Raw genomic sequence first — 57,671 nt, 5'->3', positions numbered from 1 at the left:
TCAGCAGGTGTGCGATGCCCTGCAAAAGGTTATTGGTGTGTAGGTTCCAAGGCGAGGAGTAACGAGGAGGAGTAGCTGATGAGAATATTACCGGCACAGGAATTTGATCTGCGGCGTGAGGTAGAGTACGGTTCACCTGAGCAGAACGAAGCCGTGAAGCAAATTGTATCTGATATCAAAAAAGAGGGCGATACCGCGCTGCTGCGTTACACCGAGCGTTTTGACGGCATGAAGCTTAAGGCTGCGGAACTTAGAGTTACGCAGGAAGAACTGAAGGCCGCTTACGAGAAGGTGGAGCCTTCCTTCGTTGAGGCTATAGCCGCTGCAGCGGCGAACATTCGCGCGTTCCATCAGAAGGAGAAGCGGAACTCCTGGATGGATCTGCAGCCGGATGGCAGCATCCTGGGTCAAATTATCCGCCCGCTGAAGCGTGTGGGTGTGTATGTCCCTGGCGGTAAGGCAGCTTACCCTTCCTCGGTACTCATGAATGTCATCCCTGCCCAGGTTGCTGGCGTGCCGGAGATCGTGATGGTTACGCCGCCGGCTACCGGCGGTAAAGCAGGCATTGACCCGTATATTCTCGTCGCCGCTGCGGAAGCCGGCGTAAGCGAGATCTACCGGGTCGGCGGAGCCCAGGCGATCGCAGCCTTGGCGTACGGCACCGATACGATCGAGCCGGTAGACAAGATCTGCGGCCCAGGCAACATCTTCGTCGCGCTGGCGAAGCGCGAGGTGTACGGCGCTGTCGATATCGACAGCATCGCCGGACCGAGCGAGATCGCCGTGCTGGCCGATGACAGCGCGAACGCGGCCTATGTGGCCGCCGACCTGCTGTCCCAAGCCGAGCATGACGAGATGGCCTCGGCCATTCTCGTGACGACTTCGGCGGACTTTGCGAAGGCGTGCGCAGCTGAAGTGCAGCGCCAGCTGGCGGAGCTGCCGCGGCGGGAGATTGCCGCGGCTTCCATTGACAGCTATGGCGTGATCTTGGTGGTGGATTCCATTCAAGAAGGAATCCAGGTGATTAACCGACTCGCTCCAGAGCATTTGGAGCTGATGATCGAGGAGCCGATGGCTTACCTCGGCTTGGTGGAGAATGCTGGGGCCATCTTCCTCGGCCCGTACAGCTCGGAGCCGGTAGGGGATTATTTTGCAGGACCAAATCATATTATCCCGACCAACGGCACAGCGAGATTCTCCTCGCCGGTGGATGTGGATGACTTCATTAAGAAATCCAGCATGATTTACTATAGCAAGCAGGCACTCCTAGAGAACGGTGAGACCATTATGGAGCTTGCAAGACGGGAAGGGCTCGAAGGCCATGCCCGGGCAATTGAAATTCGGCTTCAGCAGGAAGCCAAGGCAGATAGAAAGGCAGGCGAATAGACGATGACAACAGCTAACGGGGCTAATGGTGCACGCCAGGCGAGCATTAGCCGGAAGACGAATGAGACTGATATTAAACTTAATTTTAATGTGGATGGAACCGGGGATTCACGCCTAGAGACGGATGTGCCGTTCCTGAACCACATGCTGGATCTATTCACGAAGCACGGACAATTCGATCTCGTGGTCGATGCAAAGGGCGATATCGAGATTGACGATCACCATACGGTGGAAGACATCGGGATCTGTCTGGGTCATACGATTCGTGAAGCCTTGGGCGACAAGAAAGGCATCAAGCGTTATGCCAGCGTGTTCGTTCCGATGGACGAAGCACTAGCACAAGTTATTATAGATATCAGCAACCGTCCGCATTTCGAATACCGTGCGCAGTATCCTTCGGCACAGGTAGGCAGCTTCAGCGTGGAACTGGTGCAGGAGTTCCTGTGGAAGCTGGCACTGGAGGCCCGGATTACGCTGCATGTGATTGTCCACTACGGACAGAACACGCACCATATGATTGAAGCGGTGTTCAAGGCGCTCGGGCGTGCGCTGGACGAAGCGACCAGTCTGGACCCACGTGTGACGGGCGTACCGTCAACGAAAGGGGTGCTGTAACCCGTGACCATCGCTATTGTCGATTATGGAATGGGCAATCTGCACAGTGTGAGCAAAGCCTGTGAACGCCTTGGTTTTGATGCGGTGGTTACCGGGGACCCTTCGGTCATCCTGAACGCCAGCGGCGTGCTGCTGCCGGGCGTAGGCGCCTTCGGCGATGCGATGGACCATCTTCACGAGAGCGGGCTGGATGTTGTGGTGCGCGAGGCCGCTGCCAGCGGTAAGCCGCTGCTCGGCATCTGCCTCGGTATGCAGCTCCTCTTCGACACGAGCGAGGAGCACGGCGATCACCAGGGCCTTGGCATTCTGCCGGGCCGGGTAGTCCGGTTCGAAGGCGGCAGTTATAAAGTGCCGCATATGGGCTGGAACAAGCTCGAGTATACGAATGCCTCGAGCCCGATTTTTGAGGGACTGGAAGAGGGGCACGTCTATTTCGTGCACTCTTATCATGTCCTCCCGGCACGCAAGGAGGATCTGCTTGCGGTGACGGACTATGGGCAGCCGGTGACTGCGATTGTGGGTCGCGGGAATGTATACGGCATGCAGTTCCACCCGGAGAAGAGCGGGGAGATGGGCATGTCGCTGCTCCGCAATTTCATGGAGCTGGCCGAGGGAGCAAAGCGAGCCTAAATCGTGCATGGAACTGTGTAGAGCAGCATGCAGGGCGGGGAGCTACAAGGAGCTACAAGGAGCAGCAGGGAGCAGCAGGGAGCAGCATAGTGCGGTATGAAGCGGCTTGGCCGCTGTAATCCTGACAGGAGCTACCGCTTAGGGGCTCCCGTGAATGGAAGTGAAGCAGCTCGGCCGCCTGCGAGCGGGCTTGCTGCTTAAGATCCAGGATTTACGGATTGTTTACGGATTGATAGGCTGTAATTCATTGGGGAGTACAGTCTTATAACTACTTGCAGTAGAGTCTGAGAATGAGCAGGAGCCAAATATGTTTTGTGCTTAAAGTGACTCAAAGGACTCTTTTTTAGTGCACCGCGAGGTGCTTTTCTTTTACTGAATTAAGGCCGATGGTTAACTATATAGAGCAGGGGGAGAATGGATGTCTTCTTTTATCATTTATCCGGCGATTGATATCCGGGATGGCAAGTGTGTACGTCTGGTGCAGGGGGATTATGCCCGCGAAACGATCTATAACGACAATCCGGTGGAGGTTGCCAAGTCTTGGGAGGCTCAAGGCGGCGAGTTCATCCATCTGGTGGACCTTGATGGGGCAAAGGCTGGACACCCGGTTAATGATGCGCTGATTGGCGAGATTGCGCGCAGTGTGCAGGTGCCCGTTCAGGTAGGCGGCGGTATTCGGACGGTCAGTGACGTGGAGCGTCTGCTTGGTCTTGGCGTCAGCCGTCTGATTATTGGAACTGCGGCGATTGAAGACCGTGAGTTCACAGAAAGCGTCCTCGGACAATATGGCGATAAGGTTGCCATCGGTATTGATGCGCGTAATGGCTTGGTCGCTACCCGCGGCTGGCTTGAGACCTCTGAGGTTCAGGCCGAGGTGCTCGCGAAGGAACTGGCTGCGAAGGGCGCGGAGACGTTCATTTTCACCGATATCTCGCGTGATGGCATGATGCAGGGGCCGAATGTTGAAGCGATTCGTGCGCTGGCTGAGGCATCCGGCAAGACGGTCATTGCATCGGGCGGAGTCACCGTTCAGGAAGACCTGATTAAGCTGGCTGCACATGCTGGCCAGGGCGTGGGCGGAGCGATTGTGGGCAAGGCCTTGTACACGGGCAGCGTGGATCTGGCTAAGGCCATTCAGGCACTGAAAGCTTAACTATATATATATGATGATACCTAAGGAGCCTGTCCTACGAGGCTTCAGAGGAAAGGAAGAGAAGTAATGCTTACAAAGCGGATTATTCCTTGTCTGGACGTGAAGGACGGGCGGGTAGTGAAGGGCGTTAATTTTGTAAATCTCCGCGATGCTGGAGATCCGGTAGAACTCGCGGCGCTATATGACCGTGAGGGAGCCGATGAGCTTGTGTTTCTGGACATTTCCGCTTCCAATGAAGGCCGTGCCACGATGATTGAGGTCGTCCGGCAGACCGCGGGTGAGATCTCGATTCCGTTCACGGTGGGCGGCGGTATCTCCCATGTGGATGACATGAAGCGTCTCCTGCGCGCAGGTGCGGACAAGATTGGCATTAATACGGCGGCGATTGTGAATCCTGAGCTTATCTCGGAGGGAGCGCGGCGCTTCGGTTCCCAGTGTATTGTTGTGGCAGTAGACGCCAAATACAACGAGGCTTGGGGAGAGTGGGAAGTATATACGCATGGCGGGCGCAAGCCGACCGGCATCCGGGCTCTTGCGTGGGTAAAGGAAGCCGAAACCCGCGGCGCAGGCGAGATTCTGCTGACCAGTATGGATGCGGATGGCACGAAGGATGGATTCGACCTTCCGCTCACCAAGGCGGTAAGCAGCTTGGTCGGAATTCCGGTGATCGCCTCGGGCGGAGCCGGGAACAAAGAGCATTTCTATGATGTTTTTACAGAGGGACAGGCGGATGCTGCGCTTGCGGCTACGATTTTTCACTATAAGGAAATTGCTGTGCCGGATTTGAAAAAGGATTTGAAAGCCAGAGGGGTGGAAATACGATGAGTCAATCTTTAGAGCAGCGGCTTCCTCTTGCGAAGCTGCAGGAAATTATTAAATGGGACGCCCATGGCCTCGTACCTGCTGTAGTACAGGATGCTGACAGCAAAGACGTGCTGATGGTTGCGTATATGAACAGCGAATCCTTGCAGAAGTCCATTGTCACCGGAGATACCTGGTTCTGGAGCCGCTCCCGCGAGGAACTGTGGCACAAAGGCGCAACGTCAGGCAATACCCAGCGTATTACAGACCTTCGCTATGATTGTGACGGAGACACGCTGTTGGTTCTAGTGAAGCGCAGCGGACCGGCTTGCCATACTGGCGAGGACAACTGCTTCTACCGTTCAGCGGCTGCTGTCCAAAGCGAGGGCGCTGTATCGGCAGCTGCTTCTTCCACCAGCCGGTTCGAAGTGCTTGGTGAATTGGAGCAGATTATCAAGGAACGTTATGAGGAGCGCCCGGAAGGCGCCTATACTACGTATTTGTTCGAGAAGGGCATCGACAAGATTCTGAAAAAAGTCGGCGAAGAGACCGCCGAAGCTATCATTGCCGCCAAGAACGGCGATAATGATGAGCTTCGTCTTGAAGTCAGCGATCTGATCTATCATCTGCTCGTGCTGCTGCGGGAGCGGAACCTTCCGCTGGACGATATCATGAGCGAGCTGGATCGCCGTCACGAGCGTCCACGCCGCGACTAGGGGCGGAGGGAACGCGCCATGCTGATCGATTACCATACCCACCATGTCCGCTGCGGACATGCCGTGGGCGAGCTTGAGGAGTACGTACAGCGGGGCATTGAGATTGGCTTGTCCCATATTGGGCTATCCGATCATATGCCGCTGCTTCATGTGAATCCTGCAGAATATTATCCTGAGATGGCCATGGCTATGGAGGAGCTTCCCCGTTATGTGGAGGAATGCTTCCTGCTTAAGGAGAAGTACCGTGGACAAATCGAGGTGCGTGTCGGCCTGGAAGGCGACTATATCGAGGGCTGGGAAACCGAGATTGAGCGGATTGTGCGTGCCTACCCGTGGGATTATGTGATCGGCTCGGTTCATTTTCTCGGGGAATGGGATATTTCGGACTTCCGTCAGACCCACAACTGGGAAGGCAAGGACATCCTGTCCGTATACAGACAGTACTATGATGCTGTTCAGAAAGCCGCACGAACTGGCTTCTACGACATTATGGGGCATCTGGATGTGATCAAGCGCTTCGACTATAAGCCGGCACCGGAGCTTGCGGGTGAGGTTATTCAGCTGGAAAATGCCGCGCTTGAGGCCGTTCGTGAATCCGGCGTGGCTATGGAGCTTAACGCATCCGGGCTGGCTAAAGCCTGCGCCGAGATGTTTCCCAGCCGCCGCATGCTGCAGCGCGCCTATGAGCTGGGTATTCCGCTGACCGTGGGCTCGGATGCCCATGATCCGAAGAAGCTGAGCGAGAATCTGGATCAGGCCCGCAGAACGCTGTATGAAGTTGGATTCCGTGAACTGGCGACCTTTGAGGGCCGCCGCAGAACGATGATTCCGCTGGAGTTAGAATAATCCAAGGTTAATGGTATGACGCCGCACTGGAGAAAAGGAGACACCTGGAACAGAACAGGGGGTTTCACGCCAGATGCGGCTTTTTTGCGATAGGAAGGAACGAATTCGGATGTTTACAAGGAAGGAATTGAGGTCTTGAGCCATGTCAGGAAGAACAATTAGGGAGATCAGGGTAGCCGATCGTCATGATATTTATGAGTTGAACCAAATCTTTAATCCCAATCTCGCTGCCTTTTCTGAAGAGAAAGTAAAAGAAAAGATTGAAAAAATTATAAAGAATACAAAAGATATCATCTTTGTATGTGAAGAGAAGAATGAAGTGATCGGGTATATTCATGGCAGCCCATATGAATTACTTTTTGCAGAACCCTTGGTGAACGTCCTGGGATTTGTGGTTAGAGAGAAGAATAGGAATCAAGGAATAGGCGGTATGCTGATGGAGCATCTGGAGCAGTGGGCTTGCCATAATCGATATTCTGGAATCAAGTTGTTATCCCATCCCAGCCGAATTCAGGCTCATAGGTTTTACGAACGCCGTGGCTTTATTTTCACTAAAGATCAGAAAAATTTCATCAAATATTTCGAGTAGGAGCGCTATACCGAAGTCCCCATCCACACAAGAACAGATACGATGGATAAGCCAATCCATCCGGGATGCTTCCCCTTTGTGCCGATCAAGACCAAAACCGCGCTTACGAGCATAGAGGCTGCAATGGTGTGTTCAAGAACGGTATATGTACCTCCTGCTTCAGATAAGGTCATCTTTGAAAGCCAGAATAGGATAAAAGCTATGGCCCATCCGAAAGCCGTCAGCGCATGCCAGCTGGCCCACAGGATGCGCACGTTAGATTCGCTTAACAGGCTCCCTCCGTTTGTCGGTATTAATCTACCCTGCCTTAGTTTGCGGAAAATTAGAACCTCACCTAATACCGTGTGAACGAGCCCAACGACAAAGGCTATAATTGAAGCACTAAGCAGATATCCGTTCATAAATGACCCCTCCTTAAGAAATTAACGCTATGCTGCTGTTGTTATTTTAATTCAAAATACACCATTTCGCTATTTCTGGATATAGGACTGGAACGTAACCCGGCAGCAAAGTCCTTCTTCCAATATCCACCTATAATCATGTAAAATAATCCCACAAGGGAGTGGATCCATAGTGAAGATCAAGGTGCTGATTGCGGATGATAATTCGTTTATCCGGGAGGGCATGCGGATTATTCTGACTACGTTCGGTGACTTTGAAGTTGTTGCCACCGTAGGAGATGGTCAGGAAGCCGTCGACTACTGCAAAGCTCATGAGGTTGATATTGCGCTGCTGGATGTCCGGATGCCGAATATGAATGGGGTCGAGGCTACACGCCTGCTGACTGAGGGGACAAAGACGCGTCCGCTGATCTTGACGACATTTGATGATGATGAATACATACTGGATGCCATTCGCTATGGTGCGAAAGGTTATTTGCTTAAGAATAATGATCCCGAACGGATTCGGGATGCGATCAAGAGCGTACACTGCGGCCATAATGTGCTGCAGGATGTAATCCTCGACAAGCTGAAGTCTTCAATGGAGCTGCTGCGGCCGGGAGCACAGGCCACGGGAGTTCCCCAGACGGGAGCGGGGACCACTGGGGTTCCCGAGACGGAGGCGCGGGCCGCTGAGGGCCCTCAGGCAGAAGCGGCTGCCGGGGTTATCCAGACGGGAGGGGCGCCCTTAAGCGGCAGGAGTTCCACGACGGCGGCACAAGCATCGCCATCTCGCGCGGCTGAAGCAGGTTCAGCTGCTCACGCAGGCGGCGGGCTGCCGTTCGACCGCAGTCCTTTTACGGATCGAGAGCTTGATGTGATGTCCAAGGTAGCCGAGGGACTGTCGAATAAGGAGATATCCAAAGAGCTGTTCATCTCCGAGGGGACAACGGCGAATTATATTACCTCGATTCTGAACAAAACCGGGCTTGAGCATCGAACCCAAATTGCAATCTATTACTTGACGGGCAGGGTCCGCTAGGCCGGGAAGGTTGTGATTCATGATGGAGCAATGGACCGTCGGCAACAAGACGATCGTCCTGTTCTTTGTTATCTACGTATCGTATTTCGGGGACCCGGCCCCTTCACTCTGGCTCATTCTCTATTTCCTGCTGTACCTGTCTATGAATCTGCTGCTGCATACGGTCAGGAACAGACGGTTTAAGCAGGGGATTATTCCGGTAATCCTTGCGGGTATAGTCTGGTGCTCGGTGCATGCGGATGTGCATTTTCTGCTGCTGCTTCCTTTTAGCGTATTTGAACTGGCTTCGTTCTATGTACGTCGGAATATCTTCGTGCTCCCTCTAGTCCTGATCCCGGCTATATTCTTGAGGGAATACGTCGTTATAGGGCTATATTTGTTCATAGCTGTGCTGGGCTGGTTTGGCTTTATACGCATCCGTTATTATATGAATCTGGTGAACCAGCTTGACGATCAGGCTGAGCTGCAGCGGACGGATCGGCAGCGCCTGGCCAGGATGCTTAGCGAGAATCAGGAATTCCTCCGTACCGCAGAGTATACGACCAAGCTGGAGGAGCGGAATCGGCTCTCGCAGACGATTCATGATGGGATTGGACATGCCATGACGGGGGCGCTAATTCAGATGGAAGCCGCCAAACGGCTGATCCGCAGCGATCCGGACAAGGCAGAGGAGCTGATTCAGAATGCGATTGGAATATCGTCGGAAGGGATTGAAGAGATCCGGCTTACCCTCAAAAACATAAAGCCGCCCACCGAGCAGCTGGGATTCAGCAGGCTTAAGACTGCGGTTGAGAGCTTTAGCAGCCGTTCGGACCTCCATATTACCTTGGTGCATGAGGGGAATATGGAAGTGATTACCCCGCTGCAATGGCGGATAATACAAGGCAACGTCACGGAGGCGCTTACCAATACAGCCAAATATGCTCAGGCCACGGCGATACATGTGGAGATCCGGGTCCTGAACCGGCTGATTAAGGTGGTAGTCTCGGACAATGGACGAGGCAACCTGAAGATTGTGAAAGGACTGGGGTTGATCGGGATGGAGGAGCGCACCGCCGCCGTTCAGGGAACGGTCATTGCCGATGGCACCAACGGCTTCAGTGTAACCACGCTGCTGCCTTTTGAACAGACAGGTCCTGCTTCATGAGATTTTAGGCACATGAGAATTCTCATGCCCAGGCTGGTCCAATCCAACTTCTATAAACATGAAATTTCTCATATCTAAAGGATGAACTTATGCACTGACATAGGGGCATCCTTTTTCTTTATGATAGAACCAGGAAGAACAAGAAGAGACACCTTCAAATGCTAAGGAGTGAACGGGAATGAACGTATTGGATATTCGTGGACTTACCAAGAAGTTTGGCAATTTCATCGCCGTGGATAATATCTCCCTGAGTATCAGGGAGGGAGAGATCTTTGGCTTTCTGGGTGCAAATGGAGCAGGTAAAAGCACAACAATTAATATGATTGCCTCGCTGCTGCGTCCCTCAAGCGGAGAGATCCTCATACTGGATCGGGACATTGCGAAGCAAAGCCGGTTTGCCAAGATGAATCTGGGGATGGTCCCGCAGGATCTGGCGATCTACGAGGATATGACCTCCTATGAGAATGTAAGCTTCTTTGCCGGGTTGTATGGACTTAGAGGGACAGAGCTAAAGGATAGGACGGAAGAAGCGCTGCAGTTCGTAGGCCTTGCCGATAAGGCCAAGAGCTACCCTAGGGATTTCTCGGGCGGTATGAAGCGGCGTCTTAATATTGCCTGTGCTCTGGCACATAAGCCCAAGCTGATCATCATGGATGAACCTACGGTGGGGATCGATCCCCAATCCCGCAACTACATCCTGAACTCCGTCCGTAAGCTTAATGAAGATGGCTGCACGATTATATATACCAGTCACTATATGGAGGAAGTAGAAGAAATCTGCTCACGCATAGCTATTGTGGATCATGGGAAAATCATCGCCGAGGGAACCAAGGAACAGCTTACCGCTACCATTACAGACATGAAGGATATCCGTATTGAGGTGAAGTCGCTAACCGATGTACCGGCCGATCAGCTCAGGTTAATTCCCGGTGTACGTACCGTCCGTCTGGATGAAATGGAGCCTGTCATCCGAATTCATAGTGATGCGGCCGTAGACAATTTGAACCGGATTCTGAAGGAACTGATTGCAAGCGGGGCAGAGATTCGTTCGGTTGAAGAGCAGGAGCCGAATCTGGAGACCGTGTTCCTGACTTTGACCGGGCGTAACCTGCGGGATTAATAGCGTGGAGAGGAGGCTGAGGTAATCGTATGAATAATATAGTGAGCATTGCGGTTAAGGAGATCAAGCATGATTTCCGGGATAGACGCACCCTGCTGTTTATGCTGGCTTTTCCCATTGTGCTGATGCTGATTCTGGGGCTGGCCCTTACCAATGCCTTCAGCAGTAATGTGAAGCTGGGTGAGATGAAGGTGCTCGTCAAAGACACCAGCCACGGTGGGCCCTTGGCAGATGCATTCACGTCCTTTACGGCAGAGCTGAAGAAGTCGGACATCCATTTTGAGACTATCAAAAAGGGTGTGAATGGGCTGGAGGAAATTCGGCAGAACAGGTATGACGGGTATATGGAGCTTACCGATTCAGGAATATCGCTCTACGGTAACAACCAGAGTGCTATAGAGGGCAATGTGATTGAAGGCATGCTCAAGGCCTTTACCGATAAATATAATGCGGTCTCTGCGGTGGCCAAAGTTGAGCCGGCCAAGGTCAGTCAGCTGTTCGTCCCTAGTGCTTCCGCTAATGGAAGTTACATCAAAGAGACCTCCGTGAATGCGAACCGGCAGCCGGGTTCCATGGATTACTATGCGGTGGCAATGTCGGTCATGATCGGGCTATGGGGAGCGATGTCGGCCGGAAGGTTGATCCGAAGTGAGATTGTGCAGGGCACGGCTCCGCGTCTGGTCGCCACTCCCGTGCGGCGAAGTGAGCTGTTCGCGGGTAAGGTACTGGGAAGCATTGTGCAGAACTTTTTATGTGTACTTATTGTGGTGCTGTTCAGTAAATTCGCCTTCGGAGCTTACTGGGGAGAGCACCTTGGCATCGCGCTGCTCATCTTGTTATCCGAAGTGGTTATGTCCGTCAGTCTGGGCCTCGGGGTGAGCTACTTGTTCAAAGGAAAGGCTTCGACCGGGATTCTCCTGTTGTTCGTACAGCTGGCCTCCTTCTTCGGGGGTGCTTACTTCCCTGTCAGCGTATCGGGTACCGATATGGCAAATTACATTGTCCTCGCGTCCCCTATCCGGTGGGCTAATCATGCTTTGACCGAATTGATCTACGGCCAGAGTTCGGTCTTCTCGGCTGCATGGCCAGCCATCAGTCTTAATCTCGGCTTGGCAGTTCTACTGCTGGCCGTATCAGCGGTATTTATGCGGCGTAAGGAGGGATTGTAGGATGTGGAGAGATATTGTCTGGCTGATGCTAAGCACTTTGAAAAGAACGTTCCGCAAACGGTCGAGTTGGCTGTTGTTCTTCGGGCTTCCTATCGCGGGGATTCTGGTCTCGACCGTGCTCTACGGAGGATCCGGGCAGAGTGTGCTTCGGGTAGGGATTGTTAATCAAGACAGCGGGCAGCGTATTGCAGCCGATACGGTTCAAATGGTACAGGGGCTGAAGAATATCAAGCTGGTGCAGATGAGCGAAAATGAGCTGCGAAGCGAGCTTGCCGCCAGCAATCTGGATACAGGGATTATTCTCGGCTCCGGTTATTCGCAAAGTATACGCGGCGGCAATCCGGATCATATCACCATCCAGTCAGTTAAAGGAGCCACGGTCACGGCCTATATCAAAGCGATGCTGAATCAGTATATCGATAATATTTCTTCGATCAGCAGAATAGCGGGCACGGATTCCGGGAAATTCGACCAGCTGTATGGCGCATTTCAGTCCAAAGAATTCAAACTGACGGTGAGCACAGTTCAGGATACTTCTAGTACCAAGCGAATGTCTTATCAATCGATTGGATTCCTGATTATGTTCATGATGACCTCAGCGGTCAATTTATCGGAACTTATTCTGATCAACCGCGAGAATCGGACCTATTTCCGGATCCTGTCTTCCCCCATTAGCTCAAAAACTTATGTACTCTCGAATATTCTGGTGAATCTGTGCGTGATGCTGTCCCAGATCGTCATAGCGTTATTCTTCCTTAAGTATGTATTTAAGCTGAGTACTGGTATGAGTATGGGACCGATGTTGTTCGTTCTGGGCCTGTTCTCCCTGACCTCGGTGGGAATCTCACTGGTTGTCGTAGCCTTCTCCAAGAACAGTGCCTCGGCGGGTGCGCTTCAGAATTTCATTGTGACTCCTAGCTGTCTGCTCTCCGGCTGCTTCATTCCGCTTGAGATCATGCCGAGTGCGGTTCGCCGGATCGCGGACTTCCTGCCTCAGAACTGGGTGCTTGAGTCGTTTGAGAAGCTTCAAACGGGCGGAGCCCTATCTAGCATCTGGTTCAACCTGCTCCTCCTAGTGGCTTTCGCAGCGCTGTTCTTCCTGATTGCCAGCTACAAGTTCGGACGGAATAACGACACTCGGAATTTTGTATAGAAGTACGGATTCGACTTGAGACAGAATTTACTATATGACCTCAGGCTTTGCAGCCTGGGGTTATTTTGCTGTTTACACAGAAAGAGACTTTGGAGCGCGGCCATTTTATTGTATAATTATTGAGAAAGCGAATACACGTAACTGGCAACCTAGACAGCTGCAAAGTTAAAGAGGAGGTTCTCATGCAAACCAGGCTGCAAATTTTTAGCGGATCATCGAATCCGATGCTGGCGGCACAGATTTGTGAGCGGCTTGGCGTACAATTAGGCAAAATTAAGCTCTCCCGTTTCAAAAGTGGTGAGGTCTATGTTCACTATGAGGAGAGCATCCGTAATGCGGATGTCTTCATTGTACAGTCGCTGTCCCACCCGATTAACGAGCTGTTCGTAGAGCTGCTGGTCATGATAGATGCAGCCAAACGGGCATCTGCCCGGACGGTCAACATTATTATGCCTTACTACGGATATGCCCGTCAGGAACGTAAATCCGCACCCCGGGAACCGATCTCGGCCAAAATGGTAGCGGATGTGCTGACGACGGCAGGAGCCACTCGTGTCGTGACCATTGATCTCCATGCTCCTGCCATACAAGGGTTCTTCAATATCCCGGTGGATCACCTTACTACCCTGGATATTATGACTTCCTATCTAAAGTCTAAGTCGATCACGAATCCGGTCGTGGTCTCCCCGGATGCTGGACGGGCCTCCATGGCGGAGAAGCTGGCCAGCGGTCTGGATGCTCCTTTTGCCATGATGATCAAGAAGAGACCTGCTCATAATCAATCGGTCATCACGCATGTTATCGGGGACGTCGAGGGCTACACTCCCATTATCATTGAGGACCTGATCGACACAGGGTCGACCATTGTCAATGTGGTGGAAGGCCTGAAGGAGCGCGGAGCGGAGGATGCCTACATCTGTGCGAGCCATGGTCTGTTCTCCGACAACGGGATGAAGCGCCTGGAGCATCCGAATATTCGGGAAGTCGTCGTGACCGACTCCATTGCTCTTCCAGATATGCATGCTGACGTATTTAAAGTGCTGTCCGTTGCGCCTATGCTGTCGCAAGCCATTCAAATTATAATCGATGGTGGTTCCATTGCCACCTTGTTCAAGGATCGCGGGATATAAGATATCCCGCTTTTTCTTTTACCATGGGACGAAAGGCCTCTCTATGGTATAATACCTGAGAGACTTTTAGGGATATTAGAAGGAGGTGCCTTGCTTGAAAGAGAAAAAACAGCATAATGGCGGTGTACCCCGTAAAGTGGTGCCCATCCGCATGGATGCGGGCTTTTTCTTTGAGAGAGCCGTCTCTTCACTGGACCGCTATCATTACGACAAGGCATTGAAATATTTTCGCAAGGCTGTCGAATATGAACCGGAGAATCCGGTGAATCATTGCAATATGGCGGGTATATTATCCGAAATGGGCGATTATGAGGGCTCGAATGCCGTTCTTTCTTCGATTCTGGAGAAGGTCGATCCGTCCATGACGGAATGTTATTTCTATCTGGCGAACAATTACGCCAATATGGAGCAGTTCGAAGCGGCTGAAGAAGCGCTTGTCACATATTTAGAGCAGGATGTCAGCGGTCAGTTCCTGACTGAGGCAGAAGAGATGATGGAGCTGCTGCATTATGAACTGGAACGGCCAATGAAGCTGAGTTCCATTAAATCACGGGAGGGCATGGTTGAGCACGAAAGTGCGCGCGCCCTGCTGGAAGAGGGCAAGTTCACCCAGGCAGTAAAGCTCCTGGAAGAGATTCTAAGCAAGAATCCTGACTTCCTGGCTGCGCGCAACAATCTCGCTCTGGCTTACTACTATCTGGGATTATTTAATAAAGCCCAAGGCACGATCGATGATGTTCTGGAGCGCGAACCGGGTAATCTGCACGGTCTGTGCAATCTGGCCATCTTCTATCAGCATCAGGGGGATGAGAAGGTTCTAGCTGAGCTGACGAGCCAGCTGCGCAACATTGTGCCTTTTCATCAGGAGCATGTATTCAAGCTTGCAACCACCATGGGTATTCTTGGGGAGCATGAGTCGGCTTACGGGCATTTCAAGCGGCTGATCAAGGACGATGATCTGAACTTCGATCCCTGCCTGTTTCATTATGCCGCGGTAGCTTCATATAATACGGGTCGCTATGCGGAAGCCCGGAAGTATTGGCAGCAGGTACAGAAGCTGGACCCGGCTACCGAGATTCCCCGCTTCTACCTGAACCGTCTGGAAGCACTCCGTGAGGACGGAGAACAATTCCAGGTCAGCTATCATTATCATCTTCCTTTCGAAGAACAGTTCAAGCTGTGGGAGAAACAGGACACCGGGATCCCTACGGGGCTGAAGGAAGACCCGCTGATTCGTTCTTCTTTCTTCTGGGCACTCCGGCATGGGGATGCCAGAACCAAGCTGCAGGTCATTCAGGCCTTTGGCAGTATTGGAGACGTGGAGGTCATTGAAGCCCTCCGGGCTTTTCTGATGGAGCCTGAGGAAGAGAAGTATCTGAAGAACATTGCGCTGTTCGTACTGCGAAGTCTGGGTCTGAAAGAGAGCATTCCTGTCCGTGATCAGAATGGAACGACAATGGCTGATCCGCAGGTGATCTCCTCCGAGCTCCCGGTATGGGAGGAACGGTGGCAGGCTGTTATCGATACAGCGGCGCAGAACATGGGTAAGCGATATAATCTGCTGCAGCAGTACGATCTTGAGATTCTGTGGGTCGAGTTCCTGACCCGCCAGTATCCGAAGACACCGGTCATCACTACGGTAGCAGGCTGGGCTGCGGCGCTTGAATATTTGACCGCCAAGATGCACCGCCGGGCCATCACTTATGAAGAGGTTGCCCACCGCTACGGGGTGTCGGTATCTACAGCAAGTAAGTATGCGCGCCGCGTGGATGAAGTGTGCGGCATCAAAGAGAAGATGAATGTTATTTTTCCTTCGGTCTAATTTATCTAATTATGGGTTATATAAGTTAAACTTGAGAATCACCCATAGGTAAGAGTGTGAAATGATTCTGTAGAAGCGAAGCGTTCGCCTTTGTCCCCGGACTTCTACCTTGTAAATATTAATTAAGAAGTCCGGGGACAACAGCGATCGGAAGAACATTTCACACGGCTGCCTCAAGTATAGATCAATAATTCAACTTATACGCTAATTACGCTTTGAATAACAGCACGTGGAATAAGGTCTTATGTTTATGCTATATAGGCAAAAGGGTATAAGATTATCTGAAGCAGGAGAAACCAATTCCAAGGAGGTTATCCATAATGTATAAATCAATCGTGATCGGAACCGGACCTTCCGGCTTAACAGCCGCTATCTATTTGGCCCGCGCCAACCTGAGCCCGCTGGTGATTGAAGGCATGGAGCCAGGTGGCCAGCTCACTACGACGACCGAAGTAGAGAACTTTCCGGGATTTCCGCAAGGAATTCTAGGACCGGAGCTTATGGACAACATGCGCAAGCAGGCGGAACGCTTCGGTGCCGAATTCAGAAATGGCTGGGTGGAGGAAGTGGATTTCTCCAAGCGCCCTTTCAAGGTGAAGATTACTGGTCAGGCGGAGACGCTTGAAGCAGAGACCGTGATCATCTCGACCGGTGCATCGGCCAGGTACCTTGGAATTCCGGGGGAACAGGAGAATGTCGGACGCGGAGTCAGCACCTGTGCAACCTGTGACGGCTTCTTCTTCCGCGGGAAGAAGATTATCGTGGTCGGCGGAGGCGATTCTGCCATGGAGGAAGCGAGCTTCCTGACCCGTTTTGCCTCGGAGGTTACGCTGGTACACCGCCGCGATGAGCTTCGCGCATCGAAGATCATGCAGGACCGGGCCCGGGACAATGAGAAGGTGAAATGGGCGCTGAACCGCACCCCGCTTGAAGTGGTTACGGACGAGAAGGGCGTTAAAGGGCTGAAAGTTCGTAATAATGAGGCTGACCAGGAGGAAATCGTAGAAGCGGATGGCGTGTTCGTAGCCATTGGACACACGCCAAATACGAAGTTCCTTGGCGGCCAGATTGAGACTGACGAGCATGGCTACATTGTGGTGAAGCCGGGTACAACCGAGACCAACATCCCAGGCGTGTTCGCCTGCGGAGATGTCCAGGATACGAAGTACCGCCAGGCGATCACAGCCGCAGGCTCGGGTTGTATGGCGGCCATGGACTGCGAGAAGTTCCTGGAGGGTGCCATGGTGCACGACTGGAGCGAGACACTGGATATGTAAAGTATGTACGTGGAGAGCCCCTGTACCTTGATAAGGTACAGGGGCTCTTTTCTCATATTAGCACGCCAGATGGCGTTCCTTTCACTTACGGATGCCGCCTGACTGGCTCGCGCCAACCATAGTCACCTTAGCCCGCTGATCATTGAAGGTTGCCCGGGTGCCCGTTACGGCGGCGAAGAGCACCGGCCGGGTCAGTCCGTATGAGCGACAGCGCTGACTTCAATCAGCTGCCCGGGATACGCCAGATAGGTTACACCGATAAGGCTTCCCGCGGGCCGGTGTTCTCCAGCGTATTCCTTGAACAGCCGAACTACGGGCTCGAAATGCTCCTGCGGGTTGGTTAGGTAAACCTCCACATAAGCTAGGTTCGACTTTGTTACATTAAATTCAGCCAGTACGCGGTCAAGATTGAGGAGCGCTTGCCGGGTCTGTGCCTCGATATCACCTTCACCTACGAACGCCCCCTCCTTATCGTGGGAGAACTGCCCGGATATGTAGATTGTACCGTTTACACTGTAACCCTGGGTAATTCCGTGATCCCACAAATTGTGGTTGTATGTTTTAACTAAACTCATGTTTGCCACTCCTTTACTTCAAAGTAAGGTTAGTATAGACTGAGCTCAAATAAAGCGGTAGTACGCACTATTTTGATAGATACTACCCGAAAGGATAGTGTGAATATGAGTATGGCCGAGTTTAAAGGTAAAGTTAAAAACATACAGGATACCCCATTTGGTTACACTCTATCTGTGATTGGGGGGAAGTGGAAAATGGTTATCATGTACCTCTTGGCAGAAGGCCAAACCGTCCGCTTCAATGAGCTGAAGAGACAGATCGGCACGATTACATATAAGACATTGAGTTCTCAGCTCAAAGAGCTGGAAGCAGACGGGATGGTGATTCGGACCGAGTATCCTCAGGTTCCCCCTAAGGTCGAGTACAGTCTTACAGATAAAGCGGAGAGTCTATTACCTGTGCTGGAAGGGCTTTGCGAGTGGGGAGTGAAATACAGTGATATAACGAAGCCTGTTCAAGTACATGAGGATCCTCTTTAGGAGGATAGCGTTTAATTCATGGCCGGGTAGTAATCTCACTATTGAGTCAAAGTGTGCATACTTTGCCATTGTGCTTGTAGTCCGTTCAAATTATATAAATTACATAAAGGAGACCGTTCCCATTGAACGGTCTTCTTCATGTATTTGTATTAAAAGAATAATGGGAATGTAAGGTAGATCAATAAGTTTAAAATTAAAGAAACAATCGCCCAAATATTTTTAGTTTGCAGATTCCTGCTTCTTACAAGCAAAAATGATGATATTAAAAGTGCTGCTATCCAGTAAAAGGAAAGATATACTCCAAATCCGTTAAAGTCGATCACTTCATAATGTATTACTGCAATCCCAACTATAACGGAAAGTAGTGACAGGATAATTAAAACCTTCTCAAAAATAAATGATTTATTTCTCAAAAAACCACCCACGCTCAAGTTTTTCAGAATTCCTTGCGAGTCTAAAAAAATCAAATATACATAATTTTACATATTAATAATTAACCGCCTTTGAATCACTCAAACATGCAATTATCTTATGTACCGAAAAAACCCGTCACTAAAATTAGGACGGGAATTAAGGTTATTATATTAGCTTCATGGATTAAATAGACTCACTACCGAGTAATCAATAGGCGTGGGCGCTTTAACCTTGTTGATTACCAGGATCCCGTCGTACTGCTCTTTCGGAATGAATTTCATGGCGCCAGCTCTCACAATCTCGGAGGTCATTCCGTCTTCTGCAGCCAGAATCGGCCTGAACATCCAGGAATTATACTTGGTCATTTTTTTCTGAACAGACAGATCCACGAACGCATTCTTGTACCCGCTGCTCATGATGAGATGCTCCAGGCTCCCTTTCGGCATGGGATTGATGGTAAAAGGCTTGTTCGTTGTAATGGTGCTAGCCGCCCCTTGGTTCATATAGAGTCCAACTACGTAAAGCCGATCCTTCAGCTTCTGATGAAGAAGCTCACCTATACTGGTGAAGCTGTTCACCCATTTGCCGTCCTCTTTCGCGAGGATTCGGGAAGTATTCTTGGCCAGGTGATCATTATGAGCCCACAGAATGACTTTTTTGCCAGGAAAAACATTCTTCATCTGCCACTCCAGATTGTCCAGCATAAGCTTATCTCTAAATGAATAGCTGCCGGCTGTTCCGTCCTGCAGGGGCATTTTCAGAAAATTTATGCGATCTTTCAGCGATCTTACCAAGTAATCGACTTTGTGCGGGCTGTCCGGGTACATCGAAGTTAGTGCTTGTCTGTTCTTCTGGACGAAGGTCAGGAAGTCCTTGTACTGCGGCTCGTACTGATCTACGACCTTCTTGATATCGCGGGTAAATGCCGGGCTACCGCCACTAACATCCCCATAGCTGTTCAGTACTTTGTAGAGGTCCGTGATCGCGGTCTGATCCAGCTTGGCAAAAGCCGCTGCCTTGCCCGTGTCCAGCCTGCCGAGGGCTTCCGCAATGACCTGCGTCAAATAAAAGCTGTTGAACTGCATATCAAACCCGGCAAGATAGAGAGGATGCGGTCCGCGCCCCTGCTCCTTGATGTATTTGAAGAGCTCAAGAGCCTCCTGGGAATGCCATATGGGAAAAATAGAAGCCGCCATCATGGACTCCGGATTGAGCTTGTCGCGATTCTCGTAGACGGCGGCGGCATCACCCATCCCCGATTCAAATGCGATCACATCGTATCCCAGTTGTTCGTGAAGGTACTTGATGAGCCGGGTCTTGGCGCTGCTGTACTCGGCTACGCGGTGGAAGTTCTCGCCGAGACTGACGACGGTCTTGCCCTTAAGCAGCGGCTTCAAGAAGGCTAAATCCCGATAATCTTCTGAAGTTAGCGACTTGAGCTCATGGGTATTTTGCTGGAACCACTGGGTCTGACTCTTCGGGGCAGCAGCAAAGGTACTGCCCGGTGTGATGAGCAAAGCACCCGTTAGGGTTAGAGTGATCAGCCGTGTCCAATATTTTCTGGATAAAAGGTTCATGTTAAAGCCTCCTTAAATCTCCTGCCTATTGAAATAGACGAGTCCTGCTGCAAGGAACAGAATAAAGCTGCCCACAACCGTAATCATCAGGCTTTCAAAGGGAAGATTCATTCCCAGCGGCCCGGAAGCTGCCGTATTTGGAGGCATCATGGCCTGGATGGGCTGTGCCCAGGGATAGTAAGGACGGATTTTGTCCGAATTCACAACCAGGATGTTAGGCACGGTAAAAATCACATTGACCACCAGCGGTGCTGCAAAGCTGACCCAGCGCAGCGATACGCCGAGCTGAAGTGCGGCGAGCGGCAGGCAGGCCACCCAGCCTCCGATGATGCTGCGGGTGATCATCGCCCAAGGGAAGGGCTCGCTCACACCGTGGTAAACGGCCGCGCCCACGTAGCTGCCCAGGAACAGCAGCTGGGTGAAGATCAGCATGACTGCCACGATCAGGAACTTGGCGAAGAATACAGAGGTACGGGATACCGGCAGGGCGAGCAGAGCCTTCCAGCCGCCGCCCACATGCTCGTACCGGCATATGAATGAAGAGTATACACCCGTCAGGATCGGCAGGAACAGCAGGGAGTGGAACAGGCACATGGTTGACAGAAGCAGGGGATAGGCCGGCATGTCCGGTTCAATCTTCGTCAAAATTCCAACGAGCAGGGCCAGTGCAGGGCTGACCAGGGCCAGCAGCCACAGGTGAGACTTCGACATTTTGAGCCGTTCGGACGAGAGGACTCTAAGGAATGTATTCAATTAATTCACGTCCTTTCGGTTGAAATGCAGCAGGGCAAAGATCAGAATTAGCAGTCCAAGCGCGAAGCCTGCGCCAAGGAAGGGCAGCTGATGGTCCGCTCGGTAGGCAAGCGCAGGCCAGTTCAGCGGGAACCATTCAGACAGACTTCCTGTAAATAAGGAGCAGATCGCAAGCGCTAACCCGAGCGTAACTGGCAGAGCCTGATTCCTGTAAGTTAGGGACAGGTAGAGCTGCAGCGCTAGCAGCGGCAGTGAGCCGATGAACGGAAAGAAGCCGATCTTCGCCACGTCCGACCATGGCAGCGGAAAGCCAAATCCAAGGCATAAGCCAAGCACAGCAGTGAAGACCGACAGCAGCAGGCAGGCGACGGCCATAAGAATGATGCTCAGCACGAATTTGGAAGTGAATACGGCTGTGCGTGAGATGGGCAGGGCCAGCAGCTGCTTCCAGGAGCTGAGCTGGTGCTCGACTCCGGCCAGCATGGAGCTGACGAGGGTGCTTCCCATGAATAAAGCCAAAGGCACAAAAGCCATCATATTAGAGATAAGACCCTCCCACAGATGCCCGCGGTACTCCTTGATCAAGTAGTCATAACGCAGCCCGAAGTTCAGCGCCTGCATCACGACAAGTCCGATGGGCGCGATGAAGATCAGGAACCAGATCCCCTTGCCGCGAATCTTGAGGAAGTCCGACGATAAGGCGCGGCCAATCATAGGGACTTCACCTCCCCGATAACCTCCATGAAGATGTCCTCCAGCGATTTATTCCTCTCTTCCACCCGGTAGATCAGGTGTCCATTCTCCACTAGCCGCTTGACGAGCCCGGCGACCTGATTGTCGTTAATCCCGTCAAAATACAGCTTTCCGTCCTGCACCATCCCGGCAAGTCCATTGTCCTTGGCCAGCCAGAGTGCTGATTCCGGCTCGGACAAGGAGATGTTGATGCCTCCCGCGGCCTTCTGTCTCAGGTTTACGATAGTGTCCTGGAACACCATCCGGCCTTCGCGGATGATGCCCACGGTACCCGCCATCTGCTCCACCTCGCCAAGCAGGTGGCTGGAGACAAGAACGGTGATGCCGTGCTCCTGGGGCATCCGCTTGATCAGCTCCCGGATTTCGTGAATCCCGGACGGGTCCAGCCCGTTCGTCGGTTCATCTAGAATGAGCAGCTCCGGTGAACCGAGCAGAGCGGAAGCAATGCCGAGGCGCTGCTTCATGCCCAGGGAGTATCCTTTCACCGCACGCTTCGCTTCCTTGGTCAGGGAGACAATTTCGAGAACTTCGTCGATGCGTGATTTGGGCACATTCAGAATACGGCGGATGGCCTCCAGATTCTCTATGGCCGTCAGATGACCGTAGTAGGAGGGATATTCCACAAGGGATCCGACCCGGCGCAAAATATTAATTTTGTCCTTCTGGAGATCCTTCCCGAGAATTTCGACCGTTCCCTTCGTAGGACGGATTAGCCCGAGCAGCATGCGGATAGTTGTCGTCTTGCCGGCTCCATTGGGGCCAAGAAATCCGTAAATCTCACCTTTTTTAATTTCAAGATTCAGGCCGTCTACGGCGGCGCGTCCACGGTAGCTTTTCGTTAACCCATTCGTTCTGATTACATAATTATTCATCTCTAACTTCACCTCGATAACCAGCATAGCCCTGTCAGTTTAAATGCCGGTCCTCCCGAAGTTTAAAATTAGGTTAAAAAATAACAAAACCAGAACGCGCTGCACACGTCCTGGTTACAGATCAGTCTATTTACTACGGATTTAGAGGCCTTATCCGCATCAGAGTGCCTTGGCCATTGCTCTCAATCTCGAGCCCAAGAGCCATCTCCTTAAGCAGCAGCTGAACGATGGACAGCCCAAGCCCCGCGCCTTTGCCGCTGCTGTCAGCCTGCATCCCGGGACCGCGGTCGGTAATGATCAGGGCCGGATGGCCGTGGTGCATCTCGGTATCCAGACCTATGTAACCGCCTGAACCCGCATGCCGGACGATGTTCTGGAAGAGGTTATCCAGTACCCGCCGGAAGGCCTGCTCATCCACATTCCAGATCAGCGGCTCCCCCTCCAGGTTGATATCCGGGGAAAGACCTTCTTTCTCCCACAGGGTATACCAGGCCGCTGCACTTTCCCGGACGATCCGAAGCACATCCTGCGGCTTCCGGTGAATGGCATATTTGCCGCTGGTCAGAAGGTTATAGGAGAGGAGATGGTCGATCAGGTGGTCCAGGTCGCTCATCTTGTCCTGCATTAAGGCAAGGGACTGCTTCCCTTGATCCGTAAGCGGCTCCTTCTTCAGTGAGTAGAGATGGCTGCCAATAACGGTGAGCGGGGTTCTCAGATCATGGGACATGTTGCTGATCAGACGCTTGCGCAGCCGTTCCTCTTCCTGCTCTCTCCGCCGGCTGTCGCCAAGCTGGTCGATCATGTAATTGAATGACTGCTCAAGCAGACCGATCTCATCGGCCCGTCCGGTATGGATTTTCATGGGCAGCCCATCTTCACCCGGAGCATGCATAGCCGATTCCAGGGTAAGCAGCCGCCGCCGGATTCCCCGGAAGAACAGGTACGACATCCCTGCGAAGAAGGCGAACAGAAGCAGCAGCGTGATGGCGAACAGGCTAATATTCGAAGTTGTTATCTGATTCTGGACAAAATATTCCTCGGGGATCTCAATGGCCATAAAGCCCTGCTTCATCCCCGGCTTGTCACCGATAAAAGCCACAACGGCAAACAGATCCCTGTTGCCAGTGTTTGCCTTCATGTACTGGATGGCGTCATCACTGGACCATTTGGCAGGCTGGCGCCCAGGGGGCAGCTGAAGCCTCGTCATACCGCTATGATCGACCCAGAAGACGGAGGCGAAGGGATACTTCTGCTTGAACTTCCTCAGCTTCTGATCAATCTGATCCGGGGAGGCATTTGCAAGCTGCTTGGCTGCGGTGTGCCAGTTGTCGGTCAGATACGACCTTTGAACGATGTGCCCGTTCTCCTCTTGCTTCTTATCGTTAATTACGGTGTTATTGACTAGCCAGGAGGTCAGGAAGCTAATCGGGATCACAACCGGCACGAACAGGAGGGCCGCAAGTACAATGATTAAATACCGGGACAGCAGAGAGCTCCGGAATTTGGGGAACCTTTGGAACCTCATGCCTTCACCCGGTATCCGATTCCGCGGATCGTCTCGATAATCTGCGGAGCCGCTGGGTCCAGCTCGATTTTCTCCCTAAGATAACGGATATGTACCATCAGCGTCTTGTCCCCATCCAGATAGGGCTCTCCCCATACAGCTTCATAGATTTGTTCCTTGGTCATCACCTGACCCAGATGCCGAATCAAGTACATGAAGATCTGGAACTGCTTGCCGGTAAGGATTATCTCGCTGCCCGTCTCCTTGCTCTCCAGCCGGTTCTCCCGCTCGAATACCCGCAAATGCCCAATCTCCAAAGGCTTTCCACCCAGGGAGCCGCTTCGGCGCACCAAGACCTCAATTCGTGCTGCAAGCTCATCCGGGTGGAACGGCTTGGTCAGATAGTCATCGGCGAACTGCAGGCCCTGCAGCTTGTCATCGATGGAGGAGCGTGCCGACAGCATAAGGATCGGCAGCTCCGGGCTGTTTCTCTTCACACGCTGTCCAACGGTAAATCCGTCAAGACCGGGCAGCATCACATCCAGAATGACCAGATGGCAGTCAGCTGCCGCTTCGACTGCACCTTCTCCGCTCTTAAGCCATAGAACCTCGTACCCCCTGTCCTTCAAATCCTTGCTCACCCAGCTTCCGATCTCCGTATCATCTTCTATGTAAAGTATATGAATTGCCACATTCAGTTTCCTTTCCGGCCGTGCCCTAATTTTGAGTGCATTATACCATGAACTGCCAAATTGCAAGAAATAGAACGGTCACGATAGTGAAGCCACCCTAACAGGGAGGCGGTAAAAATACACACTTACCGGGTATGGTCGTAACTACGAGGAGTGCTTAGACCTTCGGTCGCTGCCCGCCTCCAGATCCCCGAGTGGACCTCCGGCCACATTGTAACAATTTTCTCGTCACTTGTGATTTTAATCACAATAGGCTCTTTCAGGGCATGGTACTTTTAACTTGAGAAAAGTTCTCACCCAGGGAACGCCAGAAGGCGGTGACGATCGCCCCCGGCCTTTCCCATCATGGAGGTTATTTCTATGAACAGCAAATCTGTTAACTTTCAATCGACTTTATATGATCTGTGCACAGCAGATCCCGAGATTATAGACATCATGGTTGCCTTAGGCTTCGGGCACATCGCCAAGCCCGGGATGCTGCAAAGTGCAGGAAGATTCATGACCATCCCCAAAGGGGCAGCGATGCGCAAGATCCCGCTTGAGGAGATCGTGAAGGCATTCGAGGATAGAGGATACGAAGTTATAGCTTAGATAAATGAACTTAAAACGATGGCATGTAAGGGAGGAGTAACGGAGGGGAAGCTTGGAACTGTAGGAGCGATAGCGCTCGCCTTTGTCTCCAGATTTCAACCGTTAATACGGTATTAATCAGGAAATCTGGAGACAACAGCGGCCGAAAGTCCAAGCATTCTCTGGAGTTACGGGCGTCCCCCCAATATGAACATTGTACTGAGTCTTAGATAGATAGAACGAGGAGGAGAATCATCGTGAGCGAACTTATTAACAATCGGGAGACACAAATTGCAGGGCAGTCCAAACGGCAGGAAATGCTCAAGGAGATTATCAAGGAGCTGCACCAGGGGAAGAGCGTAGATGAGGTTAAGGCCCGGTTCGCTGAGGCTGTAGGGGACGTAACCGTCGAGGAAATTTCCGCGATGGAACATTCCCTCATGGAAGAGGAGGGCATTCCTGTATCCGAGGTTCAGCGGCTGTGCTCGGTGCATACCGCTATTTTCAAAGGCTCTATAGAAGAGATCCACCGCTCCTCGAAGCCGGAGGAACAGCCGGGACATCCTGTACACACATTCAAATTGGAGAACCGGGAGATTGAACGGCTGGTGAATTTCAAGCTTCAGCTGCATACGGATCGGTACCGCAAAGAGGCAAGCCCTGAAATCACGCTCAAGCTGCTCGAAGACCTCAGCCTGCTGCTGGACCTCGATAAGCATTACAGCCGGAAGGAGAATCTGCTCTTCCCTTACCTTGAGAAGTACGGAATCTTTGGGCCAACCAAAGTGATGTGGGGTGTAGACGACGGTATCCGCCTTATGATCAAAGAGACAAAGGCGATGCTGAGCGCAAATAGAGAGGAACCTGTAAATGTCCAGATTGTGGAGAGTCTGGAGCGGATTATTTCGGAAGTGAATGAAATGATTTTTAAAGAAGAGAATATCCTGCTGCCGATGGCTCTGGAGAAGCTGACCGAGGACGAGTGGGTGAAGATCGCCCGCGAAAGCGATCAGATTGGCTTCTGCCTGACGGCACCGGATCAGGAGTGGAAGCCGGAGCGTGCAGCCGAGCCTGGCGAGGCCGAAGGAGAGACTGCGGGTACCCGGGACGGATTCGTCCGCTTTGAGACAGGCATCCTGTCTGTGGAACAGCTGGAGGCCGTAATGAACCATCTCCCAGTGGATCTTACCTTTATCGATGAGAACGATGTGGTTCGTTATTTCTCCCATGGCAAGGAGCGGATCTTCGCCCGGACCAAGGCCGTCATCGGCCGTACCGTTCAGAACTGCCATCCGCCGCAAAGCGTACATGTCGTTAACGAATTGTTGGCCGATTTCAAGGCCGGGCGCAAAGATGCTGAGGATTTCTGGATTCCGGTCAAAGACAAGTTTGTCTACATCCGCTATTTTGCGGTAAGAAGTGAGAGCGGGCAGTATCTGGGCACACTTGAGTTCACACAGAACATCGCACCGATTCGGGCGCTTGAAGGACAGAAACGGATTCTGTCATAAACTTGTAAGATATCATGGATGGGATGAACGCTTTAGTTCATTCCATCTATTTGCATAAATGCGAAAGAGCGCTCTGTAGATCCTCCGGGAGAAGGAGCGTTTTTGGCATATCCTTTTTCAGGTAAAATAGGGTCTTCGCATACCGCATCATTTACCGTAAAAGCCTTGCTGACAAGGGGTTTGAGAAACTCTCCCTTCTCTTGACCGATGGGAAGGGTTCGCTTATAGTGGGTACGTAGGAGCAAACTATTTTAAAGAGAAAAAGGTGGCTTGTAAAATGTCTGAACAAATCTACATTGGTGTCGATCTGGGCGGAACAGCAATTAAAGTCGGCATCTGTAATGAGGAAGGCCAGCTTCTTCATACGTATGAAGGACCGACAGAAGTTGAGAAAGGTGCGGACGCCGTAGTTAACAATATTGAACGGTATGTACGTCTTATTCTCGAACAGTCGCCGTACGACTGGGACCAGCTGGCGGGTGTTGGCGCAGGGGTTGCCGGCTTTACGAATGTCCGTGACGGGATCATTATTCTGGCACCAAATATAGGTTTGAAGGATGTTCATATCCGCAGCATTCTGGAGCAGCGGCTCGGCAAGCCTGTCCGTATAGATAACGATGCCAACGTGGCTGCGCTTGGGGAAGCCTGGGCCGGCGCTGGCAAAGGCGTAGGGAACTGTGTCTGCTATACGCTGGGTACAGGCGTTGGCGGCGGTATTATTATTAATGGAGCGATATATCAAGGCTTCTCAGGTATGGCTGGTGAACTCGGCCATATGGCAGTGGTTCCTGATTTGGAAGCGATTCAGTGCGGCTGCGGCAAGATCGGCTGCCTGGAGACTGTATCCTCAGCTACAGGCGTCATCCGTATGGCGAAGGACGCCGTGGAGCGCGGCGATCGCACATCTCTGGCTCAAGTGGAGAACATTATGGCCAAGGATGTCTTTGATGCAGCTAAAGCCGGCGATGAGGCAGCCATTCGCATCGTAAGCCGTGCAGCCTTCTACCTGGGCAAGTCTCTGGCGCAAGTAAGCGCCGTGCTTAACCCGCAGCGCTTTATTATTGGCGGAGGCGTGTCCAAGGCAGGCGATATTCTGTTCAACGAAGTGCGCAGCGTATACGCCAAGTTAACACCAGAACCTCTTCAAGAAGGTGTCGACATCGTACCGGCCATTCTTGGCAACGATGCGGGCATGATTGGAGCGGCAGGTCTGTTCTTGCACTAAGTCGGTTGGTTAAAGACTTAATATAATGGATTGAACTTCATTCGTTCAAATCTATATATAGAGAAGATTGTGAGGGAGGGAAATCAGATGACGGACAAGGAACAAACTTCGGTTGCGAATTTGATCATTATTACAGGCATGTCGGGTGCGGGGAAGTCACTCGCTGTACGGAGCTTGGAGGACCTCGGTTTTTTCTGTGTAGATAACCTGCCTCCGGTGCTTATTCCCAAATTTGCCGAACTTATTGAACAGTCTAACGGGAAAATAGCCAAGGTTGCGCTCGTCATTGATTTACGGGGACGGGAGTTCTTCACGGCACTATCAGAGTCACTCAATTATATCAAAGATCATTTTACAATTAAGTGTGAAATCCTGTTCCTTGACGCCACCGATTCCGTACTGGTACAGCGTTACAAGGAAAGCCGCCGAAGGCACCCGCTGGCTCCGGAAGGGATGCCGCTGGATGGCATCAGACTGGAGCGCAAGATGCTGGAGGAGCTTAAGACCTCGGCCACTCAAGTGATTGATACCAGCAATATGAAGCCGTCTGTACTGAAGGACAAGATTATAGCCGGATTCTCTCATCTGGAGAGCAGCAATTTATCTGTGAATATTACTTCATTTGGTTTTAAATACGGAATTCCGATTGACGCGGATTTGGTGTTCGATGTACGTTTTCTTCCAAATCCCCACTATATTGAGCAGCTTCGCCCACACACCGGGCAGGATAGCGACGTATATGAATATGTAATGAAGTGGCCTGAGACGCAGTCCTTTCTGACCAAGCTGCTGGATATGCTTCATTTCCTGCTGCCGCAGTATCATAAGGAAGGGAAAAGCCAGGTGATTATCGGCATTGGCTGTACAGGCGGCAAACACCGTTCTGTGGCGATATCCGAATATTTGGGCCGTATGCTCGGTACGAGTGAAACGGAGACGGTCCGCGTCAGCCACCGGGATTCCGATCGAGATCGGCATTAAGAGGTGAAGTGAGAAGTGAAAGATCGGTCTACTAGTGAAAGAGTGCCGCGAATCGTGGTGATGGGCGGGGGAACCGGCCTGTCGGTCATGCTTCGCGGCCTGAAAGAGAAGCCTCTAGATATAACAGCGATTGTGACCGTAGCCGATGACGGAGGCAGCTCAGGTATCCTGAGAAGCGAGCTTCAGATGCCGCCTCCAGGAGACATCCGGAACGTGCTGACTGCACTTGCCGATGTAGAGCCGCTGTTATACGATATGCTCAATTATCGTTTTACCACAGGCTCGGGACTAGCCGGACACAGTCTCGGGAATTTGATTCTTGCGGCAATGACCGACATCTCGGGCGACTTTGTAACGGCCGTGCGCGAACTCAGCCGTGTATTTGCGGTTCGGGGACGGGTGCTTCCCGCCGCACAGCATGCGGTCATTCTGCATGCGGAGATGGAGGATGGCACCATCATCACCGGGGAATCGAAGATTCCTGAGGCCGGCGGGAAGATCAAGCGAATTTTCCTCGAGCCGGAAGAGGTTGAACCGCTTCCTGAAGCGGTGGAAGCCATTCTTGAAGCCGATGCCATTCTAATCGGTCCCGGCAGTCTGTATACAAGTATTATTCCAAACCTGCTTGTTCCCAAACTAGCTGAAGCTATTTTGGCCAATAATGAGGCTATCAAGATCTTCGTCTGCAACGTGATGACCCAGCCCGGGGAGACCGACGGTTATGCTGTCAGCGACCACCTTGAGGCTGTATATGAGCATGTAGGACATCATTTATTCGATTATGTCATTGTGAATGATGGCGAGATTCCTGAACAGGTACAGGATTTCTATGCCGAGAAAGGGGCCAAACCCGTTAAGGTCGACTGGGATGTCGTAACGGGCCGAGGCTACAAAATGATCGCGGACACCCTCGTGCTGTTCCGCAGATATTTGCGCCATGATGCTGACAAGCTCAGCCATCATATTTACCAGCTGGTGCAAAACTGGAGTATACGAAAGAGGTGAGTCCCTTGTCCTTTGCGGCACAAACCAAAAAAGAACTGACCATGATCGAAGCCGAGCCTTGCTGCGAACAGGCCGAATTATCCGCGTTAATCCGGATGAACGGTTCCGTCTCGGTGTCGAACAAAAAAGTTATTTTGGACATTTCCACCGAAAACGCCGCGATAGCAAGACGGATTTATTCTTTGATCAAAAAATATTTCGACGTCCACACGGAGCTGCTCGTACGTAAGAAAATGCGTCTGAAGAAGAACAATGTGTACATTGTACGGATTCCGACACATGTGCAGGAGATTCTGAACAAGCTTAAGATCGTATCCGAAGGGTTCATATTCACGCCGGGGATTAATCCGGAGCTGACCCGGAAAAACTGTTGTAAGCGGGCTTACCTGAGAGGAGCCTTTATGGCTGGAGGTTCGGTGAACAATCCAGAAGGTTCCTCCTACCATCTAGAGATTGCCTCCATGTATGAAGAGCATTGTCAGGCACTGGTGGATCTAGCTAACGAGTTTCACCTGAATGCACGCTGTATTGAGCGCAAGAAGGGCTTTATTTTCTACATCAAAGAAGGCGAGAAGATTATCGAACTCCTGAGCATCATCGGGGCTCACCAAGCCTTGTTCAAGTTCGAAGATGTACGGATTATGCGCGACATGCGCAATTCCGTCAATCGGATCGTCAATTGCGAAACGGCGAATCTTAACAAGACGATAGGCGCTGCCATTCGGCAGATTGACAATATCAAGCTGCTCCAGAGGGAAATCGGCCTGGAATCGTTACCGGATAAGCTGAGGGAAGTGGCCGAGATTCGGCTGGCGCATCCGGACATGAACCTCAAGGAAGTCGGCGAGATGCTGAAGGGCACGGTCAGCAAGTCAGGCGTGAACCACCGTCTGCGCAAAATTGACGAGCTTGCCGAAAAAATTCGGGGAGTCTGAACGGGTACACCTAGTGTGGACCTAACGCCTATGGTATACTGATTAAAATATGTCAAACTTACAGGTTGATTAATATAGGGGGTAAGGATTCATGGTCAAACATCCGGTAACCGTCCGTTTGAAAACGGGTCTTCACGCCAGACCTGCAGCGCTTTTTGTACAAGAAGCGAATAAATACTCGTCTGAACTGTTCGTGGAGAAGGATGACAAGAAGGTTAATGCGAAGAGCATCATGGGAATCATGAGCCTTGCCATCAGCACTGGAACGGAGATTTATATCAGCGCCGAGGGTGCGGATGCCGAGCAGGCTGCAAACGCTTTAGTCAGTCTGGTCAGCAAGGAAGAGCTTGAGAACCAATAATTTGTCTTAAGGACAAGCATAGGAGAGAGGGTAACCGCCCGGTTGTGGCGGATCACCTTCTCTTTTTTGTATAAAATAAAAATATATTTCAGATTGTCCGCACCCTTCTGCAACCTTACGAACCTTGGTTCCGTTTAGTAGTTAAATTTAACCAATTTATACGAACTGGACGAAATGTCCGCATAAAAACTATTGGAGGCGGGTTAAACATGAAAATTTGGGTCAAATCGCTAGGTTCCGTGCTGATCGCGGGCACGCTGCTTGCAGGGGGAACGGCTGCAGGAAGTCTGTTAAGCGAAGCTCCTCACGCTTATGCAGATGAAACAACCGCACAGCGCAATGTGATTAATGTGGTTGGAAATGGAGAAGTTTCAATCAAGCCGGATATTGCCTATTTAACGATTGGTGTGGAATCTCAAGCAGCGACTGCGCAGGCAGCCCAGAAGGCTACCGCGGCCCAAATTGCCAAGTTGACCAACCTGCTGAAGAATACCTGGAAGATTGACGCTGCGGACATCCAGACGGCCAGCTTCTATGTCCAGCCGAACTATACTTACAATGACAAAGAAGGACAGAAGGTTAAGAGCTACAATGCATCCCACGCTCTGCAGATCAAATACCGCCAGCTTGATAAAGTAGGCCAGTTGCTCGATGATGCTTCCAAGAACGGAGCTAATCGCATTGACAATGTGCGGTTCACTGTAGAGAACCCGGACCAGTATCAGGAGCAGGTGATTAACAAAGCGCTTGCGAACGCAGAGCTGAAGGCTGGAATTATTGCCAAAGGTGTGAAGCGCCAGCTCGGTATTGTGCTTAGTGTTAGCCAAGGAGGCGTAAACGCGCCTGTATTTGAGCAGAACTACGTAACGATGGATAAGGCGGAAGCTAGTGGATCTGCGGGAAGCTCAGTAGAACCTGGAGAGATTAAAGTAACTACTTCACTAGGTGTGCAGTACGAGCTTAAATAGGATTTGTTGTTGAAAAGGACGCTTTTCTCCTGACTCGGAGAAAGGCGTTTTTTTGTCACAGATCAAGCCAGTTCCGGCTTTAAGCCCGACAAAGTTGTTGTACTAGGTGGTAAAACAAGGTATATTGAATATGCCAAAAATGATAGATTTATAGGAGCCGTCCCTTGGGATATGGCTTTTTTTTCAGATTGTAGAAGCTATTAAGTGATGACCGATACATAAATACTGATGACGAAGGAGTTGATGCACATGATTGAGCTTGTAGATGTCCAGAAGAACTTCGCAGGACAGATGGTTGTGCATCCGCTGAACCTGACGATTAAGGAGGGTGAATTCCTGACTTTACTTGGGCCTAGCGGTTGCGGGAAGACCACGATTTTGCGCATGATAGCAGGCTTTGAGCAGCCTACGGAGGGGCAGATTGTTCTGGATGGTGCAGATTTGACCGCACTTCCACCGAACCGCCGGGACCTCAATCTCGTATTCCAGCACTATGCGCTGTTCCCTCATATGACCGTGGAGGATAACATTGCCTTTGGGCTGAAGATGAAAAAACTGCCACAGGCCGAGATCAAGCAGCGGATTGAAGAAGCAGTAGCGATGACCCAGCTTACCCCGCTGGTTAAGCGTTACCCGCACCAGCTGTCCGGAGGCCAGCAGCAGCGGGTTGCCATCGCGCGGGCGATTGCGAACAAGCCCAAGGTGCTGCTGCTGGATGAGCCGCTGGGAGCGCTTGATCTTCAGCTGCGCAAGAATCTCCAATCTGAGCTGAAGCAGCTTCAGCGGAGCCTGGGCATTACCTTCGTATACGTCACACACGATCAGGAAGAGGCGATGATGCTCTCTGACCGGATCGTTATTATGAATAATGGGCAAGTAGAACAGATTGGAACTCCAAGGGAAATTTATGCCACGCCTGCTACCTTGTTTGCCGCAACCTTCGTGGGAGAGAACAACATCTTCTCTCAAGATGGGCGGCTGTTCGCCGTTCGCCCTGAGAAATTAAAGGCAACCCGGGATACCGATGCAGCGAAGCGGACTGGGGTTGTTCAGGATGTGCTGTATCTGGGCAGCATTCATAAGCTTGTGGTCCAGCTGGATGGCGAACCGATGACCGTGACGATCGCACTGGACTTTACGGACGAGCGGCCATGGGAGATCGGTGAGAAGCTTGGGGTGAACTGGGGTTCTCAGGACGAGGTGAACATCGGCGCATGAAGAAGTCAGGCTTCGCTTTAATTCCTGTAATGCTGTGGTTAAGCCTCTTTCTGGTTGTTCCTATGCTCATTGTGGTTGGCATTTCTTTTATGCAGCGGGATACGGATGGCAATCTAATCTATACCTTTTCCTTGGACGCCTACAAAATATTTTTCGACTCCCTGTATCTCGGTATCTATTGGGACACGATTGTGTTATCCGTAGCGACCACCGTTATTTGCCTGCTGCTCAGTTACCCCCTGGCATATTATATTGCCAGATCGGGGCCGAGAAGGCAGACCTGGGGACTTGCGCTGATCACCATCCCCTTCTGGATTAACTTCCTGATCCGAACCTATGCCTGGGTACTCCTGCTGCGGACGCAGGGGGTTGTTAACAGCTTGTTCATGAATCTGGGGTGGATCTCGGAGCCGATGCAGATGCTGTATACCAAAGGTGCGGTTCTGCTGGGTATGGTCTATACCTTCATTCCTTTCATGGTGCTGCCTATCTATGTGGCTATTGAACAGATGGATCGGCGTTTGCTGGAGGCGGCGAGTGATCTGGGTGCATCGCCTTGGCGGTCCTTCTGGCATATTACTCTGCCCCAGACCAAGTCAGGTATTACGACAGGCGCAGTGCTGGTCTATGTCTCGACGACAGGGATGTTTGTGGTGACGGATATTCTGGGCGGTGCCAAGTCGTCCATGATCAGCAACATTATTCAGACTCAGTTCCTGGGGGCGCGCAATTGGCCGTTTGGGGCTGCGTTGTCCGTCATTTTTGTTATAACGTCATTTATTCTGATTGCTCTCTTTAATAAGGCTATGACCTCCAGATATGAGACAGTGAAGGAGGGACGGGTATGAGAACCAGGCGGAGCCCGTGGCTTGGGCTGCATTCTCTGCTAATGATCATTTTTATCTATGTGCCTATTCTGTTCATCATTCTGTTCTCCTTCAATGATTCCCGCTTGTCTGCAGAGTGGCGGGGCTTCACGCTGGACTGGTACGTATCGTTATTCGACAACGACCATGTCATGGACGCTCTGGAGAACAGCTTGATCGTAGCCGTTATATCTACCCTTGCAGCTACACTGCTTGGGACATTGGCAGCCATTGCTGTTCGGAAAGTAACCCGGAGGCTGAAGCTTAGCATGAACGGATTAATGTATTTACCGATCGTAATTCCCGATATCATCATGGGTCTATCCCTGCTTGTCTTGTTCAGACTGCTTGGTGTCGAAACGGGTAAAACAACCATTATAATTGCTCATATTACTTTCAGTATGTCGTATGTATATGTTGTTGTGTCCTCACGGCTGGCCGGAATGGGCAAGCAGTTGGAAGAGGCGGCGCAGGACCTTGGAGCAAGTCCATGGCAGACATTCCGCCACGTGACTTTGCCTCAGATTACACCGGGTATTATCTCCGGTGCCTTGATCGCTTTTACGATGTCATTGGATGATTTCATGGTCAGCTTCTTCGTATCCGGGCCAAGCTCGACAACGCTGCCTATTTATATATATGGACAAGTGAAGAGAGGTATTTCCCCGGAAATTAACGCGCTGTGTACGATATTAATTTTGGTCAGTGTAACACTGATCTTCCTCGCCCAGTATATGCTGAACAGAGGCAAAGGGCAGAAGAAGCAGAAGATGCTGCCATTCTAAATGAACTGCGAAGTGAACGAGAGAGGAGATTATGAATTGAATAAAAAATTAAAGCTGGTAACGCTGCTGCTGACCGCGATGCTTGTCGTATTATCGCTGTCCGGCTGCGGTTCCAAGAAGGAAACGCTGAACATTTACAGCTGGGCCGATAACTTCGACCCTCAGGTGCTTAAGGATTTCGAAGACAAATACAATGTGAAGATTAACTATGATAACTTTGCCAATAATGAAGACCTGCTGGCCAAGATCAAGGCAGGCGGAGGCGGGTATGACCTGATTCAGCCGTCAGATTACATGGTTGCCACCATGATTAAGGAGAATCTGCTTGCACCGCTGAATATGGCGAATATTCCGAATTTTGCGAACCTTACCGAGACGCTGAAGAACCCTCCTTTTGATCCGGGTAATAAGTATTCAATTGCTTATATGTCCGGAGTTACCGGCATTGCTTACAACAAGAAATATGTGACGGAGCCGATCACCAGCTGGGCGGATCTATGGAACCCTAAATATAAAGGGAAGGTCCTACTGCTGGATGATAATCGTGAAGTGATCGGAATGTCTCTCAAAAAGAACGGTTGGTCCAACAGCTCCACTGACGAGACTCAGATTAAGACCGCAGTAGATGACCTGAAGAAGCTGCTGCCAAGCGTGCTTGCCTTCGATACCGACACCATCAAGCAGAAGATGATCCAGGAAGAAGGCTGGATCGGAACCATGTGGTCCGGGGACGCTTCCTTTGTAGCGAAGGAGAACAAGGATATTGCTTATGTGGTTCCTAAGGAAGGCGGGACCATCTTCGCCGATAACTATGCGATTCCCAAGGACTCCAAGAATCAGGAGCTGGCTGAGAAGTTCATCAACTATATGATGGATCCGAAAGTCAGTGCGAAGAACTACGAGTCGATCGGCTATAGTGATCCGAACACGAAGGCTATGGAATTCCACAGCGAGGCATACAGAAATGACAAAATGATTAACCTGTCCGAGGGTGAAATGAAGCTTACGGAATGGCTGAAGGATGTAGGAGATACCCTTCAGGTGTATGACCGTTACTGGACAGAACTCAAGAGCGGCCGTGAATAGCAAATAAACAGGATTCTCTATACAGCATTAATGGCGTCATGGATTTCATATCCGTGGCGCCATTTCTTGTTTTCTGTCCAGTGCCGCCTTCTTCAAGCGGCTTGCCCATTGATTCCTCGTCATATTCGTTTCCAGCAGCATAACGGTTAACGCGGTATTGATGATGCGGGCAGGTGAATTCGGGGGATGTCGTCCTGCAAGTCATACTGGCAAGGATAGTTGGTCATTCTTATTTTATGGCACATAAAGAAGCTTCGCTTTATTTGAAATTGGTTGAGGCTACTTCCATTTTAACAAGCGAGGTTTCTTTTGTTTGAATTTGAAAGGTAAACCCAAACGGAGCAGGTCGAATGATTCTGGAGAAGCGCCAGCGGCCGCCTTTGTTCGGGGATTCCCGCCTTATTAGACTCCATTCAAGGAATCCCCGAACAATAGCGGTTGGAAGAACATTCGATTGCGCAGTGCGCAGTTTACCAATGTAGTTTCCTATATTGAAACGAGGAACTAATCTAACTTCATTTAGATGAGAAAGCGAGAGCTCTTACCTGTGTCCGCGAATGTAACCGATGGACACCTCCCCGTTGCCCGCCGCAGCCTGGGTACATAAGATGAACCATATCTATTGGAGGGGATTCGGGTGAGTTATATATATACGGCGATAGGAGATTCCTTGACGACGGGATTTGGGGCTTTGCCGGGAAATGGCTTTGTTCCTGCCTACCGTAGAATGGCGGAGGACCGGCTTAGAGCACCAATTTATCTGCACAATCTGGGTGTTAATGGACTTGACTCCGAGGGACTTGAACAGCGGCTAAGATACAACTCGATCTTTCGGCAGTCGATTAGGGAAGCGGATTTAATTACGCTGTCGATTGGAGGAAATGACCTGATTCATGCGGCCAAAGAGATTAGGAGGAATCCTAGTGGGGAAGCCCAAATCCTGAATCAGTCGCTCACCGTCTGCAAGTCCAACTTTGGAAGTATTGTGCGTTCGATCTACGACATCAAAGGAAGCAGCCGGAGCCCTTATATTGTGAGGGTAGTTGGCCTCTACAACCCTTACCCTCAGATTAGGGAAGCGAACGCATGGGTGTATTCATTTAACCGCTATGCTGCCCAATATTCGAACGGGGTATATGGGTTCGCTGATATTTTTCCAGCTTTTGCAGAGCGTGGTCGTGAACTCCTCTCCCTCGACCAGGTTCATCCTAATGGCAGAGGCTACCGCGTAATCGCAGAGCAGCTGAACCGATTGGGGTACGGGCTGCTATAGAGATTGGGAATTAACGTCCTTAAAGGGCATCCTAAACCGTGTATAAGGTAGAAGATGCCTTTTCTGCTGTCTTCATTTATGAAGGTGCTTGAAAAATTACATACTGTTTAAGAAAATGTTACAGGCTGCGCTGGAAAGAAAAGAAAGTGTAATGGGCATTGTTACCTTCTGGTTACCAAGTTTAACTATAATAATAAGGGTAATATTCCCAAGTATACTTATATAAGCTGTAGTGGCAGCAAAATCGGAAGAATTTGATACGGCTGAATGGTGTGTAGATCAATTGTTCAATTTATATAATTCTGAAAGGAGCATTAATATGAATCGTAGTACGAAATGGAGTGCTGGTCTCCTGGCGGGAGCCCTCTTAATAGGAGGAGCAGCGCTTCCTGCTGGAACCGGATATGCGGCAAATTCCAGCTTGGTGGCCAAGAAGGCTGAAGCAGCGCAGGTACAGGTGGGTTTGAAATGGAAGGGTGCTTTGTCATCGCAGCATGGAATTCTTAGCAGCGGGCGTGTATATGTTCCGGTAACTTTTCTCCGTGACGTCGTAGGAATTAAACTTTCTTATGATGCGGCTTCGCACATTTACAGCCTGGGAGACGGATACCGGAAGCTGAATCTGGCAGTCTCCAAGTATGGGGTTGATCCAAACGTTAACGGATATTATCTAAGTGAGGGTTATCGTGGGAAATTGATCAAGGGCCATATCTATGTCCCATATAAATTACTTAATGACTACCTTGGATACCAATCCAACTGGGATGCCAAAGCCAAACAGCTGTCCATAGGTCCGCGCACAGAGAATGCAGTCACAATAAAGAATGTTAGTCTAGACAAGACCTTTAAGGGAGCTTCAACCAAGCTAATCTATCCTCAGGTTAGCGGCCTAGCTAACGAGGCGGCTCAGAAATCAATCAATGCGGCTCTTCAAGCCTCGATGGACCGGTTCGTTGCCCAAGCAGAAAAGGACCTGAAGGATCGTTCCGCCCAGGACCGCGAGTATGAGTATGACAGTACCTATGTAGTTACTTTTAACGAGAAAGGCGTCCTGAGTCTGGTTCTGGCTCAAAGCTCTTATACAGGCGGGGCGCATGGCTTTACTTTAACGGAAGGCCACACCTTCTCGCTGAAAGATGGCAAGGAGCTTGGACTTAGTGATCTGTTAAAAAGCAATCCCGGCTACAAAAAGCAGCTAAATGCCGATCTGGCCAAGAAGCTGAAGGCGAATCCGGGTTATCTCGGCGGGTTCAACGGTCTGACTTCGGACCGGAACTTCTATATAAAGCCGAACACTCTGACCATCTACTTCCTACCTTATGAATACACGGCTTATGCTGCGGGTACGATGGAGTATGATTATGGGTTTGATCAACTGCTGCCTAAAGGTGCGAATCCATTTAAATAAATAATCAGATGGTAATAAAAAAGCCCCTGCTTCGCTAAACTGCGAAGCAGGGGCTTGCTAATTTCAGAAGTCTTAGACGCCTTGAGGGCCGGTCTTCTCGATAACCTTATCGACAATGCCGTAATCCTTGGCTTCAGCGGCGGTCATGAAATAGTCGCGGTCAGTATCTTTCTCGATACGTTCCAGCGGCTGTCCTGTGCGTTCAGCCAGAATCTTATTCAGGGAATCGCGCATCTTGAGAATACGGCGGGCACGGATTTCAATATCCGTTGCTTGCCCTTCTGCTCCACCCAGCGGCTGGTGGATCATAATTTCACTGTTAGGAAGCGCAAAACGCTTGCCTTTCTCTCCCGCATTCAGCAGGAATGCACCCATCGAAGCCGCCATACCTACACAGATGGTAGATACATCGGATTTGATAAATTGCATGGTATCATAAATGGCCATACCGGCAGTAATCGATCCGCCTGGGCTGTTGATGTATAAGTGAATATCTTTACCCGGGTCTTCGGCATCAAGGAACAGCATCTGCGCAATAATGGAGTTGGCAACCACGTCATTTACCTGAGTGCCGAGGAAAATAATACGGTCTTTAAGAAGTCTCGAGTAGATGTCATAAGCACGCTCACCGCGATTGCTTTGTTCGACAACCATAGGGATATAACTCATTAGAAAACCCTCCTTAAATGTGTGTGTGACACAATAATCAGAAACATAATTCCGTCCCTTACATCATTGACCAAAATCCTGAAGTCAAATCAGGGGAGGACAAGCCATCTTGACTTATGTAAGAAAGGTGTCCGGGAAACGTTTCTTACTATGAATGAACTAATAAGATCAGCTATACCGCTGTTAGTTCTATCCATAATAACCACATCATAAACAATTTCAAACATAAAGTCAAAGAAAGTCAAACTAATTATAAAAAAAAGGCCCACTTTAGTGCGGCTTTGGTTAAAGCTATATTAGGTGCTGGCAAAAATGGCGCGCCCGCGAGGAATTGAACCTCGATCTCAGGCTTCGGAGGCCTACGTCATATCCATTGGACCACGGGCGCATAATCAGAGTAGCAAAAATGATTATATGTTATCCCATGTTAAATTGCAAGCTTAACTTATCATAACAATTCCTTATTATAATAGAATCTGGATACTATTTGAATGCGCCGTACGCTAATTCTTCCGTCTTTCTTAACGAGCACACGGATTTTTGAATAAAGAGGACAAGCATGGCAAAATATACGTTAGTCAGACTTGCAACCTGAGGTAGAATTAGGTAGAATGTAAGTGGGACTTAAAAAGTTAACCCGGGACGTTTTAAGGCCAACAAAGTTTGATGAAGATGAGATAGATGAAAGTCAACCAGGAGTGAAAGCATGCGAAACATATTGGAAATCCAAAAGCAGCTTTTGCCTGATCTCATGGATATTCTCAAGAAAAGATATACCATTCTTCATCAGATCAAGCTTGCTGGAGTGATTGGGCGCAGAACCTTGGCCGCATCTTTGGATATGACTGAACGTGTGCTGCGTGCTGAGACAGACCTTTTGAAAGCGCAAGGGCTGATTGAAATTGAGAATATGGGCATGACAATCAGCGAATCGGGCATACGCCTCCTTGAACTTTTGGAGCCACTTGTCAAAGAGCTGCTTGGTCTGGCTGCTTTGGAGGAGAGAATCCGCAAGGGCTACGGTCTCCGCAAAGTTATTGTTGTGCCGGGAGATTGGGACGTATCTTCAGATACCAAGCAGGAGCTTGGGCGTGCCGGAGCTAAAGCGCTCCTTAGCGTAATGGAAGAGAGGGATGTTGTTGCCGTTACAGGCGGAACTACACTCGCTTCGATTGCGGAGAAGCTGACGATGCCGGTGAATGCGCCCCTTAAGGACAGCTGGTTCGTACCTGCACGGGGAGGACTCGGCGAAAGCCTAGAGATCCAAGCCAATACCATTGCTTCTGGAATGGCGAAGCGTGTGGGTGCCGGTTACAGGCTGCTGCATGTACCTGATCTGCTTGGTGAAGAGGCTTATCACTCTCTTGTAAATGATCCAAATACCCAAGAAATTGTAACCTTGATTCGTAAAGCAAGGATTGTCGTACATGGCATCGGAGATGCTATGGAAATGGCACATCGGCGCAAGCTGGACCCCGCTATGCTCCAGGAGCTTAGGAATGAGGGGGCGCTAGCTGAATCATTTGGCTACTATTTTGATCAAGAAGGCAAGGTTGTACACAAAATGCTGACGCTTGGACTGAGGCTTGAAGATATCATTTCTACTGAAGTGGTAATCGGAGTCGCAGGTGGCAAGAGCAAAGCGAAGGCCATTCATGCCGTGCTGCGGTTCGGTCATGAGGATATTCTGGTGACAGACGAGGCAGCAGCGAATGAAATTGTTGCTTTACTGGAACAGGAGAAGAAGGCCTGATTACTTAATAGTGAAGACTAATATGTGTTACTCATGGCGGTTAATTACCGTCTTGAATAAATAAAAAACGAAATTTTGGGAGGAACTATTCAATGAGTGTAAAAGTTGGTATTAATGGATTTGGTCGTATCGGACGTCTTGCTTTCCGTCGTATTCAGAACGTGGAAGGTATTGAAGTAGTTGCAATCAATGACCTTACAGATGCTAAAATGTTGGCTCATTTGTTGAAATATGATACAACTCAAGGCAGATTCAACGGCGATGTTGAAGTTCATGACGGTTTCTTCAAAGTTAACGGCAAAGAAGTTAAAGTTCTTGCTAACCGTAACCCTGAAGAATTGCCATGGGGCGAGCTTGGCGTTGACATCGTTCTTGAATGTACTGGTTTCTTCACTGCTAAAGAGAAAGCAGAACTTCACCTTAAAGGCGGCGCTAAGAAAGTAGTTATCTCCGCTCCAGCTACAGGCGACATGAAGACTATCGTATACAACGTTAACCACGAAACTCTTGATGGTTCCGAAACTGTAATTTCCGGTGCATCTTGCACAACGAACTGCTTGGCTCCTATGGCTAAAACTTTGAACGACAAGTTCGGTATCGTTGAAGGCTTGATGACTACTATTCATGCTTACACTGGCGACCAGAACACTTTGGATGCTCCGCATGCTAAAGGCGACTTCAGACGCGCTCGTGCAGCTGCTGAGAACATCATTCCTAACACAACTGGTGCTGCTAAAGCTATCGGTCTGGTTATTCCTGATCTGCAAGGCAAACTTGACGGTGCAGCTCAACGTGTTCCAGTTGCAACTGGTTCTTTGACTGAGCTTGTAACTGTTCTTGACAAAAAAGTAACTGTAGACGAAGTTAACGCAGCTATGAAAGCCGCTTCCGATCCAGAAACTTATGGCTACACTGAAGATGAAATCGTATCTTCCGATATCGTAGGTATCACTTACGGTTCCCTGTTCGATGCTACACAGACTAAAGTTATGACTGTTGGCGACAAGCAGCTCGTTAAAACTGTAGCTTGGTATGACAACGAAATGTCCTACACTGCTCAATTGGTTCGTACTTTGGAGTTCTTTGCCAAGAAAGCTCAATAATATCCGCACAACTCAAATGTAATTCCAAAGAGGAGCAACCTGAACCTAAGGACTCCTCTTTGGTTCATGCTAATTTATCCTATACTTATTACGATTTTAGATAAATATATAGAGACAAACACCTGCTTAAGAGACACATATACCCAGTGATTGAGTGGATATCCAGCTAAGAACATTTAGGAGGAACATGGAGATGACCAAGAAAAGTGTACGTGACGTAGAAGTAACCGGAAAACGCGTGTTTGTGCGTGTAGATTTCAATGTGCCGCTCGAGAACGGCAAGATCACAGATGATACTCGTATTCGGGAGACTCTTCCGACGATTAAGTTTCTGATCGAGAACGGAGCTAAAGTAATTCTGGCGAGCCACCTGGGCCGTCCAAAGGGTGAGTTTGTGGATGCCCTTCGCCTTACTCCAGCTGCAGAGCGTTTGTCCGAGCTGCTTGGCAAACCGGTAGCTAAAGCTGACGAAGCTGTAGGTGAAGCCGTTAAAGCCAAAGTGGATGCTTTGAATAATGGCGATGTGCTTGTACTTGAGAACGTTCGTTTTTACCCAGGTGAGGAAAAGAACGATCCTGAACTGGCCAAACAGTTCGCTGAGCTGGCAGACCTGTTCGTGAACGATGCATTTGGCGCGGCTCACCGTGCACATGCTTCCACTGAAGGTATCGCGCATCTAATCCCAGCAGTATCCGGTCTTCTGATGGAGAAAGAATTGTCTGTACTGGGCAAAGCCCTTTCCAATCCAGAGCGTCCTTTCACTGCCATCATCGGCGGATCTAAGGTTAAGGATAAGATCGATGTTATCGACAACCTTCTAAATATTGCCGACAATGTATTGATCGGTGGCGGGTTGACCTACACCTTCTTCAAGGCACAAGGTTATGAAATTGGACAATCCCTTCTTGATAAAGATAAACTTGATGTAGCTCTTGGTTTCATTGAGAAAGCGAAGAAGCTGGGCAAGAACTTCATGCTTCCAGTGGACATTGTGATCTCTGATGACTTCAGTGCAGATGCCAACACGGACATCGTTAGCATCGATGGTATTCCTGCTGACTGGGAAGGCATTGACATTGGACCGAAGACTCGTGAGCTTTATGCTGACGTAATCAAGAAATCCAAGCTGGTAGTGTGGAACGGACCCATGGGCGTGTTCGAAATCGAGCCATTCTCCCATGGTACACGTGAAGTGGCTGAAGCATGTGCGGCTACAGAAGGCTACACGATCATTGGTGGTGGCGATTCCGCAGCAGCAGCTGAGAAGTTCCACCTGGCTGACAAAATGGATCATATCTCTACTGGTGGCGGCGCTTCCCTTGAATTCATGGAAGGTAAGAAGCTCCCAGGTGTAGAAGCATTGAACGATAAGTAATAGGTAATACAATATGGATTGAACTAAAGAAACGAATGTATGAACAAGGTCTTTAGTTCGATCCGTACAACAAAGGAGTGAGCCTTTTGAGAACACCGATTATTGCAGGGAACTGGAAAATGTTCAAAACCGTTTCCGAAGCAAAAACTTTCTTCGAAGACATCAAAGGTAAGGCAGAAGTAGAAGGTGTGGAAAGCGTAATCTGCGCACCTTTCACCAACCTTCCGGCTTTGGTGGAAGCCGCTAAAGGGACTTCAATCAAGATCGGCGCCCAGAATCTTCATTTCGAAGATGAAGGAGCCTTCACTGGCGAAATCAGCGGAGGAATGCTGAAAGAGCTAGGCGTAGATTACGTAATTATCGGTCATTCCGAGCGCCGCGCTTATTTCGGTGAAACCGATGAGATCGTGAACAAGAAAGTCCATGCTGCATTCAAACACGGCATTACTCCGATCCCTTGCGTGGGTGAGAAGCTTGAAGAACGTGAAGCAGGACAGACTAAAGACGTTGTGAAAGTACAAACCGAAGCAGCTCTTAAAGGTCTTAGTGCAGAGCAAGCAGTTCAAGTAGTTATTGCATACGAGCCAATCTGGGCTATCGGAACAGGTAAATCCTCTACTTCCCAAGATGCGAATGAGGTTACTTCTTACATTCGCTCTATTGTTGCGGATCTGTATGATGAGTCTGTTGCATCCAAAGTGCGCATTCAATACGGCGGCAGCGTGAAGCCTGAGAACGTGAAGGAATATCTTGGACAAAGTGATATCGACGGAGCGCTCGTGGGCGGTGCAAGCTTGCAGCCTGCTTCTTATATCGCACTTGTCGAGGGGGCAAAGTAAGATGTCAGCACCCAGACCTGTAGCACTGATCATCATGGACGGATTCGGTCTTCGCGGAACAGATGAAGGCAACGCGGTTGCACAGGCGAACAAACCGAATTATGACAGATACCTGAAGATGTACCCGAACACCACGCTGACTGCTTGCGGTGAGGCTGTGGGTCTGCCTGAAGGGCAAATGGGGAACTCTGAGGTAGGTCATCTCAACATTGGTGCAGGCCGGATCGTATATCAGGATCTGACCCGTATCGACAAGTCGATCCGTGAAGGTGATTTCTTTACGAATAAGACCTTGGTTGAAGCTGTACAATACGCGAAGACGAACGGCAAGAAGCTTCACTTGTACGGTTTGTTGTCCGACGGCGGTGTACACAGCCATATTGATCATTTGTTCGCTATGCTGGATCTTGCCAAGAAGGAAGATTTGCATGAAGTGTATATCCATGCGTTCCTGGATGGCCGCGACGTGGCTCCAGACAGCGCGAAGGGATTCCTGCAGAAGTTGGTCGCCAAGATCGAAGAAGTGGGCGTAGGCAAAATCGCTACGGTTCAAGGCCGCTATTATGCCATGGACCGTGACAAACGCTGGGAGCGGGTAGAGAAATCCTATCGCGCTATCGTGTATGGCGATGGCCCTAAGTACACCGATCCGATTCAAGCGGTAACCGAATCTTATGAGAAGTCCGTGTTTGACGAATTCGTAGAACCTACTGTCATTGTAGATGGCGCGGGTAACCCGGTAGGACTTGTAGAATCCGGAGACTCCGTAGTCTTCCTGAACTTCCGTCCTGACCGTGCAATTCAGCTGTCCCAGGTGTTCACGAACCTGGATTTCCAAGGCTTCGACCGTGGACCTAACTTCCCGATCGGCCTGCACTTTGTATGTCTGACCCTATTCAGCGAAACGGTTGGCGGATATGTAGCCTATGAACCGAAGAACCTGGATAATACGTTAGGCGAGGTGCTTGTACAGCAAGGCAAGACTCAGCTTCGTATTGCTGAGACGGAGAAGTATCCGCACGTAACCTTCTTCTTCAGCGGTGGACGCGATGTTCAGCTTGAGGGCGAGACTCGCGTGCTAATCAATTCCCCTAAGGTTGCTACCTATGACCTGAAGCCGGAAATGAGCGCTTATGAAGTGGCAGAAGCTGCTGTGAAGGAGATCGAATCGGATAAGCATGATGCCATTATCCTGAATTTTGCCAACCCGGATATGGTAGGTCACTCCGGTATGCTAGAGCCGACAATCAAAGCGGTTGAAGTTACGGATGAGTGTGTAGGCAAAGTCGTTGATGCTGTACTCGCCAAAGGCGGGGTCACTATTATTATTGCTGACCACGGCAATGCGGATATGGTATATGATGAGAATGGGCGTCCATTCACCGCGCACACCACTAACCCGGTTCCGTTCATCTTGACTTCGGAAGATGTGATTCTGCGTGAAAGCGGCATTCTTGCCGATGTAGCTCCGACAATTCTGGATCTGATGGGTCTTCCGCAGCCTGCGGAGATGACAGGTCAATCCATGATTGCCAGCCGTAAGAACAAATAAATAATTCATATAACAAAGGAGACTTTAACATGACAATTATTTCTGACGTATATGCACGCGAAGTCCTTGACTCCCGCGGTAACCCGACTGTAGAAGTTGAAGTATATCTTGAATCCGGCGCTATTGGCCGTGCGATCGTACCTTCCGGTGCATCCACTGGTGCTCACGAAGCTGTAGAGCTTCGCGATGGCGACAAATCCCGTTACCTGGGTAAAGGCGTTCTGAAAGCTGTTGAGAACGTGAACGAAATCATCGCTCCAGAAGTAATCGGTATGGACGCTTTGGACCAACTGGGTATCGACAAATTGATGATCAGCCTTGATGGTACTGAGAACAAAGGTAAGCTTGGTGCGAACGCAATCCTGGCTGTATCCATGGCTGTTGCTCGTGCTGCTGCTGATGCTCTTGATCTGCCGCTGTATGTATACCTTGGCGGATTCAACGCTAAACAGCTTCCAGTTCCTATGATGAACATCGTTAATGGTGGTGCTCATGCGGACAACAACGTTGACGTACAAGAGTTCATGGTTCTTCCAGTAGGCGCTCCTAATTTCAAAGAAGCTCTTCGTACAGGTGCTGAAATCTTCCACAGCCTGAAGTCTGTTCTTGGCAGCAAAGGCCTGAGCACAGCTGTTGGTGACGAAGGCGGATTCGCTCCTAACTTCTCTTCCAACGAAGAAGCATTGTCCACAATCATCGAAGCCATCGAGAAAGCTGGTTACAAACCAGGTGTTGACGTATTCCTGGGTATGGACGTAGCTTCCACTGAGTTCTTCAAGAACGGTAAATATGAACTTGAAGGCGAAGGCAAATCTTACACTTCCGCTGAGTTCGTAGACCTTCTTGCTTCTTGGGTTGATAAATACCCAATCATCACTATCGAAGATGGCTGCTCCGAAGACGACTGGGAAGGTTGGAAACTTCTTACCCAGAAGCTGGGAGACAAAATCCAATTGGTTGGTGACGACTTGTTCGTAACGAACACTGAGCGTCTGGCTAAAGGTATCGAAGAGAACATCGGTAACTCCATCCTGATCAAAGTGAACCAAATCGGTACTTTGACTGAAACTTTCGACGCTATCGAGCTTGCAAAACGTAATGGCTACACAGCTGTAATCTCCCACCGTTCCGGTGAGTCCGAAGACAGCACAATCGCGGATATCGCAGTAGCTACAAATGCCGGCCAAATCAAAACAGGTGCGCCTTCCCGTACTGACCGTATTGCGAAATACAACCAATTGCTACGCATCGAAGACCAATTGGGTGAACTTGCTCAATACAACGGCTTGAAATCTTTCTACAACTTAAAAAATAAATAAGAAGTAAGACACCCTCTTACTTCCGAATATCACAAAAGACCTCAGGGCCGATACCGGCTGACTGAGGTCTTTTGTCTGTGTAATTTTGTACTATTATGTAATGGCGCATGCTGTTATTTGGTTAAGTATCTTGAATTCCTGGATAAGCTCTCGCTGCGTACTCTTGGGCAGCTGGTGCGATCGAACGCCTTGTACTGCACCCTCAAGAGCATAAAGCATATGAAGGCAGGCTGAGCTGTCCTGCTCGTGAATACGGGCGTAAGCTTCCCGGCTGCCTAGTTCTATAAGCTGAAGTGGAGTCTTGATGCCGCTGGCGATTAGCTTGGCTTCAAGTACTTGACCGATATTGGGCAGATCAGATAACTTGGACATGGGTCTAGATTCTGTTAAGGGAATTGCTTTGAAATTACTCATTAAATCACCTCCTGAAATACACTAACAATTTCCATATTATTATAGTGGAATACCACAGGGCTTGAGGTGACATGATTCACAGCGAAATAGATCATTTAACCAGAGCAGACATTAGAGGAGGAGATCATATGAAGCATACGTTTCAACTGAAAGGGATTTGGAATGGTGGACGGAATAGTGAAGGCGTAATTGAAGCAGGCAATCTGAACACGGTGATCTCCATTCCACAGGGCATGGGCGGTCCGGGCGTGGGAACCAACCCGGATGAAATGCTGCTTGGCGCAGCGGCCACCTGTTACTTGATTACCCTGGCTGCCATGCTGGAACGGGCTGGGATTGATACTGAAAGCCTGACTCAGACCTCTGAAGGTATTGTGGATGTGACGAACAACATTTTTACCTATGAGAAGATCATTCACAGGCCTCGTATCATTCTGAAAGCTGGCAGCGGGGAGAAGGAAGTAGAGAAAGCACGCCGGCTGGCTGAAGCAGCTGAGGGCTCCTGTATGATCTCACGGGCGGTAGCAGGAAATGTGGAGCTTACAACGGAACCTGATGTACATGTAGCAGCGAAGTAAAGTGCAGGTGTGCTGCTGATCTGTGGTTGTGTTCGGCAATCAGCTATGGTAAACTATAAATGCTGTTTATGTGTACATATTAATCAATTCTCATAGATGGTGATCACGCTTAGGAGGTGGATTGAATGGATATCTTTTTGAAAGTGCTGCTCATTATTTTTTCCATCGGTTTGATTACAGTTGTTCTTTTGCAAAAGGGAAAGAGCGCGGGTCTTTCCGGTGCCATCTCCGGGGGCGCTGAGCACCTTTTCGGTAAAGCTAAGGCACGCGGTATGGAACTGGTTCTGGAACGCTTGACTGTGGTTATGGCTGCCGGATTCTTTATTTTGTCAGTCGTCGTTGCCGTTGTTCTTAAGTAGGAACTACTTAATTTGCTGACAATGATAAGGTCCTCGTTTTCTTTGACGAAAACGGGGGCTTTTTTGCGTATTTTTATGTGTTCAGGGTAATCTAACAGTATATTCACCCTCCGCGGTGAAGGAGAATGGCCGATTTTGCAGGAAACGGATGCAGTCGGTTGATTTCGTGTATACTAGGGTATATACAAGAAGGGTAATTTAGGAAGATTACGACAGCTTGTGTACAAGCCATCCCGAGGTGAAACGATGATAACGGAATCAGATTTATTAAATTTTATGCGGGAGACCGCCTATAAACCCATGACCTATCAGGAACTGGAGAAGCATTTCGGCATAGAGAGTGCTGCAGATTTCAAGGAGTTCCTCAAGCTTCTGAATCAGCTCGAGGGAGAAGGGAAGATCCTCCTGACCGAGACCAACCGCTATGGTGTACCGGAGCGGATGAGTCTGCTGCGCGGCCGTCTTCAGGTGCATGCCAAAGGGTTCGCTTTTCTGATTCCAGAGAACCGGGAACATCCCGATGTATATATTCACGCCAATGATCTGAAGAGCGCGATGAATGGAGATATCGTTCTTGGGCGGGTAACGTCCAAGAGCAGTGGAGGCGGCAAGCTCGAGGGTGAGGTTGTCCGTATTGTTCAGCGTGCGGTAACCCAAGTCGTTGGTGTGTTTCAGAATAATGAAGTATACGGTTTTGTTATTGCGGATGATAAGCGGATTAATAAGGATATTTTCATTCCGAAAGGCTCGTTCAACGGGGCGGCGGACGGAGAGAAGGTTGTAGTTCGCATCGTTCGTTATCCGGAAGGACGCTCGGCGGCCGAAGGTGAGATTATAGAAATATTGGGTCACAAGGATGACCCCGGCGTGGATATTTTGTCGATTATCCGCAAGCATCAGCTGCCGGAGAACTTCCCTGAGGAAGTGCTGGCAGAAGCGCTGGATGCGCCAGATGTCATTGAAGAGGAAGAGATTCGCAAGCAGAACCGACGCGACCTCCGCGATAAGATTATCGTGACGATTGACGGGGAAGATGCGAAGGATCTGGATGATGCGGTGAACGTGGAGAAGCTGCCTAACGGACATTTCCGATTAGGTGTTCATATCGCGGATGTAGGCTATTATGTGAGAGAGAATTCCAAGCTGGATCAGGAAGCCTATAACCGGGGATGCAGTGTCTATTTGGTGGATCGTGTGATTCCGATGCTTCCGCACCGGCTGTCTAACGGAATCTGCAGCTTGAATCCGAAGGTAGACCGGTTCACACTCTCGTGTGAGATGGAATTTAACGAACAGATGAGAGTCGTCAAGCACGATATCTTCACTAGTGTGATTCGCACGAAAGAGCGGATGACTTACACGAATGTACGCAAAATTTTGCAGAATGAAGACCCTGAGGTTACGGAGCGCTACAGCGATCTGGTGCAGAACTTCAAGGATATGCAGGAGCTCGCGCTGAGACTGCGCGGGAACCGGATCCGGCGCGGGGCTGTGGACTTCGACTTCGAGGAATCCAAGGTGATCGTGGACGAGACCGGTAAAGCGGTAGACATTGTCAAGCGGGAACGCTCGATTGCGGAGCAGATTATCGAGGAATTCATGCTTGCCGCAAATGAGACGGTTGCTGAGCATTTCCACTGGCTGAAGGTCCCTTTCCTCTACCGGATTCATGAGGACCCGGATCAGGAGAAGCTGCAGAACTTCATGGCGTTCATTTCGAATTTCGGATACTCGGTTAAGGGTAAAGGGAATACGGTGCATCCACGTGCTCTCCAGACTCTCCTGGAGGACATTAAGGGGACGAAGGAACAGACAGTTATCAGTACGATGATGCTCCGCTCTATGAAGCAGGCGAAGTATGACTCCGAGAGCACCGGGCACTTTGGTCTGGCTGCGGAGTTCTACTCCCACTTCACCTCGCCAATCCGTCGGTATCCTGACCTTGTCATCCACCGGATTATCCGCGAAGTGGTAGAGGGCGGCGGAGCCCTTACCCAAGCGCGTCAGGAATATCTGGCCAGCCGGATGCAGGACATTGCACAGCAGTCCTCCGAACGTGAGCGGGTTGCAGTTGAGGCCGAGCGGGATACCGAGGCGCTGAAGAAGGCGGAGTTCATGCTGGACAAGGTGGGCGAAGAGTTCCCGGGTATTATCAGCAGTGTGACGAGCTTCGGCATGTTCATTGAGCTTGAGAACACCGTAGAAGGTCTAATTCGCCTGAGCGCGATGACGGATGATTACTATAACTTCCACGAGCAGCATATGGCGCTGATCGGGGAGCGCACCTCGAAGATCTACCGCATCGGTGATGAGGTGAAAATCCGCGTGGTGCGGGTCAACATGGACGACCATACCATCGACTTCGAGATGGTCGATATGAAGCCGCGCCGCGAGGGCGGTAGACCGCGCGGTGAAGGCTTTGGCGGCGGCCGCGGTGGCAAGGCCGGCGGCAGGGATGACCGCGGCGGCGGCTTCGGCGGCCGCGGAGGTAATGGCCGCGGCAAGGATAAGAGCCGCGGCGGCAAAGGTGGCTCCGGCGAAGGCTTCGGAGCCGGTGAGGGCGTTACCGCTGCGCGCGGCAAGCGCCGCGGCGGGGATTCGGCTTCCGCGCAAGGCGGGAAGCCGGGCAAGCGTGGCGCGTCCGGCGTAGGCCCGGACGCGAACGCCGCCCCAGCCCGAAGCTTCGGCTTCGGTTCGGGCAAGGGCGGCTACAGCGGCGGCTCGTCTGCGGGAGCGACGGGCCAAGGCGGCTCGCGGCGCAAGCATACGACCGCGAGCGGGATCTTTACCCCCGGCGGCAGTGAGGCCGGGGGCGAGGGCGGCGCACCTAGGCGCAAGAAGCGCAAGGGCAAGAAGAACGGCAAGAGCAAAGGTGAGGCGAACAATGCAACGGCCGCTTTTGTGAGGAAGAAGAAGTAATAAGGCTTAGCTAGTTTTAACCGTCAGGGTTTGCTTGTCCAGCCCTGGCGGTTTTGTTATTTTATGACTAGGTGACGAGTATGAGTGCTTTTCTACTATTAGGGCAGCAACAACTTAAGTGCAGAGAAGGGAAGGTAGAGCATGAACAATCTAACAAAGATGAAAATATCCAAGCCTGTTCAGGAGGTGTTTAAAGCCTTCGTTGATTCTTCTAAGATCGGGAACTTCTGGTTCTCCTCCAGCTCTGCTGATTGGGAGCAGGGTACGGCGATCACCTTGAGATATGATGAGTATGATGCTCAGGCGGATATCGTAGTGAAGGAAATCGAGTTGAATCGAAAGATTGTATTTAATTGGGGTACCAATGGGAAAGGGCGCCCGGTAACGATTACCCTGAATCCTACTGATCATGGTGAGTGTATTATTAAAATTATTGAAGAAGGTTTTGACGTTAGTGATCCAGATATGATCCCTCAAATGTTAGACAACAAAGAGGGCTGGGTCTATATGCTGACTTGCTTGAAGGGATATTTGGAATACGGTGTTAATTTGAGAGCGGCATTGGTGAAATAAGTAGAGTATTCTGCGGAATCCTGCACTGATACATCGCGGCTTGATTTTGGCTTGGCAGATTTGATACAATGATTTAACCTGTATGTATTCTGCAAGAGAGCAGGCTTGTGCTTCGCAGGAGCGTTAAGGGATTCTTAGTACGTTTGAAGGAGTGAGAACATGGGTAAGAAAAGTGACGGGAAGGTTCTGGCCCAGAACAAAAAAGCTTCCCATGACTACTTCATCGAAGATACGTTTGAAGCAGGCATGGTGCTGACGGGAACGGAGATCAAATCCATCCGGAATGCCCGTGTCAATATTGGGGATGCTTTTGCCACCATTCGGAACGGTGAAATCCACATTCACAACATGCATATCAGTCCGTTTGAGCAGGGCAACCGGAGCAATCCAACAGACCCGACGCGAACACGTAAGCTGCTGATGCATAAAGCCCAGATTCATAAGCTGTTAGGTCTATCCAAGCAGGAAGGCTTCTCGATCGTGCCGCTGAAGATCTATATCCGCAACGGTTACGCGAAGCTTCTGATCGGTCTTGGTAAAGGTAAGAAGCAGTACGACAAGCGTGATACTGCTGCCAAGAAAGATGCTCAGCGCGATATCCAGCGTGCTCTTCGTGAGAGACAGAAAGTGGCTCGTTAAGAGCTTTAGCTTTAGTCTGGAGTCCGGGGCCTCAGTACCGAACAGGGGATTTCAAAAGGTTAAGACTCCTGTGCCACGCCGTTTCTGGGACTCTCTGTGGATCAGATTACGTTAGCTAGAACGTAGTTCCAGCTGTACAATCTGGCATAATAGCCCCTTAGCAGGTGGATGAATTGCCGGGATTTGACTTCGCTTGGTGAAGCTGCACGCTTTTCCAACAAGTCCATAAGCAATTCAGAATGAAGTTATGCTATACTAATTCATGTAACACAGGATTACAGCACTTGTGCTTGCTAATCCGTTAATCCATTTGGATTGAGTCTAAGGCTGCTTTAGCAGAGTTGGTTCATTCCAAGCAAACCCTTTTCTTATTGAGGGGGCGTTTATGGATTCGACGGGGGTAGATCGAGCATGGGTAGCGGGTAGTGGGGACGCGTCCACTTCATCAACGCTAAAGCCAATTAAACGGCAAACAAACAACTAACTACGCTGTAGCAGCTTAATAACCTGCTCACGTGCTCCTCTCCTGCATCGCCCATGTGCCGGATGTAGGGGCTAACTCTTAGTGGGATACGCTGTCACATCTCCGCCTGGGGTGTGCTGAAGAAGACAATCAGGCTGACCCAACGTATAGCCGGTTACAGGGCGATACTCGGGTGACATCAAAACTGTGACTACACCCGTAGAAGCTTATGTGGCGTTGCCTTCGGACAGGGGTTCGACTCCCCTCGCCTCCATTACAAAAACCCGCTCAGTGAGCGGGTTTTTTGCTGTTTATTGGACTATTTGCAGACGGCTGGTAGACGAAAGGATTTTTAACATTATTTAGAGAAGTGCTGTAGACGATATAGCATTAGACCAGGTAAACAATCTCATTGAGGGGTAAATCAATTATTTAATGGTTTATGCCCGCGCATCGTTGCTCGGGAAGTAATGATTGCAATAATCAAGATAATCAGAGCGGTAATCAGGCCGGATTCTCCGATCCAAATCTCAGATTGATATCCTGTAGTTGCACGTGTGAAAGGCCCTTGAATAGTGGCATTCCATGTGGCATGAATGATGACTGAAGGCCAGACGCTGCCTGTGATTAATCGCAAACGGGCGGTAATAAAGCTGAATGGCACGATACATAGGTAGATGCCAAGCACGGAAAGAATGATAGACGATCCTGCGGCGTATAGACCGACAATCACGATTAGAACGTGCCACGTTGCCCAGATTAATCCGCTAATAAGAATGGGGCGCTTAACTTTGGCCTCGACCAACCGTGTGAGCATATAACCTCTCCAGCCGAGTTCTTCCCCCATAACCGGGATCAAGTTGATCATGCTTCCTAAGATTCCAGTCACAACGACTATTAAAACGAAGTGCAGCGGTGTCGGTAGATACTGCAGTCCAAGTAAATGATAGACCGGTTCTAACGTACCCCCTTGAGGAAGTTGAAACACAGCCAGTCCGCTAAGCCAGGCAATGGAGTAAGTGATCCCACAGATGACCATAGGCAATAGCAGGGCTAATCCAATGCCTTTCCATATTTTCGTATGGTTAATACTGAATGATACGTCTTTAATTCCCTCACGCAGTAGGATGCGCGCTAGAATGGAAGACAGTGCGGGTGTAAACATGTACACCACGATAAGCGGGATGCTTTTAGTCATGATTACTAATATATTCAGGATAATACTAATGATGAATAAGATGCCTAGGTAGAGCCGAAGTCCTGTTCTGGCACGCTGGACTCGATCCTCGGTTCGTGGTGTTGATGTGTTCGATCTCATTAAAAATTCTTCCTTTCTAATGAATTAGTTAGCAGGTCGAAGCGATTGATATCTCCCCTTCTCTGTTATCGATTCGATGAAACCATTATCATTTAAGGGTTGTCATCTCCGATAGTGAGGAAATGTAATTCAATTCTCGTGATGCATGTCAAAAAAATTCATGACAGTTTGTTACTATGAAAAGTGATGGTGCATAAGTGACTATCGGATTATAGCAATTGATGCATGGGGTTAGCTTGCAGATCAATCTTGCTTAAATAATTCGGGTGGGGTGGAAACGATGAAGATGAATAAGAAAAAGATGTACAGTGGAATGGTTGCCTTGGTTAGTGCAGCCATGCTAACAGCAGGATGCGCCGGGGACAAGGGAGCTCGACCAGTAGAAGTCGTCCAATCAGCACAACCGGTCGAGAATAATATCGTCAAATCGATTGAATCACAGGTAAAGCCGTTGAAGACGATAGACCCGACACAACCATTCGATGATCTAAAGCCGTTTAAGAACATGATTGGGAGTGCCCATTACGTGGGATTGGGGGAGAATACGCACGGAAGCTCCGAAATCTTCACCATGAAATTTCGCCTTGTGAAATATATGGTCACCCAGATGGGCTTTACGAATTTCGGAATAGAATTGGATTGGGGAGACGGTTTAAAGCTGAATGAATACATCCAAACAGGAAAAGGAAATCCGAGAAAATTTCTGAAACTCTTGTATCCGAATGAGGAAATTATAGCCATGCTAAATTGGATGAAGGATTATAATGCTGATCCATTAAACAAGAAGAAGATCCAATTTATCGGGCTTGACTTGAGGGGGATGGATCAGAATACCTATAATCAAGTGTTAGATTATGTGAAGAAGCATCAGCCTGATGCACTGGCAGAAGTGGAGAAAAATTATAAAGATATGCCGGCTGTCACTGGAAGCTTGCTTGATTATATGAAGCTGACTCCAGAAGCGAAAGAAAAGTTCAAGTCCAACGCTGAGAACGTGGTCCGATTGCTCGATGGCAAGACCAAACAGGCAAATACAGAGAAAGATTCATCTGAGTTGGTCTGGGCGAAAGCAACAGCGAAGGCGATAGAGAACTTCACAACCATGTTGGTGCCTAGTGACTATCCAAGTATGTTGAAGCTGCATGAACAATTTATGGCCGATCATTTAATATGGGTCCAGGAGGTATTAGGCGGTAAATCGATATTATGGGCACACAATATCCACGTAGCCAAAGGCATTATCGATAAAAATCTCTACCCTGATGGATCAGGAAAATTTTTGAAGGGACGTTTAGGTGATGATTATGTCGTCGTTGGCAGCACCACGACGGAGGGCCAGTTTACCTTATTCAGTGATGTCGCTTCGGGCAAGATTAAGGCAGAAACGATTCCACAGAATGTGAACAGTATCAATGATACGCTTGGAAAAGTCCCATATGATATGTTCTTGTTGGATAATCGCCATCTTAAGGGACAGGCTGATCAATGGGTCAAAGAGAAGCAGCCGTTGCTGAGCCTTGGGGGACAACTTGTTCCGAACGAACCGGTTTACTTTGAAGCATCCCTGTTAGAGCAGTTCGACATTGTTTTCCATATTCGCACAACAAGCCCGTCCCATATGAAGTAAGAGCATGACGACAATCCCTTTCTTGGGCAACCGGGACAGGGATTGCTCTTCTTAAGGGAACAGGATATGGTATAATCTGACAACAATCAGGTGAAGGATTGAGGTAGTCTATGAAATCAATGATGATACGCTGGTCGTGGCCGGATTGGGTCGTATTTGGTATACGTATCGGATGGTGGATCACGCAAGTTATCGGTTTGTGCAGGAATTATACGAATGAATTGCCAATGCCTCTTTGGGCCTCTATTGCGCTTTCCTTTCTTCCTTTCTCTATACCGTTCTTGATTCAACAATTTAATCGGCGATGGTATTTGATCTCAGAGATTGTTTTATCGGGTGGCTTCGTTATTTTCTTAAACCTGTATTCTTTATCTAATGTATGGGGGTTTATCCCGATTGGCTTTGTTATCGGCTTATTAAGCATTAACAAGTCCTCTCGATGGACAGCGTTTTTGTCTATTGGGGTCGTACCGTTTATCGTCTGCACCGTAACCGGCAAGGATTGGACGGAAATCCTCTTTAATGTCATGTTGAACTACGGGATCGTTTTTACATTAGGCTATGCTTTTCAATTAGCTATTCTCGCTCATAACCAAGGCAGGATCATTCGGGAGCAAAATCGTATTCTGGGGCAACACGTGGTCCAAATCGAGCAGATGACGTTAATCGAAGAACGTAACCGGCTTTCGAAGGAGCTGCATGATACGATCGGCCATACACTGACTTCCATTATTATGGGGATGGAGTCGTTACGTCCAGCCGTCACTGGCGATCACTTGGTGCGATTGGACGCCCTCCTGGACTCTTCGCGCAATGGGCTTGATGAGGTTCGGAAACATCTGCATCAGATGTCGATGCCCAGCCTCCATGCGTCTTTTACCTCATCGCTGCAAAAGCTGGTGAACAAATTTCAGGATACAACGGGCATAGAAGTTAAGTTTCGTACAATGGGTGATGAGTATTCCGTGCCCAATCAAATTAAACTGGCGCTGTACCGCTGTCTTCAGGAAGCTTTAACGAATGCGGCGCGTCACGGACAAGCAACATTCATTCAGGTTCAACTACACTTCGAAAGTAAGCAATTGAGGATTCAAATTGAGGATAATGGAAAAGGCGCTGAACAGCTTCTACCAGGCTTCGGACTTTCTACAATGAAGGAGAGGATGTTAGAGCTGTCAGGCCAGATGTCTATCCATTCTGATCCTAATGAAGGGACTCTCGTCCTGTGTACCGTGCCAAGACATGAAAATTTGCAGAGCAAGATTCGGATTGTGCTCGTAGATGATCAACAGTTGATTGTAGACAGCCTTAAGATGATACTGGATGAACAAGAGGACTTGCAGATTGTAGGTACGGCGGAGAATGGGAAAGCCGCAATCGACT

56 protein-coding genes, 1 tRNA gene and 1 other RNA gene (2 of these 58 cut by a window edge) are annotated in these 57,671 nt (G+C 49.9%); 46 read left to right on the top strand and 12 right to left on the bottom strand.

What is annotated here, in order from left to right; all coding sequences use genetic code 11:
- The 9 genes from hisG to EJP77_RS11310 form a co-directional block, all read left to right on the top strand.
- On the top strand, positions 1–43 hold the 3' end of the coding sequence (gene hisG / locus EJP77_RS11350; RefSeq protein WP_127199337.1) for an ATP phosphoribosyltransferase. Its footprint begins 584 nt before the window's first position; the window shows 43 of its 627 coding nt (coding positions 585–627); its start codon lies beyond the left edge, outside the window; its stop codon occupies positions 41–43.
- A gap of 35 nt (positions 44–78) precedes the next feature.
- The gene (gene hisD / locus EJP77_RS11345; protein ID WP_127199336.1) at positions 79–1,386 is read left to right on the top strand and encodes a histidinol dehydrogenase; all 1,308 of its coding nucleotides are present in this window, start codon (positions 79–81) and stop codon (positions 1,384–1,386) included.
- A 3-nt stretch (positions 1,387–1,389) separates the two neighbouring features.
- On the top strand, positions 1,390–2,001 hold the full coding sequence (gene hisB, locus EJP77_RS11340; RefSeq protein ID WP_127199335.1) for an imidazoleglycerol-phosphate dehydratase HisB: 612 nt from the start codon (positions 1,390–1,392) through the stop codon (positions 1,999–2,001).
- A 3-nt stretch (positions 2,002–2,004) separates the two neighbouring features.
- Positions 2,005–2,631, top strand: a complete 627-nt coding sequence (gene hisH, locus EJP77_RS11335) for an imidazole glycerol phosphate synthase subunit HisH (RefSeq protein WP_127199334.1) — start codon at positions 2,005–2,007, stop codon at positions 2,629–2,631.
- 418 nt (positions 2,632–3,049) lie between these two features.
- Positions 3,050–3,784 (top strand): 1-(5-phosphoribosyl)-5-[(5-phosphoribosylamino)methylideneamino]imidazole-4-carboxamide isomerase, encoded by a 735-nt coding sequence (gene hisA, locus EJP77_RS11330; protein ID WP_127199333.1) that lies wholly within the window; start codon positions 3,050–3,052, stop codon positions 3,782–3,784.
- A 66-nt stretch (positions 3,785–3,850) separates the two neighbouring features.
- Positions 3,851–4,609: an imidazole glycerol phosphate synthase subunit HisF gene (gene hisF / locus EJP77_RS11325; RefSeq protein ID WP_127199332.1), complete on the top strand. Its 759-nt coding sequence runs from the start codon at positions 3,851–3,853 to the stop codon at positions 4,607–4,609.
- Complete coding sequence (gene hisIE / locus EJP77_RS11320; protein WP_127199331.1) at positions 4,606–5,301, top strand: bifunctional phosphoribosyl-AMP cyclohydrolase/phosphoribosyl-ATP diphosphatase HisIE; 696 nt, start codon at positions 4,606–4,608, stop codon at positions 5,299–5,301. Before hisF ends, hisIE begins: the two co-directional genes overlap by 4 nt.
- An 18-nt stretch (positions 5,302–5,319) precedes the next feature.
- Complete coding sequence (gene hisJ / locus EJP77_RS11315; RefSeq protein ID WP_127199330.1) at positions 5,320–6,147, top strand: histidinol-phosphatase HisJ; 828 nt, start codon at positions 5,320–5,322, stop codon at positions 6,145–6,147.
- 142 nt (positions 6,148–6,289) lie between these two features.
- Positions 6,290–6,736, top strand: a complete 447-nt coding sequence (locus EJP77_RS11310) for a GNAT family N-acetyltransferase (protein WP_127199329.1) — start codon at positions 6,290–6,292, stop codon at positions 6,734–6,736.
- Positions 6,737–6,741: 5 nt separating this feature from the next.
- Here EJP77_RS11310 and EJP77_RS11305 read toward each other — a convergent pair whose 3' ends face one another.
- Positions 6,742–7,137, bottom strand: coding sequence for a hypothetical protein (locus tag EJP77_RS11305; RefSeq protein WP_127199328.1), 396 nt, complete (start codon positions 7,135–7,137; stop codon positions 6,742–6,744).
- A gap of 172 nt (positions 7,138–7,309) precedes the next feature.
- Here EJP77_RS11305 and EJP77_RS11300 point away from each other — a divergent pair, with 172 nt between their 5' ends.
- From EJP77_RS11300 to trxB, 8 genes are all read left to right on the top strand, one after another.
- Complete coding sequence (locus tag EJP77_RS11300) at positions 7,310–8,158, top strand: response regulator transcription factor (RefSeq protein ID WP_127199327.1); 849 nt, start codon at positions 7,310–7,312, stop codon at positions 8,156–8,158.
- Positions 8,159–8,177: 19 nt separating this feature from the next.
- Complete coding sequence (locus tag EJP77_RS11295) at positions 8,178–9,305, top strand: sensor histidine kinase (RefSeq protein ID WP_127199326.1); 1,128 nt, start codon at positions 8,178–8,180, stop codon at positions 9,303–9,305.
- A gap of 178 nt (positions 9,306–9,483) precedes the next feature.
- A complete protein-coding gene (locus tag EJP77_RS11290; RefSeq protein WP_127199325.1) occupies positions 9,484–10,425 on the top strand; it encodes an ABC transporter ATP-binding protein in 942 nt (313 codons plus the stop codon).
- A 29-nt stretch (positions 10,426–10,454) separates the two neighbouring features.
- Complete coding sequence (locus EJP77_RS11285; protein ID WP_127199324.1) at positions 10,455–11,594, top strand: ABC transporter permease; 1,140 nt, start codon at positions 10,455–10,457, stop codon at positions 11,592–11,594.
- A 1-nt stretch (position 11,595) separates the two neighbouring features.
- Positions 11,596–12,747, top strand: coding sequence for an ABC transporter permease (locus EJP77_RS11280; protein WP_127199323.1), 1,152 nt, complete (start codon positions 11,596–11,598; stop codon positions 12,745–12,747).
- Positions 12,748–12,929: 182 nt separating this feature from the next.
- Positions 12,930–13,877: a ribose-phosphate diphosphokinase gene (locus EJP77_RS11275; protein WP_127199322.1), complete on the top strand. Its 948-nt coding sequence runs from the start codon at positions 12,930–12,932 to the stop codon at positions 13,875–13,877.
- Positions 13,878–13,971: 94 nt separating this feature from the next.
- Complete coding sequence (locus tag EJP77_RS11270; protein WP_425464235.1) at positions 13,972–15,699, top strand: tetratricopeptide repeat protein; 1,728 nt, start codon at positions 13,972–13,974, stop codon at positions 15,697–15,699.
- Positions 15,700–16,019: 320 nt separating this feature from the next.
- Positions 16,020–16,976: a thioredoxin-disulfide reductase gene (gene trxB, locus EJP77_RS11265; RefSeq protein ID WP_127199321.1), complete on the top strand. Its 957-nt coding sequence runs from the start codon at positions 16,020–16,022 to the stop codon at positions 16,974–16,976.
- Between the two features lie 191 nt (positions 16,977–17,167).
- Here trxB and EJP77_RS11260 read toward each other — a convergent pair whose 3' ends face one another.
- Positions 17,168–17,551 (bottom strand): RidA family protein, encoded by a 384-nt coding sequence (locus EJP77_RS11260; protein ID WP_127199320.1) that lies wholly within the window; start codon positions 17,549–17,551, stop codon positions 17,168–17,170.
- Between the two features lie 105 nt (positions 17,552–17,656).
- On the opposite strand from EJP77_RS11260, the gene EJP77_RS11255 reads away from it, so the two are divergent.
- On the top strand, positions 17,657–18,031 hold the full coding sequence (locus EJP77_RS11255) for a winged helix-turn-helix transcriptional regulator (RefSeq protein WP_127199319.1): 375 nt from the start codon (positions 17,657–17,659) through the stop codon (positions 18,029–18,031).
- 590 nt (positions 18,032–18,621) lie between these two features.
- Here the strand turns inward: EJP77_RS11255 and EJP77_RS11250 are convergent.
- The 6 genes from EJP77_RS11250 to EJP77_RS11225 all read right to left on the bottom strand — a co-directional run bounded on the left by EJP77_RS11250 (position 18,622) and on the right by EJP77_RS11225 (position 24,596).
- Complete coding sequence (locus EJP77_RS11250; protein ID WP_127199318.1) at positions 18,622–20,022, bottom strand: erythromycin esterase family protein; 1,401 nt, start codon at positions 20,020–20,022, stop codon at positions 18,622–18,624.
- Between the two features lie 12 nt (positions 20,023–20,034).
- Positions 20,035–20,775, bottom strand: coding sequence for an ABC transporter permease (locus EJP77_RS11245; RefSeq protein ID WP_127199317.1), 741 nt, complete (start codon positions 20,773–20,775; stop codon positions 20,035–20,037).
- A complete protein-coding gene (locus EJP77_RS11240; RefSeq protein ID WP_127199316.1) occupies positions 20,776–21,489 on the bottom strand; it encodes an ABC transporter permease in 714 nt (237 codons plus the stop codon).
- Positions 21,486–22,400: an ABC transporter ATP-binding protein gene (locus tag EJP77_RS11235; RefSeq protein WP_127199315.1), complete on the bottom strand. Its 915-nt coding sequence runs from the start codon at positions 22,398–22,400 to the stop codon at positions 21,486–21,488. The genes EJP77_RS11240 and EJP77_RS11235 overlap by 4 nt, the downstream gene beginning before the upstream one ends.
- A 133-nt stretch (positions 22,401–22,533) precedes the next feature.
- Positions 22,534–23,925: a HAMP domain-containing sensor histidine kinase gene (locus EJP77_RS11230; RefSeq protein ID WP_127199314.1), complete on the bottom strand. Its 1,392-nt coding sequence runs from the start codon at positions 23,923–23,925 to the stop codon at positions 22,534–22,536.
- Positions 23,922–24,596: a response regulator transcription factor gene (locus EJP77_RS11225; protein ID WP_127199313.1), complete on the bottom strand. Its 675-nt coding sequence runs from the start codon at positions 24,594–24,596 to the stop codon at positions 23,922–23,924. The genes EJP77_RS11230 and EJP77_RS11225 overlap by 4 nt, the downstream gene beginning before the upstream one ends.
- A 360-nt stretch (positions 24,597–24,956) precedes the next feature.
- Here EJP77_RS11225 and EJP77_RS11220 point away from each other — a divergent pair, with 360 nt between their 5' ends.
- The 14 genes from EJP77_RS11220 (at position 24,957) to EJP77_RS11155 (ending at position 38,788) form a co-directional block, all read left to right on the top strand.
- Positions 24,957–25,187 (top strand): DUF1858 domain-containing protein, encoded by a 231-nt coding sequence (locus tag EJP77_RS11220; protein ID WP_127199312.1) that lies wholly within the window; start codon positions 24,957–24,959, stop codon positions 25,185–25,187.
- Between the two features lie 236 nt (positions 25,188–25,423).
- A complete protein-coding gene (locus tag EJP77_RS11215) occupies positions 25,424–26,677 on the top strand; it encodes a DUF438 domain-containing protein (protein WP_127199311.1) in 1,254 nt (417 codons plus the stop codon).
- Positions 26,678–26,954: 277 nt separating this feature from the next.
- Positions 26,955–27,902 (top strand): ROK family glucokinase, encoded by a 948-nt coding sequence (locus EJP77_RS11210; RefSeq protein ID WP_127199310.1) that lies wholly within the window; start codon positions 26,955–26,957, stop codon positions 27,900–27,902.
- Between the two features lie 87 nt (positions 27,903–27,989).
- A complete protein-coding gene (gene rapZ, locus EJP77_RS11205) occupies positions 27,990–28,883 on the top strand; it encodes an RNase adapter RapZ (RefSeq protein ID WP_127199309.1) in 894 nt (297 codons plus the stop codon).
- Positions 28,884–28,943: 60 nt separating this feature from the next.
- Complete coding sequence (locus EJP77_RS11200) at positions 28,944–29,888, top strand: gluconeogenesis factor YvcK family protein (protein WP_127199377.1); 945 nt, start codon at positions 28,944–28,946, stop codon at positions 29,886–29,888.
- Positions 29,889–29,893: 5 nt separating this feature from the next.
- Complete coding sequence (gene whiA / locus EJP77_RS11195; RefSeq protein ID WP_127199308.1) at positions 29,894–30,823, top strand: DNA-binding protein WhiA; 930 nt, start codon at positions 29,894–29,896, stop codon at positions 30,821–30,823.
- Between the two features lie 91 nt (positions 30,824–30,914).
- A complete protein-coding gene (locus EJP77_RS11190) occupies positions 30,915–31,184 on the top strand; it encodes an HPr family phosphocarrier protein (RefSeq protein WP_068612994.1) in 270 nt (89 codons plus the stop codon).
- Positions 31,185–31,393: 209 nt separating this feature from the next.
- The gene (locus EJP77_RS11185; RefSeq protein WP_127199307.1) at positions 31,394–32,152 is read left to right on the top strand and encodes an SIMPL domain-containing protein; all 759 of its coding nucleotides are present in this window, start codon (positions 31,394–31,396) and stop codon (positions 32,150–32,152) included.
- A gap of 243 nt (positions 32,153–32,395) precedes the next feature.
- On the top strand, positions 32,396–33,370 hold the full coding sequence (locus EJP77_RS11180; protein WP_281278486.1) for an ABC transporter ATP-binding protein: 975 nt from the start codon (positions 32,396–32,398) through the stop codon (positions 33,368–33,370).
- On the top strand, positions 33,367–34,218 hold the full coding sequence (locus EJP77_RS11175; RefSeq protein WP_127199305.1) for an ABC transporter permease: 852 nt from the start codon (positions 33,367–33,369) through the stop codon (positions 34,216–34,218). The genes EJP77_RS11180 and EJP77_RS11175 overlap by 4 nt, the downstream gene beginning before the upstream one ends.
- Positions 34,215–35,021, top strand: a complete 807-nt coding sequence (locus EJP77_RS11170; RefSeq protein WP_127199304.1) for an ABC transporter permease — start codon at positions 34,215–34,217, stop codon at positions 35,019–35,021. Before EJP77_RS11175 ends, EJP77_RS11170 begins: the two co-directional genes overlap by 4 nt.
- Positions 35,022–35,099: 78 nt before the next feature.
- Positions 35,100–36,107, top strand: coding sequence for a polyamine ABC transporter substrate-binding protein (locus EJP77_RS11165; RefSeq protein ID WP_127199376.1), 1,008 nt, complete (start codon positions 35,100–35,102; stop codon positions 36,105–36,107).
- Positions 36,108–36,744: 637 nt separating this feature from the next.
- Positions 36,745–37,380: a GDSL-type esterase/lipase family protein gene (locus EJP77_RS11160; protein WP_127199303.1), complete on the top strand. Its 636-nt coding sequence runs from the start codon at positions 36,745–36,747 to the stop codon at positions 37,378–37,380.
- 319 nt (positions 37,381–37,699) lie between these two features.
- Positions 37,700–38,788, top strand: a complete 1,089-nt coding sequence (locus EJP77_RS11155; protein WP_127199302.1) for a PdaC/SigV domain-containing protein — start codon at positions 37,700–37,702, stop codon at positions 38,786–38,788.
- 72 nt (positions 38,789–38,860) lie between these two features.
- Here EJP77_RS11155 and clpP read toward each other — a convergent pair whose 3' ends face one another.
- Both clpP and EJP77_RS11145 read right to left on the bottom strand, forming a co-directional pair.
- Positions 38,861–39,457: an ATP-dependent Clp endopeptidase proteolytic subunit ClpP gene (clpP, locus tag EJP77_RS11150; RefSeq protein WP_127199301.1), complete on the bottom strand. Its 597-nt coding sequence runs from the start codon at positions 39,455–39,457 to the stop codon at positions 38,861–38,863.
- Between the two features lie 313 nt (positions 39,458–39,770).
- Positions 39,771–39,845: transfer RNA gene (locus EJP77_RS11145), tRNA-Arg, on the bottom strand.
- A gap of 318 nt (positions 39,846–40,163) precedes the next feature.
- Here EJP77_RS11145 and EJP77_RS11140 point away from each other — a divergent pair.
- The 6 genes from EJP77_RS11140 (at position 40,164) to eno (ending at position 47,398) form a co-directional block, all read left to right on the top strand.
- Positions 40,164–41,210: a sugar-binding transcriptional regulator gene (locus EJP77_RS11140; RefSeq protein ID WP_127199300.1), complete on the top strand. Its 1,047-nt coding sequence runs from the start codon at positions 40,164–40,166 to the stop codon at positions 41,208–41,210.
- Positions 41,211–41,302: 92 nt separating this feature from the next.
- Positions 41,303–42,313, top strand: a complete 1,011-nt coding sequence (gene gap, locus EJP77_RS11135) for a type I glyceraldehyde-3-phosphate dehydrogenase (protein WP_127199299.1) — start codon at positions 41,303–41,305, stop codon at positions 42,311–42,313.
- Positions 42,314–42,506: 193 nt separating this feature from the next.
- Positions 42,507–43,688 carry a phosphoglycerate kinase gene (locus EJP77_RS11130; protein ID WP_127199298.1) on the top strand — a complete coding sequence of 394 codons (1,182 nt, stop codon included), beginning with the start codon at positions 42,507–42,509 and terminating at the stop codon, positions 43,686–43,688.
- Positions 43,689–43,774: 86 nt separating this feature from the next.
- Positions 43,775–44,527, top strand: coding sequence for a triose-phosphate isomerase (gene tpiA / locus EJP77_RS11125; RefSeq protein ID WP_127199297.1), 753 nt, complete (start codon positions 43,775–43,777; stop codon positions 44,525–44,527).
- A 1-nt stretch (position 44,528) separates the two neighbouring features.
- Positions 44,529–46,079 carry a 2,3-bisphosphoglycerate-independent phosphoglycerate mutase gene (gene gpmI, locus EJP77_RS11120; protein ID WP_127199296.1) on the top strand — a complete coding sequence of 517 codons (1,551 nt, stop codon included), beginning with the start codon at positions 44,529–44,531 and terminating at the stop codon, positions 46,077–46,079.
- A 29-nt stretch (positions 46,080–46,108) separates the two neighbouring features.
- Positions 46,109–47,398 (top strand): phosphopyruvate hydratase, encoded by a 1,290-nt coding sequence (eno, locus tag EJP77_RS11115; protein ID WP_127199295.1) that lies wholly within the window; start codon positions 46,109–46,111, stop codon positions 47,396–47,398.
- A gap of 93 nt (positions 47,399–47,491) precedes the next feature.
- Here the strand turns inward: eno and EJP77_RS11110 are convergent, their stop codons facing one another.
- The gene (locus tag EJP77_RS11110) at positions 47,492–47,770 is read right to left on the bottom strand and encodes a TfoX/Sxy family protein (RefSeq protein WP_127199375.1); all 279 of its coding nucleotides are present in this window, start codon (positions 47,768–47,770) and stop codon (positions 47,492–47,494) included.
- A gap of 170 nt (positions 47,771–47,940) precedes the next feature.
- On the opposite strand from EJP77_RS11110, the gene EJP77_RS11105 reads away from it, so the two are divergent.
- The 6 genes from EJP77_RS11105 to ssrA all read left to right on the top strand — a co-directional run bounded on the left by EJP77_RS11105 (position 47,941) and on the right by ssrA (position 53,620).
- A complete protein-coding gene (locus EJP77_RS11105; RefSeq protein WP_127199294.1) occupies positions 47,941–48,390 on the top strand; it encodes an OsmC family protein in 450 nt (149 codons plus the stop codon).
- Positions 48,391–48,515: 125 nt separating this feature from the next.
- Positions 48,516–48,749 (top strand): preprotein translocase subunit SecG, encoded by a 234-nt coding sequence (secG, locus tag EJP77_RS11100; protein WP_127199293.1) that lies wholly within the window; start codon positions 48,516–48,518, stop codon positions 48,747–48,749.
- A gap of 246 nt (positions 48,750–48,995) precedes the next feature.
- Positions 48,996–51,668 carry a ribonuclease R gene (gene rnr / locus EJP77_RS11095; RefSeq protein WP_127199292.1) on the top strand — a complete coding sequence of 891 codons (2,673 nt, stop codon included), beginning with the start codon at positions 48,996–48,998 and terminating at the stop codon, positions 51,666–51,668.
- 141 nt (positions 51,669–51,809) lie between these two features.
- Positions 51,810–52,241, top strand: a complete 432-nt coding sequence (locus tag EJP77_RS11090; RefSeq protein ID WP_127199291.1) for an SRPBCC family protein — start codon at positions 51,810–51,812, stop codon at positions 52,239–52,241.
- A gap of 159 nt (positions 52,242–52,400) precedes the next feature.
- Positions 52,401–52,880: an SsrA-binding protein SmpB gene (gene smpB / locus EJP77_RS11085; RefSeq protein WP_127199290.1), complete on the top strand. Its 480-nt coding sequence runs from the start codon at positions 52,401–52,403 to the stop codon at positions 52,878–52,880.
- A gap of 375 nt (positions 52,881–53,255) precedes the next feature.
- Positions 53,256–53,620: a transfer-messenger RNA gene (gene ssrA / locus EJP77_RS11080) on the top strand.
- Between the two features lie 147 nt (positions 53,621–53,767).
- Here the strand turns inward: ssrA and EJP77_RS11075 are convergent.
- Positions 53,768–54,661, bottom strand: a complete 894-nt coding sequence (locus tag EJP77_RS11075; protein WP_127199289.1) for a type II CAAX endopeptidase family protein — start codon at positions 54,659–54,661, stop codon at positions 53,768–53,770.
- A 286-nt stretch (positions 54,662–54,947) separates the two neighbouring features.
- Here EJP77_RS11075 and EJP77_RS11070 point away from each other — a divergent pair, with 286 nt between their 5' ends.
- Positions 54,948–56,288 (top strand): erythromycin esterase family protein, encoded by a 1,341-nt coding sequence (locus EJP77_RS11070; protein ID WP_127199288.1) that lies wholly within the window; start codon positions 54,948–54,950, stop codon positions 56,286–56,288.
- Positions 56,289–56,398: 110 nt separating this feature from the next.
- Positions 56,399–57,671, top strand: partial view of a helix-turn-helix transcriptional regulator gene (locus tag EJP77_RS11065; RefSeq protein WP_127199287.1) — the 5' portion only. Its footprint extends 569 nt past the window's final position; only the first 1,273 of its 1,842 coding nucleotides appear in the window; the start codon lies at positions 56,399–56,401; the stop codon falls past the right edge of the window.

The organism is Paenibacillus zeisoli, assembly GCF_003994465.1.
Taxonomy (GTDB): Bacteria; Bacillota; Bacilli; order Paenibacillales; family Paenibacillaceae; genus Fontibacillus; species Fontibacillus zeisoli.
Note: the sequence above shows the minus strand (reverse complement) of the source record. Positions and strands in the feature narration are given on the sequence as shown.

Bases quoted from the DNA above. Each gene is read 5' to 3' on its own strand.
- hisD (WP_127199336.1), top strand. From the start codon at position 79: ATGAGAATATTACCGGCACAGGAATTTGATCTGCGGCGTGAGGTAGAG.
- hisB (WP_127199335.1), top strand. From the start codon at position 1,390: ATGACAACAGCTAACGGGGCTAATGGTGCACGCCAGGCGAGCATTAGC.
- hisA (WP_127199333.1), top strand. From the start codon at position 3,050: ATGTCTTCTTTTATCATTTATCCGGCGATTGATATCCGGGATGGCAAG.
- hisF (WP_127199332.1), top strand. From the start codon at position 3,851: ATGCTTACAAAGCGGATTATTCCTTGTCTGGACGTGAAGGACGGGCGG.
- hisIE (WP_127199331.1), top strand. From the start codon at position 4,606: ATGAGTCAATCTTTAGAGCAGCGGCTTCCTCTTGCGAAGCTGCAGGAA.
- hisJ (WP_127199330.1), top strand. From the start codon at position 5,320: ATGCTGATCGATTACCATACCCACCATGTCCGCTGCGGACATGCCGTG.
- EJP77_RS11310 (WP_127199329.1), top strand. From the start codon at position 6,290: ATGTCAGGAAGAACAATTAGGGAGATCAGGGTAGCCGATCGTCATGAT.
- EJP77_RS11305 (WP_127199328.1), bottom strand. From the start codon at position 7,137: ATGAACGGATATCTGCTTAGTGCTTCAATTATAGCCTTTGTCGTTGGG.
- EJP77_RS11295 (WP_127199326.1), top strand. From the start codon at position 8,178: ATGATGGAGCAATGGACCGTCGGCAACAAGACGATCGTCCTGTTCTTT.
- EJP77_RS11290 (WP_127199325.1), top strand. From the start codon at position 9,484: ATGAACGTATTGGATATTCGTGGACTTACCAAGAAGTTTGGCAATTTC.
- EJP77_RS11285 (WP_127199324.1), top strand. From the start codon at position 10,455: ATGAATAATATAGTGAGCATTGCGGTTAAGGAGATCAAGCATGATTTC.
- EJP77_RS11280 (WP_127199323.1), top strand. From the start codon at position 11,596: ATGTGGAGAGATATTGTCTGGCTGATGCTAAGCACTTTGAAAAGAACG.
- EJP77_RS11275 (WP_127199322.1), top strand. From the start codon at position 12,930: ATGCAAACCAGGCTGCAAATTTTTAGCGGATCATCGAATCCGATGCTG.
- trxB (WP_127199321.1), top strand. From the start codon at position 16,020: ATGTATAAATCAATCGTGATCGGAACCGGACCTTCCGGCTTAACAGCC.
- EJP77_RS11260 (WP_127199320.1), bottom strand. From the start codon at position 17,551: ATGAGTTTAGTTAAAACATACAACCACAATTTGTGGGATCACGGAATT.
- EJP77_RS11255 (WP_127199319.1), top strand. From the start codon at position 17,657: ATGAGTATGGCCGAGTTTAAAGGTAAAGTTAAAAACATACAGGATACC.
- EJP77_RS11250 (WP_127199318.1), bottom strand. From the start codon at position 20,022: ATGAACCTTTTATCCAGAAAATATTGGACACGGCTGATCACTCTAACC.
- EJP77_RS11240 (WP_127199316.1), bottom strand. From the start codon at position 21,489: ATGATTGGCCGCGCCTTATCGTCGGACTTCCTCAAGATTCGCGGCAAG.
- EJP77_RS11235 (WP_127199315.1), bottom strand. From the start codon at position 22,400: ATGAATAATTATGTAATCAGAACGAATGGGTTAACGAAAAGCTACCGT.
- EJP77_RS11230 (WP_127199314.1), bottom strand. From the start codon at position 23,925: ATGAGGTTCCAAAGGTTCCCCAAATTCCGGAGCTCTCTGCTGTCCCGG.
- EJP77_RS11220 (WP_127199312.1), top strand. From the start codon at position 24,957: ATGAACAGCAAATCTGTTAACTTTCAATCGACTTTATATGATCTGTGC.
- EJP77_RS11210 (WP_127199310.1), top strand. From the start codon at position 26,955: ATGTCTGAACAAATCTACATTGGTGTCGATCTGGGCGGAACAGCAATT.
- rapZ (WP_127199309.1), top strand. From the start codon at position 27,990: ATGACGGACAAGGAACAAACTTCGGTTGCGAATTTGATCATTATTACA.
- EJP77_RS11200 (WP_127199377.1), top strand. From the start codon at position 28,944: ATGGGCGGGGGAACCGGCCTGTCGGTCATGCTTCGCGGCCTGAAAGAG.
- EJP77_RS11190 (WP_068612994.1), top strand. From the start codon at position 30,915: ATGGTCAAACATCCGGTAACCGTCCGTTTGAAAACGGGTCTTCACGCC.
- EJP77_RS11185 (WP_127199307.1), top strand. From the start codon at position 31,394: ATGAAAATTTGGGTCAAATCGCTAGGTTCCGTGCTGATCGCGGGCACG.
- EJP77_RS11180 (WP_281278486.1), top strand. From the start codon at position 32,396: ATGCACATGATTGAGCTTGTAGATGTCCAGAAGAACTTCGCAGGACAG.
- EJP77_RS11175 (WP_127199305.1), top strand. From the start codon at position 33,367: ATGAAGAAGTCAGGCTTCGCTTTAATTCCTGTAATGCTGTGGTTAAGC.
- EJP77_RS11170 (WP_127199304.1), top strand. From the start codon at position 34,215: ATGAGAACCAGGCGGAGCCCGTGGCTTGGGCTGCATTCTCTGCTAATG.
- EJP77_RS11165 (WP_127199376.1), top strand. From the start codon at position 35,100: ATGCTTGTCGTATTATCGCTGTCCGGCTGCGGTTCCAAGAAGGAAACG.
- EJP77_RS11155 (WP_127199302.1), top strand. From the start codon at position 37,700: ATGAATCGTAGTACGAAATGGAGTGCTGGTCTCCTGGCGGGAGCCCTC.
- clpP (WP_127199301.1), bottom strand. From the start codon at position 39,457: ATGAGTTATATCCCTATGGTTGTCGAACAAAGCAATCGCGGTGAGCGT.
- EJP77_RS11140 (WP_127199300.1), top strand. From the start codon at position 40,164: ATGCGAAACATATTGGAAATCCAAAAGCAGCTTTTGCCTGATCTCATG.
- gap (WP_127199299.1), top strand. From the start codon at position 41,303: ATGAGTGTAAAAGTTGGTATTAATGGATTTGGTCGTATCGGACGTCTT.
- EJP77_RS11130 (WP_127199298.1), top strand. From the start codon at position 42,507: ATGACCAAGAAAAGTGTACGTGACGTAGAAGTAACCGGAAAACGCGTG.
- gpmI (WP_127199296.1), top strand. From the start codon at position 44,529: ATGTCAGCACCCAGACCTGTAGCACTGATCATCATGGACGGATTCGGT.
- eno (WP_127199295.1), top strand. From the start codon at position 46,109: ATGACAATTATTTCTGACGTATATGCACGCGAAGTCCTTGACTCCCGC.
- EJP77_RS11110 (WP_127199375.1), bottom strand. From the start codon at position 47,770: ATGTCCAAGTTATCTGATCTGCCCAATATCGGTCAAGTACTTGAAGCC.
- EJP77_RS11105 (WP_127199294.1), top strand. From the start codon at position 47,941: ATGAAGCATACGTTTCAACTGAAAGGGATTTGGAATGGTGGACGGAAT.
- secG (WP_127199293.1), top strand. From the start codon at position 48,516: ATGGATATCTTTTTGAAAGTGCTGCTCATTATTTTTTCCATCGGTTTG.
- rnr (WP_127199292.1), top strand. From the start codon at position 48,996: ATGATAACGGAATCAGATTTATTAAATTTTATGCGGGAGACCGCCTAT.
- EJP77_RS11090 (WP_127199291.1), top strand. From the start codon at position 51,810: ATGAACAATCTAACAAAGATGAAAATATCCAAGCCTGTTCAGGAGGTG.
- smpB (WP_127199290.1), top strand. From the start codon at position 52,401: ATGGGTAAGAAAAGTGACGGGAAGGTTCTGGCCCAGAACAAAAAAGCT.
- EJP77_RS11075 (WP_127199289.1), bottom strand. From the start codon at position 54,661: ATGAGATCGAACACATCAACACCACGAACCGAGGATCGAGTCCAGCGT.
- EJP77_RS11070 (WP_127199288.1), top strand. From the start codon at position 54,948: ATGAATAAGAAAAAGATGTACAGTGGAATGGTTGCCTTGGTTAGTGCA.